The 57,671-nt window shown below is 45.3% G+C and carries 54 protein-coding genes, 1 tRNA gene and 1 pseudogene (2 of these 56 cut by a window edge); 28 read left to right on the forward strand and 28 right to left on the reverse strand.

What is annotated here, in order from left to right; genetic code table 11:
- Positions 1-958 carry the 3' portion of an NADH:ubiquinone reductase (Na(+)-transporting) subunit B gene (locus tag R7Z10_RS04930; RefSeq protein ID WP_318104182.1) on the forward strand. The gene continues 287 nt to the left of window position 1, outside the view, so the window shows 958 of its 1,245 coding nt (coding positions 288-1,245); its start codon lies beyond the left edge, outside the window; the stop codon is at positions 956-958.
- Positions 959-1,256: 298 nt separating this feature from the next.
- Entirely contained in the window at positions 1,257-2,657 is a 1,401-nt protein-coding gene (locus R7Z10_RS04935; RefSeq protein WP_318104185.1) for a tryptophanase, read from the forward strand.
- 78 nt (positions 2,658-2,735) lie between these two features.
- Here R7Z10_RS04935 and R7Z10_RS04940 read toward each other — a convergent pair whose 3' ends face one another.
- Together R7Z10_RS04940 and R7Z10_RS04945 are read right to left on the reverse strand one after the other, a co-directional pair.
- Positions 2,736-3,347: a DUF2913 family protein gene (locus tag R7Z10_RS04940; RefSeq protein WP_005374167.1), complete on the reverse strand. Its 612-nt coding sequence runs from the start codon at positions 3,345-3,347 to the stop codon at positions 2,736-2,738.
- Between the two features lie 32 nt (positions 3,348-3,379).
- Positions 3,380-3,463 (reverse strand) — tRNA-Leu (locus R7Z10_RS04945).
- A gap of 559 nt (positions 3,464-4,022) precedes the next feature.
- Between R7Z10_RS04945 and R7Z10_RS04950 the strand changes: the two genes are divergently transcribed.
- Positions 4,023-5,231, forward strand: coding sequence for a NupC/NupG family nucleoside CNT transporter (locus R7Z10_RS04950; protein WP_017635515.1), 1,209 nt, complete (start codon positions 4,023-4,025; stop codon positions 5,229-5,231).
- A 54-nt stretch (positions 5,232-5,285) separates the two neighbouring features.
- On the opposite strand, the gene R7Z10_RS04955 is transcribed toward R7Z10_RS04950, so the two are convergent.
- On the reverse strand, positions 5,286-6,374 hold the full coding sequence (locus R7Z10_RS04955) for a DUF3541 domain-containing protein (protein WP_005384167.1): 1,089 nt from the start codon (positions 6,372-6,374) through the stop codon (positions 5,286-5,288).
- A 69-nt stretch (positions 6,375-6,443) separates the two neighbouring features.
- Positions 6,444-7,049 carry an alpha-ketoglutarate-dependent dioxygenase AlkB gene (locus R7Z10_RS04960; RefSeq protein ID WP_054728611.1) on the reverse strand — a complete coding sequence of 202 codons (606 nt, stop codon included), beginning with the start codon at positions 7,047-7,049 and terminating at the stop codon, positions 6,444-6,446.
- A gap of 132 nt (positions 7,050-7,181) precedes the next feature.
- On the opposite strand from R7Z10_RS04960, the gene R7Z10_RS04965 reads away from it, so the two are divergent.
- Positions 7,182-8,537: a diguanylate cyclase gene (locus tag R7Z10_RS04965; protein ID WP_318104189.1), complete on the forward strand. Its 1,356-nt coding sequence runs from the start codon at positions 7,182-7,184 to the stop codon at positions 8,535-8,537.
- Positions 8,538-8,924: 387 nt separating this feature from the next.
- On the opposite strand, the gene R7Z10_RS04970 is transcribed toward R7Z10_RS04965, so the two are convergent.
- On the reverse strand, positions 8,925-10,481 hold the full coding sequence (locus tag R7Z10_RS04970; RefSeq protein ID WP_085569243.1) for a DUF3612 domain-containing protein: 1,557 nt from the start codon (positions 10,479-10,481) through the stop codon (positions 8,925-8,927).
- A 174-nt stretch (positions 10,482-10,655) separates the two neighbouring features.
- On the opposite strand from R7Z10_RS04970, the gene R7Z10_RS04975 reads away from it, so the two are divergent.
- Positions 10,656-11,234 (forward strand): malate synthase, encoded by a 579-nt coding sequence (locus tag R7Z10_RS04975; protein WP_005374156.1) that lies wholly within the window; start codon positions 10,656-10,658, stop codon positions 11,232-11,234.
- Positions 11,235-11,324: 90 nt separating this feature from the next.
- Here the strand turns inward: R7Z10_RS04975 and R7Z10_RS04980 are convergent, their stop codons facing one another.
- Complete coding sequence (locus R7Z10_RS04980) at positions 11,325-12,338, reverse strand: GGDEF domain-containing protein (RefSeq protein ID WP_005374150.1); 1,014 nt, start codon at positions 12,336-12,338, stop codon at positions 11,325-11,327.
- A 349-nt stretch (positions 12,339-12,687) separates the two neighbouring features.
- Between R7Z10_RS04980 and R7Z10_RS04985 the strand changes: the two genes are divergently transcribed.
- The 3 genes from R7Z10_RS04985 to R7Z10_RS04995 are packed head-to-tail and all read left to right on the forward strand — an operon-like array spanning position 12,688 to position 16,291.
- Entirely contained in the window at positions 12,688-14,040 is a 1,353-nt protein-coding gene (locus R7Z10_RS04985) for a DASH family cryptochrome (RefSeq protein ID WP_318104192.1), read from the forward strand.
- Positions 14,040-15,584, forward strand: a complete 1,545-nt coding sequence (locus tag R7Z10_RS04990; RefSeq protein WP_318104195.1) for a cryptochrome/photolyase family protein — start codon at positions 14,040-14,042, stop codon at positions 15,582-15,584. Before R7Z10_RS04985 ends, R7Z10_RS04990 begins: the two co-directional genes overlap by 1 nt.
- A complete protein-coding gene (locus R7Z10_RS04995; RefSeq protein ID WP_064354492.1) occupies positions 15,584-16,291 on the forward strand; it encodes an SDR family oxidoreductase in 708 nt (235 codons plus the stop codon). Before R7Z10_RS04990 ends, R7Z10_RS04995 begins: the two co-directional genes overlap by 1 nt.
- A 61-nt stretch (positions 16,292-16,352) precedes the next feature.
- Here R7Z10_RS04995 and R7Z10_RS05000 read toward each other — a convergent pair whose 3' ends face one another.
- Complete coding sequence (locus R7Z10_RS05000) at positions 16,353-16,499, reverse strand: DUF2256 domain-containing protein (protein ID WP_005374142.1); 147 nt, start codon at positions 16,497-16,499, stop codon at positions 16,353-16,355.
- A 33-nt stretch (positions 16,500-16,532) separates the two neighbouring features.
- Entirely contained in the window at positions 16,533-17,675 is a 1,143-nt protein-coding gene (msrB, locus tag R7Z10_RS05005) for a peptide-methionine (R)-S-oxide reductase MsrB (RefSeq protein WP_005374134.1), read from the reverse strand.
- Positions 17,676-17,877: 202 nt separating this feature from the next.
- On the opposite strand from msrB, the gene R7Z10_RS05010 reads away from it, so the two are divergent.
- Positions 17,878-18,276 (forward strand): OsmC family protein, encoded by a 399-nt coding sequence (locus R7Z10_RS05010; protein ID WP_005374132.1) that lies wholly within the window; start codon positions 17,878-17,880, stop codon positions 18,274-18,276.
- Between the two features lie 129 nt (positions 18,277-18,405).
- A complete protein-coding gene (locus R7Z10_RS05015; protein ID WP_318104198.1) occupies positions 18,406-18,960 on the forward strand; it encodes a sugar O-acetyltransferase in 555 nt (184 codons plus the stop codon).
- Between the two features lie 87 nt (positions 18,961-19,047).
- Here R7Z10_RS05015 and R7Z10_RS05020 read toward each other — a convergent pair whose 3' ends face one another.
- The 6 genes from R7Z10_RS05020 to R7Z10_RS05045 form a co-directional block, all read right to left on the reverse strand.
- Entirely contained in the window at positions 19,048-19,428 is a 381-nt protein-coding gene (locus R7Z10_RS05020) for a hypothetical protein (RefSeq protein WP_005374128.1), read from the reverse strand.
- Entirely contained in the window at positions 19,416-19,733 is a 318-nt protein-coding gene (locus R7Z10_RS05025; protein WP_318104201.1) for a hypothetical protein, read from the reverse strand. Before R7Z10_RS05025 ends, R7Z10_RS05020 begins: the two co-directional genes overlap by 13 nt.
- Before the next feature lie 1,064 nt (positions 19,734-20,797).
- Positions 20,798-20,980: a hypothetical protein gene (locus R7Z10_RS05030; protein ID WP_021035913.1), complete on the reverse strand. Its 183-nt coding sequence runs from the start codon at positions 20,978-20,980 to the stop codon at positions 20,798-20,800.
- Between the two features lie 164 nt (positions 20,981-21,144).
- Positions 21,145-21,831, reverse strand: a complete 687-nt coding sequence (locus R7Z10_RS05035; protein ID WP_005374113.1) for a YafY family protein — start codon at positions 21,829-21,831, stop codon at positions 21,145-21,147.
- A gap of 47 nt (positions 21,832-21,878) precedes the next feature.
- Positions 21,879-22,193, reverse strand: a complete 315-nt coding sequence (locus R7Z10_RS05040; protein ID WP_029795225.1) for a hypothetical protein — start codon at positions 22,191-22,193, stop codon at positions 21,879-21,881.
- A 115-nt stretch (positions 22,194-22,308) separates the two neighbouring features.
- The gene (locus R7Z10_RS05045) at positions 22,309-23,232 is read right to left on the reverse strand and encodes a LysR family transcriptional regulator (protein ID WP_005384329.1); all 924 of its coding nucleotides are present in this window, start codon (positions 23,230-23,232) and stop codon (positions 22,309-22,311) included.
- 138 nt (positions 23,233-23,370) lie between these two features.
- On the opposite strand from R7Z10_RS05045, the gene yjjG reads away from it, so the two are divergent.
- Both yjjG and R7Z10_RS05055 read left to right on the forward strand, forming a co-directional pair.
- Entirely contained in the window at positions 23,371-24,045 is a 675-nt protein-coding gene (gene yjjG / locus R7Z10_RS05050) for a pyrimidine 5'-nucleotidase (protein ID WP_005374109.1), read from the forward strand.
- A gap of 51 nt (positions 24,046-24,096) precedes the next feature.
- Positions 24,097-24,636 carry an NUDIX hydrolase gene (locus tag R7Z10_RS05055; RefSeq protein ID WP_020834877.1) on the forward strand — a complete coding sequence of 180 codons (540 nt, stop codon included), beginning with the start codon at positions 24,097-24,099 and terminating at the stop codon, positions 24,634-24,636.
- Positions 24,637-24,715: 79 nt separating this feature from the next.
- On the opposite strand, the gene R7Z10_RS05060 is transcribed toward R7Z10_RS05055, so the two are convergent.
- The 4 genes and pseudogenes from R7Z10_RS05060 to R7Z10_RS05075 form a co-directional block, all read right to left on the reverse strand.
- Positions 24,716-25,150, reverse strand: a complete 435-nt coding sequence (locus tag R7Z10_RS05060) for a hypothetical protein (protein WP_053349371.1) — start codon at positions 25,148-25,150, stop codon at positions 24,716-24,718.
- A 20-nt stretch (positions 25,151-25,170) separates the two neighbouring features.
- A pseudogene (locus tag R7Z10_RS05065) lies at positions 25,171-25,724 on the reverse strand (YtfJ family protein).
- 79 nt (positions 25,725-25,803) lie between these two features.
- The gene (locus R7Z10_RS05070; RefSeq protein WP_206957436.1) at positions 25,804-26,523 is read right to left on the reverse strand and encodes a carbonic anhydrase; all 720 of its coding nucleotides are present in this window, start codon (positions 26,521-26,523) and stop codon (positions 25,804-25,806) included.
- Between the two features lie 78 nt (positions 26,524-26,601).
- Positions 26,602-27,945 carry an OmpP1/FadL family transporter gene (locus R7Z10_RS05075; RefSeq protein WP_206957438.1) on the reverse strand — a complete coding sequence of 448 codons (1,344 nt, stop codon included), beginning with the start codon at positions 27,943-27,945 and terminating at the stop codon, positions 26,602-26,604.
- Between the two features lie 770 nt (positions 27,946-28,715).
- On the opposite strand from R7Z10_RS05075, the gene R7Z10_RS05080 reads away from it, so the two are divergent.
- The 3 genes from R7Z10_RS05080 to R7Z10_RS05090 are packed head-to-tail and all read left to right on the forward strand — an operon-like array spanning position 28,716 to position 33,248.
- The gene (locus tag R7Z10_RS05080) at positions 28,716-29,891 is read left to right on the forward strand and encodes an efflux RND transporter periplasmic adaptor subunit (RefSeq protein WP_206957440.1); all 1,176 of its coding nucleotides are present in this window, start codon (positions 28,716-28,718) and stop codon (positions 29,889-29,891) included.
- Position 29,892: 1 nt separating this feature from the next.
- Positions 29,893-31,857 (forward strand): MacB family efflux pump subunit, encoded by a 1,965-nt coding sequence (locus R7Z10_RS05085; protein WP_029855402.1) that lies wholly within the window; start codon positions 29,893-29,895, stop codon positions 31,855-31,857.
- Positions 31,858-31,871: 14 nt separating this feature from the next.
- On the forward strand, positions 31,872-33,248 hold the full coding sequence (locus R7Z10_RS05090) for an efflux transporter outer membrane subunit (protein ID WP_213870228.1): 1,377 nt from the start codon (positions 31,872-31,874) through the stop codon (positions 33,246-33,248).
- 96 nt (positions 33,249-33,344) lie between these two features.
- Here R7Z10_RS05090 and R7Z10_RS05095 read toward each other — a convergent pair whose 3' ends face one another.
- The gene (locus tag R7Z10_RS05095) at positions 33,345-33,887 is read right to left on the reverse strand and encodes a carboxymuconolactone decarboxylase family protein (RefSeq protein ID WP_318104207.1); all 543 of its coding nucleotides are present in this window, start codon (positions 33,885-33,887) and stop codon (positions 33,345-33,347) included.
- 111 nt (positions 33,888-33,998) lie between these two features.
- Here R7Z10_RS05095 and R7Z10_RS05100 point away from each other — a divergent pair, with 111 nt between their 5' ends.
- A complete protein-coding gene (locus R7Z10_RS05100; RefSeq protein WP_005384344.1) occupies positions 33,999-34,601 on the forward strand; it encodes a TetR/AcrR family transcriptional regulator in 603 nt (200 codons plus the stop codon).
- A gap of 151 nt (positions 34,602-34,752) precedes the next feature.
- On the opposite strand, the gene R7Z10_RS05105 is transcribed toward R7Z10_RS05100, so the two are convergent.
- Entirely contained in the window at positions 34,753-36,009 is a 1,257-nt protein-coding gene (locus tag R7Z10_RS05105; protein WP_017819748.1) for a type 2 secretion system lipase, read from the reverse strand.
- Between the two features lie 466 nt (positions 36,010-36,475).
- Between R7Z10_RS05105 and R7Z10_RS05110 the strand changes: the two genes are divergently transcribed.
- On the forward strand, positions 36,476-38,506 hold the full coding sequence (locus R7Z10_RS05110) for a S8 family serine peptidase (RefSeq protein ID WP_053307150.1): 2,031 nt from the start codon (positions 36,476-36,478) through the stop codon (positions 38,504-38,506).
- Between the two features lie 9 nt (positions 38,507-38,515).
- Positions 38,516-38,878, forward strand: coding sequence for an ATPase (locus R7Z10_RS05115; protein ID WP_213870230.1), 363 nt, complete (start codon positions 38,516-38,518; stop codon positions 38,876-38,878).
- Positions 38,879-39,096: 218 nt separating this feature from the next.
- Here the strand turns inward: R7Z10_RS05115 and R7Z10_RS05120 are convergent, their stop codons facing one another.
- Genes R7Z10_RS05120 through R7Z10_RS05130 form a run of 3 tightly spaced genes read right to left on the reverse strand, consistent with a single transcriptional unit; the run spans position 39,097 to position 41,153 of the window.
- Positions 39,097-40,353: a PTS ascorbate transporter subunit IIC gene (locus R7Z10_RS05120; protein ID WP_005384349.1), complete on the reverse strand. Its 1,257-nt coding sequence runs from the start codon at positions 40,351-40,353 to the stop codon at positions 39,097-39,099.
- Positions 40,354-40,362: 9 nt separating this feature from the next.
- Positions 40,363-40,650 (reverse strand): PTS sugar transporter subunit IIB, encoded by a 288-nt coding sequence (locus tag R7Z10_RS05125; protein WP_171342666.1) that lies wholly within the window; start codon positions 40,648-40,650, stop codon positions 40,363-40,365.
- A 59-nt stretch (positions 40,651-40,709) separates the two neighbouring features.
- A complete protein-coding gene (locus tag R7Z10_RS05130; protein WP_005384357.1) occupies positions 40,710-41,153 on the reverse strand; it encodes a PTS sugar transporter subunit IIA in 444 nt (147 codons plus the stop codon).
- A gap of 248 nt (positions 41,154-41,401) precedes the next feature.
- On the opposite strand from R7Z10_RS05130, the gene R7Z10_RS05135 reads away from it, so the two are divergent.
- Positions 41,402-42,430 carry a LacI family DNA-binding transcriptional regulator gene (locus R7Z10_RS05135; RefSeq protein WP_005442357.1) on the forward strand — a complete coding sequence of 343 codons (1,029 nt, stop codon included), beginning with the start codon at positions 41,402-41,404 and terminating at the stop codon, positions 42,428-42,430.
- An 85-nt stretch (positions 42,431-42,515) separates the two neighbouring features.
- On the opposite strand, the gene phnX is transcribed toward R7Z10_RS05135, so the two are convergent.
- The 3 genes from phnX to phnW all read right to left on the reverse strand — a co-directional run bounded on the left by phnX (position 42,516) and on the right by phnW (position 45,930).
- The gene (gene phnX / locus R7Z10_RS05140; RefSeq protein ID WP_213870232.1) at positions 42,516-43,331 is read right to left on the reverse strand and encodes a phosphonoacetaldehyde hydrolase; all 816 of its coding nucleotides are present in this window, start codon (positions 43,329-43,331) and stop codon (positions 42,516-42,518) included.
- Positions 43,332-43,420: 89 nt separating this feature from the next.
- Complete coding sequence (locus R7Z10_RS05145; protein ID WP_318104213.1) at positions 43,421-44,800, reverse strand: aspartate aminotransferase family protein; 1,380 nt, start codon at positions 44,798-44,800, stop codon at positions 43,421-43,423.
- Between the two features lie 26 nt (positions 44,801-44,826).
- The gene (gene phnW / locus R7Z10_RS05150; RefSeq protein WP_005432490.1) at positions 44,827-45,930 is read right to left on the reverse strand and encodes a 2-aminoethylphosphonate--pyruvate transaminase; all 1,104 of its coding nucleotides are present in this window, start codon (positions 45,928-45,930) and stop codon (positions 44,827-44,829) included.
- Between the two features lie 266 nt (positions 45,931-46,196).
- Here phnW and R7Z10_RS05155 point away from each other — a divergent pair, with 266 nt between their 5' ends.
- The 5 genes from R7Z10_RS05155 (at position 46,197) to R7Z10_RS05175 (ending at position 51,993) form a co-directional block, all read left to right on the forward strand.
- The gene (locus R7Z10_RS05155) at positions 46,197-47,207 is read left to right on the forward strand and encodes a putative 2-aminoethylphosphonate ABC transporter substrate-binding protein (protein WP_005384363.1); all 1,011 of its coding nucleotides are present in this window, start codon (positions 46,197-46,199) and stop codon (positions 47,205-47,207) included.
- A 260-nt stretch (positions 47,208-47,467) separates the two neighbouring features.
- Positions 47,468-48,574: a putative 2-aminoethylphosphonate ABC transporter ATP-binding protein gene (locus R7Z10_RS05160; protein ID WP_213961605.1), complete on the forward strand. Its 1,107-nt coding sequence runs from the start codon at positions 47,468-47,470 to the stop codon at positions 48,572-48,574.
- 8 nt (positions 48,575-48,582) lie between these two features.
- Positions 48,583-50,307 carry a putative 2-aminoethylphosphonate ABC transporter permease subunit gene (locus tag R7Z10_RS05165; protein ID WP_005445406.1) on the forward strand — a complete coding sequence of 575 codons (1,725 nt, stop codon included), beginning with the start codon at positions 48,583-48,585 and terminating at the stop codon, positions 50,305-50,307.
- A 9-nt stretch (positions 50,308-50,316) separates the two neighbouring features.
- Positions 50,317-51,021, forward strand: a complete 705-nt coding sequence (phnR, locus tag R7Z10_RS05170; protein ID WP_005442366.1) for a phosphonate utilization transcriptional regulator PhnR — start codon at positions 50,317-50,319, stop codon at positions 51,019-51,021.
- A gap of 66 nt (positions 51,022-51,087) precedes the next feature.
- A complete protein-coding gene (locus tag R7Z10_RS05175; protein WP_138939767.1) occupies positions 51,088-51,993 on the forward strand; it encodes an EamA family transporter in 906 nt (301 codons plus the stop codon).
- Positions 51,994-52,061: 68 nt separating this feature from the next.
- Here the strand turns inward: R7Z10_RS05175 and R7Z10_RS05180 are convergent, their stop codons facing one another.
- Together R7Z10_RS05180 and R7Z10_RS05185 are read right to left on the reverse strand one after the other, a co-directional pair.
- The gene (locus tag R7Z10_RS05180; protein ID WP_138939766.1) at positions 52,062-52,613 is read right to left on the reverse strand and encodes an outer membrane beta-barrel protein; all 552 of its coding nucleotides are present in this window, start codon (positions 52,611-52,613) and stop codon (positions 52,062-52,064) included.
- Positions 52,614-52,625: 12 nt separating this feature from the next.
- Entirely contained in the window at positions 52,626-53,552 is a 927-nt protein-coding gene (locus R7Z10_RS05185; RefSeq protein ID WP_005384371.1) for a VirK/YbjX family protein, read from the reverse strand.
- A gap of 412 nt (positions 53,553-53,964) precedes the next feature.
- On the opposite strand from R7Z10_RS05185, the gene R7Z10_RS05190 reads away from it, so the two are divergent.
- The 4 genes from R7Z10_RS05190 to R7Z10_RS05205 form a co-directional block, all read left to right on the forward strand.
- A complete protein-coding gene (locus tag R7Z10_RS05190) occupies positions 53,965-54,324 on the forward strand; it encodes a DUF3316 domain-containing protein (RefSeq protein WP_017819758.1) in 360 nt (119 codons plus the stop codon).
- A gap of 219 nt (positions 54,325-54,543) precedes the next feature.
- Positions 54,544-55,944 (forward strand): FAD-dependent oxidoreductase, encoded by a 1,401-nt coding sequence (locus tag R7Z10_RS05195; RefSeq protein WP_318104218.1) that lies wholly within the window; start codon positions 54,544-54,546, stop codon positions 55,942-55,944.
- A gap of 113 nt (positions 55,945-56,057) precedes the next feature.
- The gene (locus R7Z10_RS05200; protein ID WP_206954544.1) at positions 56,058-57,182 is read left to right on the forward strand and encodes a M14-type cytosolic carboxypeptidase; all 1,125 of its coding nucleotides are present in this window, start codon (positions 56,058-56,060) and stop codon (positions 57,180-57,182) included.
- Between the two features lie 454 nt (positions 57,183-57,636).
- Positions 57,637-57,671: the 5' end (the start) of an OmpA family protein gene (locus R7Z10_RS05205; protein WP_005374035.1), read on the forward strand. It continues 946 nt past the right edge of the window; 35 of the gene's 981 nt are visible here — the first part of the coding sequence; it begins with the start codon at positions 57,637-57,639; the stop codon falls past the right edge of the window.

Below are 57,671 nucleotides of genomic sequence, written 5' to 3' on the forward strand. Positions count from 1 at the left end.
GGCCTCTTCGTGGCAACTGAGTTGGGTATGGGGCTCGTTAGATGCGGTTTCACAGGCGGGGTGGGCAAGTAAAATGTGGCTTGGCGCCACTTACTTTATTCCGGTTTATGCTACGGTGTTTATCGTTGGTGGTTTCTGGGAAGTTCTGTTTGCTATTGTGCGAAAGCATGAGGTGAATGAAGGTTTTTTTGTCAGCTCTATACTCTTTGCGCTGATCCTTCCTCCGACAATTCCACTATGGCAAGCGGCTTTAGGTATCACTTTCGGTATTGTTGTGGCGAAGGAGATTTTCGGTGGTACTGGACGAAACTTCCTAAATCCAGCTTTAGCAGGGCGAGCGTTCTTATACTTTGCCTATCCTGCCAACATGTCCGGTGGTGCTGTGTGGGTCGCGGCTGATGGTTACTCTGGCGCTACTCCACTTAGTCAATGGTATGAAGGCGGGCAAAGTGCTTTGATAAATAATATGACAGGACAAACAATTTCATGGGGAGATGCTTTTGTTGGTAATTTACCAGGCTCGATGGGTGAAGTCTCCACGTTGTTGATCGCACTAACAGGCTTGGTTCTCATCTTTATGAAGATTGCATCGTGGAGAATTGTTGCGGGCGTGTTGGTCGGTTTAATCGGAGCTTCACTACTATTGAATGCGATCGATTCAGACTCTAACCCCATGTTCTCCATGCCGTTCTACTGGCACTTCGTGATTGGTGGGGTTGCGTTTGGTACCTTCTTTATGGCGACAGACCCTGTCTCGGCAGCTTTTACCAATAACGGGAAATGGGCATACGGACTATTAATCGGCGTGATGACGATTTTTATCCGAGTGCTGAACCCGGCTTATCCAGAAGGTATCATGTTAGCGATTCTATTTGCTAACTTATTCGCGCCACTTTTCGATTACCTAGTCAAAGAAAGTAATATCAAACGCAGAATGAAAAGGGCGAGACCTTCTTAAAATGAGGGTGACCTCACTGAAAATTGATTGAAAACTGCACTATATTGAAAAGGTCAGAGACATGGGGTTTCTGACTTTTTATTTTTATCAGGAGGACGAAGACGATGAGAATAAAGGATATTCTCGATAGCCGTTTGGTGCTGTCGTTCTGGTATAACCTAGACTACTGCTTGTCTCTTCTTAGTAAAATCTCTTCTCGTTGATTTCCTCAATGCAATCGCATTGAAAAGCATTCTATCTATTTGTTTTTTAGTCTTACGTGAAACTGCGTAGGGCAATGCGTATAAGGAAATTAACAATGAAACGTATTCCAGAACCTTTCCGTATCAAAATGGTTGAGCCAATCAAAATGACGACTTTGGCAGACCGTGAAGTCGCGTTAAAAGAAGCGGGCTATAATCCATTTCTTCTTCGTAGTGATGATGTTTATATCGATTTGCTGACTGACTCAGGCACTGGTGCCATGAGTGATAATCAGTGGGCTGGTATCATGATGGGGGATGAATCCTATGCGGGGAGTCGAAATTACTACAACCTGTGTGATGCAGTGGAGCACTTCTTCGGTTATAAGCTCACCGTGCCTGCACACCAAGGGCGTGGTGCCGAGCAAATTTTGTTCCCCGCTTTGATTGAGCGTATGCGTCAGGTGCGTGGTGGCGAAACGCCAGTATTTATCTCGAACTACCATTTTGATACCACAGCGGGTCACATTGAACTCAATGGCGGTAAAGCGATTAACATGGTAACGGAAGAAGCATTCGACACCACTACGCCTTATGATTGGAAGGGCAATTTTGATATCGATAAGCTGGTGGCAACAATTGAAGCGCACGGTTCGCATAACATCTGTGCAATTATCACCACGATTACTTGTAATAGCTCCGGTGGTCAGCCTGTGTCGATGGAAAACATGCGCAGTGTGTACGAGATTGCAACCAAGTACGATATTCCAGTGGTGATTGACTCGGCTCGTTACTGTGAGAACGCCTACTTTATCAAGCAGCGTGAAGCGGGTTACGAGAATAAATCGATTCTGGAAATCATCCGTGAGATGTACCAGTACGGTGATATGCTCACCATGTCAGCTAAGAAAGACCCGATGGTAAACATTGGTGGCATGTGTTGTATTCGTGATCATAAGGAGTTGTTCCAGGCGGTGCAGACGCGCTGCGTACCCATGGAAGGATTTGTAACATACGGCGGCATGGCTGGGCGTGATATGGAAGCGCTCGCTCGCGGTTTGTATGAAGCCGCGGATGAGGATTTTCTTCACTATAGAATTAGCCAAGTTCAATACTTAGGTGAGCGCTTACGTGAAGGCGGTATTCCGATTCAATACCCAACGGGTGGTCATGCGGTGTTTGTGGATGCCGCTAAGATTTTGCCACATATTCCAGCGGATCAGTTTCCTGCGCAGGTATTGTGTAATGCTTTGTACTTGGAAGCGGGTATTCGAGCAGTAGAGATAGGATCGTTGCTGCTTGGTAGAGATCCGGAAACGGGTAAACAAAAAGTGTCAGAGCTTGAGTTGATGCGTTTGACCATTCCACGTCGTGTCTACACAAACGATCATATGGATTACATTGCGGATGCGATTATCGAACTGAAAAATCGTGCACATGAGTTAAAAGGGCTCACTTTCGAGTACGAGCCACCAGTGCTGCGCCACTTTACTGCTCGATTTAAAGAGATCGATTAACTCAAGTTTAAATCTAGATAAGCAAAAGGCCGCGAGTTTCGCGGCCTTTTTCGATTCGTTTATTTCTTAGCGTTACACTTACGCCAACTCTAATGTGATGCGAACGAACTGGTCGTCTTGATACTGCACTTCATAATTGAAGGTACCACTGGCGTAAATGCTGCCAAGAAAAAGTGAACGTTGACTCATTGGTCCGCGGAACAGCATCGAAATAGGAGCGATTAGGGCGTTATTATCATCGAAGTGCTGATTTAAGTTCTCAGAAAGCACACACAGCAAACAGCCGTGTTGGTCGTGAGATAAGTCGACGTCTTCCGGTCGAGATAATAACACGGTAGTCCCCAGTTTCTTCTCAATCTCGTTGATCAGCAGCAAGTAGCTATCTAGATCGGGTTGAGGGTTGCTGGGTTTGTCTGCACCGACGCAGCGCTCGAGTAATGCTTCCAGATTTCCGTTCTCACCTTTTGCCTGCTGAGTCAAAGATTTTAACGGCTTTTTAATCAGCTTATAGCGATTACTCTTCAGTTTTGGTTTCAGCCATTTCTGAAGTAAGTCATTACGTTCTTTAAGGGAGAGGCCATGCGAGGACGCGTGAATTTTAAAGTGCAGGTGTAATAAAGCGTGAACCGCAAGCTCACTCAGAAGTTGGTTAGCATCTGTAGACTGTCTTGCCTGCTTAGAACTTTGCATTACACTCGAACAAAATTAGGGAAGAAGGATAATGGTGCCGAGAGAGGGACTCGAACCCTCACACCAAAGGCACTAGCACCTCATGCTAGCGTGTCTACCAATTTCACCATCTCGGCATCATGATGCTCTGAATACTCAGAGGCCTCGAAAGAAGCAACGCGAATTATAACCAAAATCCACCTGTTGGCGAGAGCAAAATGACGAATTTTGGCTCTTTCGAGTTTGATTGCATATTTATTGGTCACTTTTATGTTTTTTACCATCAACGCCTATCCTTATGCCCTTACTTTTATTAATGGTATGGCGACAAAAGAGTACTTTTGCCTAAATTTTGAACGCTTGAACGTTTGCGTAAATAAATGTGATGAATATCTCTTTTTGTTGGTTATACTTGCGTCCCGTTTAAGCGGGAATTAGGGTTTAGTTGTTCAGGACCCTTACCCATACAAGCCGTCACATGGAGCAGGCCAAGCAACATGCTCGCCAGCAGTGAATGACCCCACGGACCGGACCAGCTACGTTCAATTGCTTGTATAAGGTAAAAATAAGATGTCGAACTATTCGTTCTGTCTACATTCTGGATCTAAAAGTGAGTTATCACTCGCTGCGTTGTCCCTTTCTTCTGCCAATTCCTTTGGCTCTTTTTTCTTTTTCAACGTTTAGTAGGTCCAGCTCATGAGTGTTCTATTTAGTCTATTTGGTATTGTTGCACTGCTAGGTTGTGCTTTCCTACTTTCTGAGGGTCGTTCTTCCATTAATTGGAAAACTGTATCTCGCGCCTTGATGCTACAAATGGGGTTTGCTGCTCTGGTGCTCTATTTCCCGTTGGGTCAAGCGGCGCTGGCGAGTTTAAGTAATGGTGTCGCGGGGCTACTCAGCTTTGCTGATGAAGGGATTAAATTCCTCTTTGGTGACCTCGCTTCTTCTGGCTTTATCTTCGCTATCCGTGTCCTTCCTATCATCATCTTCTTCAGTGCTCTTATCTCCGCCCTTTACTATTTGGGCATTATGCAAAAAGTGATTCAATTTATTGGCGGCGCTATCCAGAAGTTCTTGGGTACGAGTAAAGCAGAGTCTTTGGTTGCAACAGGGAACATTTTCTTATCTCAAGGCGAGTCACCACTTCTTATTCGTCCATTTCTTTCTAACATGACTCGCTCTGAACTGTTTGCCGTGATGGCTGGTGGTATGGCTTCAGTGGCGGGCAGTGTGCTTGGTGGTTATGCTGGTTTGGGTGTCGACCTCAAATACTTGATCGCGGCAAGCTTTATGGCAGCACCAGGTAGTTTGATGATGGCAAAAATCATCGTTCCTGAGCGTCAAACGCCAAGCGATTACAACAATATTGAGCTAGATAAATCAGAAGAAAGTAACGTTATTGATGCGCTAGCAAGCGGTGCCATGGGCGGTATGAAAGTTGCCGTTGCTGTTGGTACCATGCTTATCGCTTTCGTGAGTGTTATCGCGATGGTGAACACGGGGCTAGAAAACTTGGGCGAGATACTTGGTTTCTCTGGCGTAACGCTACAAGCGATTTTTGGTTATTTGTTTGCACCTCTAGCGTGGTTGATTGGTGTGCCAAGCCACGAAATTCTAGCTGCGGGTTCATACATTGGTCAGAAAGTGGTGATGAATGAGTTTGTTGCGTTTATCGATTTTGTGCAGCACAAAGCGACACTGTCTGAGCATACTCAAATTATTATCACTTTTGCGTTGTGTGGTTTTGCGAACATTGGCTCAATTGCGATTCAGTTGGGTTCTATCGGCGTGATGGCACCTGAGCGCCGCAAAGATGTTGCAAGTCTAGGCCTAAAAGCGGTTGCTGCTGGTACACTCGCTAACCTGATGAGTGCGTGCTTAGCGGGCATTTTTATCTCTCTCTAATTTAGATTGAAGATACACACTAAAAACCCGCCTAAATGGCGGGTTTTGTTATTTCTAAGGCTTGGGCATTAAGCCGTAAGGTATCGATTTAAAAGCCTCTGGGTGCTCTTGATAAGTTGGCGCTTTATGTACCCCTTTCCAATCGAGCAGCATGATGGCTAGTACGTTACGGTGTTCGCCGTACTTGAGATCAAAGTTACCGTCGACAGACGGAATCATCCCTTTTTCTGCGTTGATTGCGTGACGAATGGCTTGGCGGGTTTTCTTTACGACCGGATCATGGTCCAAGCCTGCTAACAAAAACGAAATGCCTACTTCCGCAATCACGTCTTCTTTGGCGCGCAGTAGGATAGTGTCGATATTGTTGCGAAAGTAATCATAAATCCATTGGTGTTTCTTCTCGCTTACTCGCTCCTGATAATACTGTGAATCGGCAAAGATGATGTGCGTCATACCATAGAGTTTGTTCCAATACTGCTGAGCTGAAAGCATCTTATCTTTATCGTCGGGGTAGGTGTCACGGAAGGTTTGAGTGAATTCCTCGACCACATCTTGCTCTCCTAGCTGACGAAGCCAGTAGACTTGGTTTGCAAGCTGAGCTGCCCATGCCTCTATCATCTCTTTGTCCGTAACGTAACGCGAGAAATCGTAGCGCCTAATAATTTTTCTCAGCGTTTTGTCTTGTTTATGCTTTAGGCCATATTCGTTTGCTCTTGCCATTGCGCCAAGCAAATCCACACCAAGATAAAGGTACTCAGGATGGTGTTTAGTCACGGTATAGCGTCGCTGACCTCGTTCGGTTTCTTTCTCTTGATACGTGGTCAGCCTTTGAGATGAATAGAGAATGATGTCTTCTGGTTCAACGACTTCATTAGCAAATTGGTTTAACCGGCTGGCTACTTGTGCCATGTCGGTCCAAATGGCAGCGTGATATTTCTCATCTAATGTTTGGCGGTACATGCGTAAGCCAAAATGGCCCTCTTTAAACGCCGGGAAAGTGAACAGTTCTTGTTCGTAGGTACTACGAATCAACTGCGCTGATTGAGTATTATCGAGAAGCGGTACCTCTTCCTGTGATGCCTGAGCTGCAAAGGTAAGTGAGCAAGAGAGTAAGACCGCTAAGCTAAGAGGTTTAATACGCATAAATCCATTCCCTATGAAGTCCTGAACCTAAACCTACCATCAATATTAATTGAGAATGTAAAAGCTGAGTCAATAGTTAAAAATTTGCCTAAAAGTCAGGTTGATACGTTCATCTTTGGTTTTCGCGGTTTTTGGTACGCAGTGCTTCCAGTGATGCTGTAGCTCGCCAGCCATAATCAGTAAGGAGCCATGAGAAAGCTCATATTCAATCTCAGTTTTACAATGTAAATTTCTAAGCAAAAATCGACGTGTTTCACCTAAGTTCAAAGATGCGATAACAGGGTTTCTACCTAACTCTGGTTCATTATCTTGGTGCCAGCCCATTGAGTCTTGGCCGTGTCGATATAAGTTAGCGAGAACAGAATTAAAAGTGACATCAGCAACTGATTCACAACGCACTTTGAGCTGAGTTAACTCAGGAGTCCAAGGGTGAGGCTGCATGGTTAAGCCTGAGTAAGTATATGCTGCATCACCGTGCCACGCTTGTAAGCGAGGTTGAAGTACTGACTTGCCGAACATAGCAATGTGTTCTTGGTGCCATGGCAGTGTCTTTCGAAGTTGGTCAAAGTAATTATCCGCCTCAAGATGGTTAAGAAATTGAGGATCATAATAAAGTTTTCCTCTTTCTACTTCTTGCCATAGATCGCCGCCAAATAAATCGCCTTGTTGATGCATCATCTCACACCTAAAACATAAAAGTTGTCAATCACTGTTACCTTTCTGATTATGATTGGTTATTCTTGTGATAATAAGAATTTTAACAATAAATAAAAAATCTCGTAGTTGTATACGAGTTGTGGGGAGAAAATGCGTTATTTACCCAGAAAACGATGCTATTTTGCATTGTTCTTCCTCACCTTTTTCGCTTTGTGTATTGGGGTTATCGAGCTGTTAAATCGAAACCAGCAAGAGCTTCACAAAGAGCGAGTTCAAGTTGAGGCCAAAGAACAACTTTCCATTCTCCGTTCCAATTTGGAAGCGGTACTTATGGCGGATATCTACAAAGCCAGTACTTTAGCGACACTCATTACGTTACTTCCTAAAAACCAAGAAGAAGAATTGAGTATCGCCGCTCACCGAATCCTAAATAAAAGTAAACATATTACAATCATCGGTATCGCGAAAAATGATGTAATTAGTCATGTATTTCCACGCCAAGGTAATGAGCGCCTAATCGGCCTTGATTACCGCGCAGTGCCACAGCAGTGGGTACAGGTGCAAAAAGCCAAGGATGTACAAGAAATTTTCATCGCAGGGCCCGTTACATTGATCCAAGGTGGCCGAGGTTTGATCGTGCGTGTGCCTGTTTTTCTTGATCCTCCAATGAATCAGGACTACTGGGGAGTGATCAGTGCGGTGATTGATTTCGATGCTCTGATGAGAGAAACCGGCGTAATTGATTTCTCGTATCGTTACCCTTTAATGATCCGTGGTTACGATAGCGGTGGCTCATTTGGTGATGCTTTCTTGGGCGCGCAAAGTGTAAATAGCATGGTATATGCAAAAGAGATGGTTCATTTTCCTTATGGTGGGTGGAGTATGGTGGTTTTCTCTGGAGGCAAAGCTGATCGCCAAATCTCTTGGCATCAGTTGCATTTAGCTAGAGTAATCGGCTATCCCATTATATTCGCACTTAGCCTCGCGCTGTTCGCCATTTATCGACTGTATACCATTGCAGATGACAGAGCTTTACACGATGAACTCACGAATTTACCAAACCGTCGCTATTTTATGAAGTTTTACAAGCAGCAGTTCGAAATAGCGAAACGTTATAAAAAGCGTTATAGCTTCGCCTTAATTAATATTGACCTAGATAGGTTTAAACACATTAACGACACCTATGGTCACGACGCAGGTGACAAAGTTTTAATCGCTACGGCTGAAAGGGTAAAAAGCTCTCTGCGTAAATCAGACATCGTGGCCAGAATGGGCGGTGATGAGTTCTTAGTTGTAGTTCATCACCCAGGAACGGAAGAAAATGTTCAGTCCCTTCTACAAAAACTTCGATTAGCGCTATGCTCGACGCCCGTCATTTACGATGAAACGCTTATCTATTTGAAAGCCAGTATTGGGTACGCGATATTTGACCCGAAAATGTCATCTCCTGAGCAAATGATGAAAATAGCCGATGAGAGAATGTATCAACAAAAGCATGGCGGATGAGCCTGAACCCAGTTTCAATAAGGGGTTAGAGGAATGGTAAAGTTGGGAGCCCGAAATCTCATCATCATTGAGGTGCAAGAATATGTGACTTCATATGTTCACAGACACTTTGCTGAGAGAGTCGTTATTAGTAGTGCATTCAGTGGCATATTTGCATGATGTTGCATTTTGCAAATGCAGTTTGCGAAATTAATGGTTAATAAAGCAACGATATGCATCTGGATCTACTAAAAAACGGCTTTTTTAAAGTTGGCACGCATCGTGCTTTACTTAGAGTGACCCTTATTAAGCCGAGGGTCACCTAGCCAACTGACGTTGTTAGTGAATACAAATTGTTCACAAGTATATACCGCCAATCACGTTTATTGTGATTGGCGTTTTTTCTTTCTAAAGCCCGATGATATTCACGTAGCTGCCCGTCTCATCAGCTTCTCCGCACTTGCTGTAACAACTAGGTTGTCTTGGACAAACCGCCCCTCTGGAGCAGATCAACCTTGCTTGGGTTTGAATCCCGCGCTCTATCCAGTTGATGTTTAATATCTTAGCGATAGTCGTTAAGTCTTTTTTGATGTGGGGAGGAATAACACTACTTCCGCCGGAAGCGACACAAAGGGACTTAAGTTCTTCCGCTATGGAAACGGCATCGCCACCTTGTGCAGAAATAGCAGGGTTAAGATCAATACCGGCACATAGCACGCGATTATTTCCCGCAGGGTCAAATACGTTGACCGATTCGCAGCAGTAGATACGTGGCTCGTCGCCAACATTTAAAATCGAAATTTGCGCTGAACTGGTATCCAAAGGCTGGGAAAGGCGTCGGAATACCGCCCAGTGCTGGCAAGGGTCGTTTACTTTGCGCATGTTGCCCCAAGGCAATGGAATACCATTTCCTCGATACACTGCTTTTAACTTGCCGGGGCCATAGGCATCAAAATAGTGCCAATGAGGGTAAGGCGAGACCACCGTCATGCGACGCATTGCAACGGAAGGAGAAACGCCGGCCTTTTTGTGAACATCAATTTCGTAACCGGAGCGGTCAAGCAACTGACGAAATGGTACTTTGGGGCAAAGCAAGGCACCAGCAAAAAAGCTGGACTCAAAATCACGCCAAGCTTGCAGGATATCTTGCGAATTGAGTTCAGAGTTCGACACAGGGCTGTCCATTTGCTCCCAATTGTTTTGATGCCCGATAGATAAAACGTTATTCATTGCATCGCTGCTATGGAGCACTCGATGGCCGATATATACCGCCAAGTCATACTTCAATCGGGTTGGATAGTCACGCATTCGTTTATTGAGATAAATAGTCCCAGGTGGCTCCATGAAAGACGTAATCAACTGTTTGGCGCTGACGCCCAGTTCATCAATCACATCTTGTGGCGCTCGATCTACCCAGCGGATATCCAATCCCATACTCTTTGCAATGTCTACGAGATCTTCTACAGATAGATTCAGCCGCTTCAAGCCGACCTCTTCGGCGGCGCGCTCTAAATCAGGAAAATGGTTTTGATGGTTTTCTTGGTGTGCGCGGATCAGTAAGTGGGCAAACTGACGCCCCGTGATACCTGTTTGGGAGAGCATTTCTGGTATCGCGATTTGAAGAATATCATTGGAGAACAGAAAGCTCGGCTCCAACGCCATGCCACTAATCCCGCCACGATTTCCTTTGTTGGGTGTGATGGCTTCTAATTCGGGTTCATCATCTAAAAACCAAGCAGGATCTTTTTGAAAAACTTCCGCGATCACTTCGAGCATATCGATACTCGGTACGCGTTTTCCGCGCTCAATCATTGAAAGGTAAGAAACCGAAGGAGCGTACTCTGGATTAATTCTTACACAACGGGCAGACAAATCTTCCATCGTTAAATGGTTGTTTTTTCTTAGGTTACGAATTTTCGTACCAAGAAAATGAGACTGACGAATAAGGCTTTTTGACACAGACATTTTGTAAAATTCACATTGTAAAATTTTTGTTGTGAAATTGTAGTCAATATTTCGCTAGTCTACATAATGAGCAGGCAAGGAAATTAACCATCCACTTCACAGAATTGCCTGAAACTTAAATAAAGGATTTAAGTTTTTACTCTAGGACGAGTTTTTAAGTGCGAGGATATGACGATGAATATGCTGAACTTCGATAAAAAAGAGATGCAACAACAACAACGCCCATTTATCGCTGAAGCCGTATTTGCCGTCGAAGCGGTAAGTGCTGAGCAGCAGAGTGAGAAACAAGTAAAAGCGAAGCAACTGCTTGACCGCATGTTCCCATTGGAGAACGGGTCGCACCAAGACGTATCAAGTTACGTAATTGATTATCGCCATGTATTGGCTTACTTCAAAGACGGTACGCATAGCGGCCTGAAAAGCCCGAAACATTTTGTGGCGTACACTGGTGAAAAGGAAGATCCAAAGTCGATTTTGTTTAAAGATGATTCGGGCAATCATGTAGAAGTGCTGTTTGGCTGTCACAAAGGCACTGGTTGCGTGGAATTAGTGGACATTGACGATATTCAATTAGAAACTCGCACGACGTTTCATCCTGAACTAACTGGCAATGCACCAACCGCGATGCGCCATTGGATAAGTCTAATCAAAGGCGACAAAAAAGGTAAGCCGATGGCATGCAGTGAAGATAAAGAATATACCGCAAAAAATGGTGACGACTACATTCTAAGTTACTGTTACAGCGTCGATTAAGATACTCATGATTGGATACAAAAACCCCGCACTTTACAGCGCGGGGTTTTCTTTTTCATCATAAAAGTCGTTTTCGCTTAGCCAGTTTATTTAAATTGGCATCACGCGGTTACGACCGAGTTGTTTTGCTTCATAAAGCTGTTTATCGGCTTTATTGATTAAGGCTTCAGGCGTATCACCCGGCTCAAATTCTGCTACCCCAAAAGAAGCGGTAATGCTGTGAACTTGTGTGCCTGAGCGCTTATCTCTGATACGTAGTTTTTCTATCATCCGGCGTAGTGTGTCTGCATATTGGCGAGCAATTCGCAGAGATTTGTTAGGTACAATTAACGCGAATTCTTCACCACCAAAACGGTACGCACATATCCCATCTCGACAGCTTTGTTGTAGCCGGCGGGCAATGGCTTTTAATACTGTATCGCCAAAAAGGTGCCCGTAATTATCGTTAAATGATTTGAAATGATCGATATCAAGCATGATTAAGGTCATTGCCTGATTTGATGCAATAAGTGAAGAGAGATCTTTGTCAAATGCTCGGCGGTTGTATAGGTTTGACAAACCATCGAACAACGCATCTTGCTGTACTTCAGCCAGTTGGTTTTTGAGGCGAGAAATTTCTTCACTCGCGTTGGTCAATTGGCTATTCAAAAACTTTGTTGAGTGACGAATTTCGTGTGACTCTGCGACAAGTTGACGAATCACCACCATCACTTCTTCAATGCTTAGGCTATTGTCCTCAACTTTTTCCAGTTTATTAAAGCTTTTGTCTACCATCTCAGAAAAGGAGGAAGTATCTGAAATCGTATCGCTCATTGAACTGGATACTTCATGTAGCAGAACTTCTACATTGGTTCTAAGATCTTCAAGGCTGGTTTCTGCTTTGCTGGCCACATAGTTGTTGTAAAGCTGTTTATTGGTTGCTGGCGGGCAAATACCGTAGTTTTCTAACACCGTGTCTAACTCAAAGTTGAGTTCTGGAATGGTCTTGTCAACGTAGGTATACCAAAGCGCGTAGTTGGCTGGCGTGGCAGCAACATGGTTTTTGATCATCAGTGGGACCGCTTTTTTTAAATTAGCGGTTGATTTCTTAAACTCGTCGGTCATTTCTGCGATGGTACTAGCAAAATGGGATTGGGCTTAGATTAACGGATATTAACTAATGTCGCTTTAATTTTTATCACTTTTGCATGGTTTATATAGAAAATGAGTGATTAAGATCGTGATCAATACCGGTGGATTCAAATTTTATAAAATATCAGTATGAAACATGTACAGGCGTTTGGTGGTATTGCGTGTTTTGAGATATCCAGCAAATGGATTCCGTGTGAACGTTAGTAACCTAATGATCGTCAAACTCTCGTTTGCGTATAAAAGCAAGTAAATCAAAAGGCTTAACGTCAGGGTCTCCGTGAAAAGAACTCGTAGACGAAGAATTAACATCTGAGGGTGCGAATTGAAAAAGAAAATAGGACTTTATTGGTTCACGAACGACTTGCGATTGCACGACAACCCACTGTTGAAAAGCGCCAGTGTAGAAATGGACGAGTTAATTTGCTTGTATTGCTACCCTTCAATGACGCCTTACTTGCATCACTTTGCGCAGGAAGCCTCTTTCGGGCGCGCGAAATTGCAGTTTCTCGATTCATCGCTTAGTGAACTCAATCAATCTTTGAATCACCTTGGTCAGCGATTGTGGGCAGTTGAACTGACGCCCGATCAAGCAATCAAGTATGCTGTTAATCGCTTCGGCGTCACACATATATATGCTGACGCCTTTCCCGGTTCGGATGAGCAACAAGCGTTAGATCGCGCAGTTGAAGGCGCGTCTCATGTAAAAATAAAACAGCACGCAATCCGGACCCTGTTAAGGGAAGAGCAACTGCCATTTGACTTGAGCAAACTGCCTACGACTTTCACGCAGTTTAGAAAGCAAGTTGAAGGTTTAGACATCTCTCGGCCCCACGAGAGTATACGTTCGTTACCTCCAATTCCTTTAGGTGTGAATCTTCCTTCCGTTACTGCATATTACTTTGACACAAAAGCTGCGTTTCATGGTGGAGAAAGCCGCGGGCTTGAACATTGTCGCCAGTATTTTGCTTCCACACTAGCCAGTGAATACAAACAAACACGCAATGGTTTAGATGGCATGGATTACTCCACCAAGTTCTCTCCTTGGCTAGCTCATGGGTGCGTTTCTCCGAAAACTATTTATGCCATGTTGAAACGTTATGAAGCGGAGAATGGTGCAAATGATTCAACCTACTGGATTTACTTCGAACTGCTTTGGCGTGAATACTTTTATTGGTATGCCCGTCGACACAAGCGACAGCTCTTCCGATTCGGTGGCATCCAAAATCGAGCACCACTCACCAGCTTTTACGCGCACCGTTTTCAACAATGGAAGAAAGGTGAAACGCCATTTCCTATCGTGAATGCATGCATGCACCAACTTAATGAAACGGGTTATATGTCGAATCGTGGCAGGCAGTTAGTTGCCAGTTGTTTGGTGCATGAGCTTGGCCTCGATTGGCGTTATGGCGCGGCGTACTTTGAGTCACAACTGGTCGATTACGATGTGGCATCAAACTGGGGAAATTGGCAATACTTAGCAGGCGTTGGTGCTGATCCGCGTGGTTCACGACAATTCAACCTCGAAAAGCAAACCGAAATGTACGACCCGCACATGGAGTTCATTGATAGGTGGCAAGGTCGTTGTCCTGGCGCGCATTTGGATAGTGTAGACATGGTCGATTGGCCGATTGTGATGGGCAGCAGTGACAAAGCTTCGTCATCGGAGAAACCGTAATGCAATTTGAAACCGTACGATTGATCTTGGGCGATCAACTTAACAGTGAGCACTCTTGGTTTCAGCAACCGGATGAGCAAGTGCTTTACCTGATTGCGGAGCTCAAGCAAGAGAATACTTACGTCACGCATCATATTCAGAAAGTGTGTGCGTTCTTTTCTGCAATGGAACAGTTTGCGAAAGAGCGTCAGAGTGAAGGTCATCAAGTTCTGCATCTCACGTTGGATGACACACAATCCTTCGACGATCTTGAGCAAGTCTTGCAACACTACGCGAGTGAAGTTGGTGCAAGTAAGTTTGAATATCAACGCCCGGATGAATACCGTCTTCTGGAGCAGTTAGCCAAACTAAAGCTTGATGGGGTCGTGACGCGTTGTGTCGACTCGGAACATTTTTTGTTGCCGTTTGAGGAAATAGAATCGCAGTTTCCTCAAGGTAAACACATCATGATGGAGCACTTTTACCGCCGTATGCGCAAGCGCTTCGACATCTTGATGCAAGACGGAAAGCCCGTCGGCGGAAAATGGAATTACGATGCCAATAATCGTAACAAGCTCAAAGCCAAAGACATTGAACAACTGCCACAACCTTTGATGTTCAGTACTGACATCCACGGCATTATTGAGCGGCTGGCACGACATGACATCAAAACCATCGGAAATCTCGAAGGGGACTTGTTGTGGCCGATTAATCGCGCGCAAAGCCTCTCTTTACTCGCGCATTTCTGCCAAGTCTGTCTGCCGTTATTCGGACGTTTTCAAGATGCCATGACAGGCCAGCACGACGCTAAGTGGAGCTTGTATCACAGCCGAATTTCATTCTCGCTTAACAGCAAATTACTGCACCCGAGAGAAGTCATTGATGCTTCACTCAAGGCATTTCATTCCAACGCAGACATCGACATTTCTCAAGTCGAAGGGTTTATTCGCCAAATCTTAGGATGGCGAGAGTACATTCGAGGCGTCTATTGGGCGAACATGCCTAATTACCCGAAAAAGAACGAGCTGGGCGCAGAAAGAAAGCTGCCAAACTTCTTTTGGAGTGGCGAAACCAAAATGGCCTGTATGCGCAATGCGATTGAGCAGTCCCTCGATTATGCCTACGCACACCACATCCAACGTTTGATGGTCACTGGTAACTTTTGCTTGCTAACCGAGATCGACCCAGATCAAGTGGATGAGTGGTATCTCGGTATCTATGTTGATGCGATTGAATGGGTCGAAATGCCGAACACACGTGGCATGGCATTGTTTGCGGATGGCGGCATTGTTGGCACCAAACCTTACGCGGCGAGTGGTTCTTACATCAACAAAATGAGCGACTACTGTAAGGGTTGCCATTACGACAATAAGGCGAGGAGTGGGGAAGGATCGTGTCCGTTTAACAGCCTTTATTGGCGCTTTATGAACAAGCACGACAAGCGCCTCGCAGCCAATCCACGAATCGGGATGATTTTCCGCTCTTGGGACAACATGGAAGAACAGCAACGCCAAGCGATTCTTGATACCGCAGAGCACTACATAGAAAACGTGGAGAACTTGTGATGGAAATACTCATCGTCGGTGGCAATGGTGGAATTGGTTTGGCAGTGGTGAGAGAAGCCGCAGCTCGGTTCCCTCAAGCGCGCGTGCATGCCACTTATCGTAAGCAGCAACCAGATTGGCAACACCCAAATGTCGTTTGGCATCAAGTGGATGTATCGCAAGACGAGCAGGTAAAAGCGTTCAGTGAGCAGATTGAACACGTCGATTGGTTGGTGAACTGTGTTGGTATGTTGCACACCCAAGAGAAAGGTCCTGAGAAGAATCTTAGCTCGCTCGACGCAGACTTCTTTCAGCAAACCATCACGGTCAATACTTTGCCAAGTTTACTGTTGGCAAAATACTTCACTCCCAAGCTAAAATGCAGTACTGCACCTAAGTTTGCGACCATTTCAGCCAAAGTTGGCAGCATTAGCGATAATCAGTTAGGTGGTTGGTACAGCTATCGAGCATCGAAAGCCGCATTAAACATGTTCCTCAAAACCATGTCGATCGAATGGCAAAGAATGGTCAAACATGGCACGGTGCTGTCACTTCACCCAGGTACTACAGACACCGCTTTGTCGGCACCTTTTCAAACCAATGTGCCAGAGGGAAAGCTGTTCACACCAGAGCGAGTCGCAAAGGATTTATTAGGCTTGTTAGAAAAAGCAACTCCGCAAGATAGCGGGGCGTTTTGGGCTTATGATGGGACGTTATTACCTTGGTAAGAGAACGCGTACAAACGTTAATACAAAGGGAATAACATACTCCAGAGAGGGTCGGAGTGACCTACGTTTTCGTTGATTTATTTCTTCGGCAACGCTCAGAACAATAAACGATTTCCTCCCAATTTCGCGCCCACTTCTTTCTCCAAGAAAATGGGCGCTGACAGACCGGACAGACTTTCATGGGAAGGTTGGATTTAAAACCTTTCATCGCGCTGAATGTTCACTCCTAATTTGGTTAAAACTACTTATCAAATAGGTATAGGTAATCGCCGTAGCCTAAACTCGCCATCTTGTTCACAGGTACAAATTTCATCGCAGCAGAGTTCATGCAATAGCGTAATCCCGTCGGCTTCGGACCATCTTTAAACACATGACCTAGGTGTGAATCACCAAACTTACTGCGGATCTCCGTTCTAGGGTAGAGTAGTTTATAATCGGTTTTCTCCACGATGTAACCCGGGTTAATTGGTCGAGTAAAGCTTGGCCAACCTGTGCCAGATTTGTATTTATCAGTAGAAGAAAATAGCGGTTCACCGGTCACAATATCCACATAAATTCCCGCTTCTTTGTTGTCCCAGTATTCATTATCAAACGGACGCTCCGTGCCTTCTTCTTGCGTCACGTAATACTGTAGCTCTGTTAAGTTTGATTTGATTTCAGACTGAGCAGGCTTACTGTACGCTTTCACTTTCGAAAGCAGCTTTTTTTCTTCAATCAACTGTCGAAGTGTTTTAGGGCTTTCTTTTCGATCTTCACCAAATACTTCGTCGAGATATTTATCGCGACCTGATGCGTAGCGGTAGTATTTGTACTTCAGGCTACTCTTCTTGTAGTAATCCTGATGATACGACTCCGCAGGGTAAAACTTTTCAAACTCGATCAGCTCTGTTTTCAACGGTTTTGGATAGATCATCGCCTTGTCGATTTCCATCATAAACTGCTTAGCAATCTGCTTTTGCTCCGCATTATGATAGAAGATCGCCGGACGGTATTGAGGACCACGGTCAACAAATGAACCTTTATCGTCGGTAGGGTCGATATGACGGAAGAAGTAATCCAGCACTTGTTCGTAGTTCACAACAGCAGGATCGTACTTCACCTCAATCACTTCAATATGACCAGATTTACCAGAAGAGACTTGGCGGTAAGTCGGGTTTTCAATATGACCACCTGAATAACCTGATACAACATCGATTACGCCGGGCAGTTGCTCTAAATCCGATTCTGTACACCAGAAACAACCGCCAGCTAGCGTTGCGATTCTTGTATTCTCTGAAGCCTTCAGCTTATCCATCGTATCGGCGGTACCTGTTTTACTCAATAGTAGAAACAAGACTGGAAGTGCGAAGGAGAAACCGGCCAATAACTTAGACATATTCTTCATAGCTACCTCATCGTTATTTTTGTAGAAAGTGTTACTTGAATAAAAAGTGTTACGTATAGAGAAAGGTAACCGAGCGAAAAAATTACAGTAATGTTGAAAATTCCGTTGCCCTTTTATGCGATAGAGCTAAAGTATCGACAAGAAACATACCGCTAGTAAGGGCAACGATGCCTTGAATGAGCGATGCTAAATGAGGTAAATCATGCAAGCTGAAGTTAAATGGATAGAAGATTTTAAATTTCTTGGGCAATCTCAGTCGGGCCACTCCGTAGTGATGGATGGCAATGGCGGTGCAACCGCACCAAGCCCAATGGAAATGGTACTAATGGCTGCTGGTGGCTGTAGCTCTGTCGATGTTGTTGATGGTTTGAAAACAGCAGGCCAAAAGGTTTCGTCAGTTAATGCCAAGCTAACCACAGAGCGTCGTGAAACCGCACCGCGTATCTTTACGCAAGTGAATATCCACTTTGAAGTGTCAGGTGACGAGCTTGACCCAGAAGTCGTAGCAAAAGTGGCGGCTGACTCGCTAGAAAAATACTGCTCGGTTTGCTTAATGCTAGGCGAAGGTGTTGAGATGACCCACAGTTGGGAAATTGTGTAAGTTGACAGACTCCACAAAATATAAAAACAGGAAAGAGAAAAGTCCGGGCTTTTCTCTTTTTTTATTTCGCAGTTCACGTACCTTGTGAAGAATCTGAAAGCAGTAATTGCAGGTTGTAGGAGTCTTCCAGTGACAGAACTAGAAAAAATGATGTCTGGCCAGGTCTTTGATGGCATGGACAAAGAAATTGACGCCATTAGAAGCCATGCTCTTCAAGCACTTAGAGCACTTAATAATAACACCGACGAAAGTCAGCACGACGAATTGCAAAAGCAGCTATTTGGCAAGGTAGGCCGTTGTATTGTCCAGTCCCCTTTTCATTGTGAATTTGGTAAGACCATCGAAATAGGAGAAGAAACCTTTATCAACATGAACGTGGTCATGCTCGATGGTGCCAAAATTACCATCGGGAACCACGTGCTCATTGGACCGAGCGTGCAATTCTATACCGCTTCTCATTCTGTTGATTACCGAAGTCGTCGACGTTGGGAAACGTTTTGTAAACCTATCACGATTGAAGATGATGTGTGGATTGGCGGAAATTCCGTCATCAACCAAGGTGTAACAGTTGGCGCTCGCTCGGTGATTGCGGCGAACTCGGTCGTTAACCATGATGTGCCGCCAGATTGTCTATACGGAGGCACGCCAGCTAAGTTGATTCGTCGTCTCAACGAAGAAGAGTAGAGATCAGTATGCAATAACACTGGCGATTAGAGAGTTCTGACTGAGCTCTCTTCGTCGAGTACATCGTTATATTTTAATGTTAATTTCTCATTCAATTGCTAAAAGAACGGCACCAATTGATAAAGTCAGGGCAACGACAACAGAGTTAACAATGATAATACCCAGTAATAGAATCGACAAATAACGATACCATTTTGGTACTTCTCTAGAAATATTAGGTAATTTTCGCTTTTCACCTGAGCTAGGTTGAACGATTAAACGAACAAACATCAATGTTCGGAAAAATGCGTAAGGCCACCCTGTGAATAAAGAAAGCTCAAATTCATTAAAATATGGTTTTTTAAAATAGTTCCCAACAATCTCCTTCGGCATCAGAAAGTGCATGACACCGATAAAAATGGTTTGTAAGAAAATAATAATCACACCAGTCATTAAAGTGTAAAAAAGAAATGTGATTACTTGCTGCATATAGACTCTATTCCAGTACTAGCGACTAAGTTTGGCTTGCTTTCAATTGAATTATAAAAGCTTTTTGCCACTTTACCGGATGCATAACCTACAGCCGTTGAACCGGCAGCGAGTACAATGGCAGTCACCCAGCCAATAGGGTTTGATACTAAAAATAGACCGACTAACGCGCTGGTACCCATTCCTACAGCTGTGCTAGTTATTGACTCAACAAAAATTTCATTCTTCTCATGTTGGTCTTGTGTATTCGCAATCTGAATGCTGGAAGCCGTCAGACCAACACCGACTAAAACATGTCCGCCCACTTTAGATGCTTGAGCTATTTTATTCAGTTTTTCGGCTTGTTTAACTATATGAGCATTCGCAGGTAACCCTCAACTTCGAGCGATGCGGATAGACTCGTAAGCTTTTTATTATCAAGTGATAAATTTAGCCTTTCATATGGAGTACCATACATGTTTAATATAATTGATGATAAGTTATCATGAGTTTTTATTTTATACTCAAATAATCCCGACACAGAGCACCTCTAGCTAATAATTTGTTTGTGCAGATACTAACAAAAAACTATATTTAAAAAGGTTTATTTTTTGCATTCTAGACTTTCATTTTAAAAAGTTACAAATTAGCTGATGTATTTATTATTTGTATGAAATTGTTAATGTGATTTTTTACATTTAAAGTGTGATATTAAACTTGGTTGGATAAGTGAAGGTCATACATGATTTGCTAGTGATAAAAAACCTGCGATAAAAAATACAAGTGCTAACATTGTAGAGTTTATGATAATTACCCATATTATTATGAAGGATAATAGACGGTACCACCTAGGCACCTCTTGGGATACATCGGGTAACTTTCGTTTTTTACCTGAGTTAGGTTGAACGATTAAACGAACAAACATCAATGTTCGGAAAAATGCGTAAGGCCAACCTGTAAATAGAGCTAGTTCGAAAGTGTTAAAATAAGGTTCTTTAAAGTAGCTATTGACAATGTCTTTTGGCATTAAAAGGTGCATGATACCTATAAAGAATGTTTAAAAAAAAATAACTAATACACCAGAGAACATTAAGTATCCAATAATGTTCCAGATCAATTGCATATTGCACCTATCCTTATAATAAACCGATGCTTTTTCAAAGGTTTTATCCTAATTTTTATCATGAAGAAATAAAGAGACTAACAGATAACCTATATCTTAGCTATGAATGTAAGGCCGTTTTGAAGGAGTGTCGAGAACGAAAATAAGAACTATTTTATTGATTTTTATGTAAATATAGTTGGTCGTGTATAAAATGGATAACGTGTAATGGCGAGATGTAAGCCTTGCACAACTAACAAAGGTTGGTTAAACAAGGCTAATAGTCGGTTATGGATGAATAACGATTTGTTGCTCCTCAGTCATCACAAGTGTCGCTTTGCTTTGTTCGATAAGTTGGGCAGCATAAGAAGGGGTAACTGCCTGCATATCACCTTTAGATCGAAGAGTTAAAGACTCCCACGCTTGATCTCGATATTTCCCTGCTTGGGTGTATTGAATCAGTACTTTCATAGCTTCACGCTCCGGTGTGGTTGACGTGCTACTTAAGTTAACGATCTTAGGTTGGTTGCGCATCTGTTAAAAATGAAACATTAGTTTAACTAAATGTGCCTTTCCAAATATCGCGCATTGAGCAGAGCAATTTAGAATCCTTGTGATGGAAGGATGAAGAACACTCAATCTTTCGATTCATACTGCGCAATATAATGTTTGAGAGATTTGGTTTCCGCACTCTGAAACTCTTCATCGTGCATACGCAGTGCTTGGATACGGTCGAGGCGGAACTGGCGGTAGTCATCGCGCAATTCGCACCAGGCGACCAGCGTCCAGACTTTGCCCCAAAAGAACTGGCCTAACGGTTGGATTTTTCTTTCGGTCACCTGTCCGCTTTCATCTTGGTAATCCAAACTGACCTTAAACTGATGATCAATCGCGTGGCGCAGAAGCTGCCCTCGTTTGGCAGTCTCGGATTGGGTGTGATAATCGGGCACAATCAGCGGACAATCTTCCACTTGTTGTTTGAGCTTATCGGGCAATACCGAAAGTATTTTGGTGGACGCAGAGTGAGACGCTTCGGCGAGTTCAACATCCGACCAGGCTCGAACCATCCGCATACCCAGTTCAAGCGCCATCATCTCTTTTTCTGAGAACATCAAAGGCGGCAGATGAGAGCCAGCTTGCAACAGGTAGCCAACACCTGCTTCACCTTGAATAGGAACACCAGAACTAAGCAACGACTGAATATCGCGATAAATCGTACGTTCGCTGACTTCCATTCTTTCTGCGAGCTCTTTCGCTGTCACGGCGTAACGCTTTGCGCGCAAAAGCGTCAGTAGCTCAAACAGTCGTTCTGATTTGCTCATGATGTTCCTTATCTAGACCTACTGGTTGTTAGTAGTAGTGTGGCTGATTACTTCTCTAGCTCACTGCACATTTTTAAGTTGTGATGTATAAGCTCGAAGCTTTCGCAGTCAATCATTGATAACAGAGGCTGAAATTCAGCGGCTTGCTTAAGCTGTTTTCCCGCCTGTTTTGCATCGTCCATTGAACGCCAGTAAATGATGTCTGTCCACACATCGTCCGTCGCTTCGTGACTGAGTGAGCGATACAAAAAGCCCGGCAGATTCTTCACAAACGTTTGTGACTGTTTGGCAGCGGCGATCACGTCTTGCTCTGTTGTGCCTGCGGTTAGACGAAATTGCACAGTTTCGATAACGGTTTCCATATTGTGATTCCTTATTGGTTTTGGCGGATTGCCTGTTGAGTTCCAAATAAGGTTACGCGGATGGAATGTCAGAACATGTCAGTAGTGAAATCTCACTCACTTATCATCAATATGGTTATTTTTCTGGGCTGTTGTAACGATCCCAGTAAGGTAAATCTGTGCCGAGTTTTTCGCTGATAAAATCGATAAAGGCTCTTACTTTCAACGGCATGTGCTTGCGCTCAGGGAACACCGCATAAATGGCGTGTTCTGGTAGAGAATACTCTTCCATCACCGGTTTTAGATTTCCTGCGGCAAAGTCTCTTCCTGCAATAAACGTCGGCAGTTGCGCAATGCCCGAACCTCTCAACAGCAACTGGCGAATGGCTTCGCTGTTATTGACGATAAAGTTTCCTTTTGGAAGCACCTTGTATTCGCTGCCATTGTTGATGAACATCCATTCGACGCCGCCACGGAAATAGGAATAGCGCAGGCAGTTGTGACTGACTAAATCACTTGGTTTTTGTGGTGTTCCAAACTCCGCTAAGTAATCTGGCGAGGCACAAAGCACACTTTTACAAGGGGCGAGACGTTTTGCGATTAGATTGGAAGAGGTGAGTTCACCAATACGGATCCCCAAATCAAAACCGTCTTTAACCAAATCGACCATTTTGTCTTCGAGGTTTAAATCCACTTCAATTTTCGGGTAACGAGCGAGAAACTCGCTGATCAAAGGCGCGATATGCAGTACACCGAAAGACATTGGCACGGTAATTTTGAGCCGACCTTGTGGAGAGCCTTGCAGTTCCGATACCGCGTCTACGCCTTGCTGGGCCAGATTGAGCGCTTGAGAAGCGTACTCAAAATAGCGTTCTCCCGCTTCGGTCAGGCTCAGCTTACGCGTGGTTCGGTTAAGGAGACGAATGCCCAAATCGTCTTCTAGTTGGTTGATGCGTTTGCTGATCGCCGATTTCGTCAGATTCAGCTGTTTGGCCGCAAGGGAAAAGCTGCCGCATTCGACAACAGCAACAAAAACGGGCAGGGAGGCAATCGCGTTCACATCAATCTCCTATTATCGTGAAGCATTTATTGTTGAGCACAAGGATACAATTAATTTCCAATTATAGAGATTATCTTCAAGAAGAAAACAATCTAGACTATGCACCAGTATTACGACCTTGATTTTGGGAAGAAGAAAATGAAGTACGATTGGATCCTGTTTGACGCTGACGAAACCTTATTCCACTTTGATGCTTTCAAAGGTTTGCAGCTTATGTTTTCTCGCAAAGGCGTAGATTTTACTGAACAAGATTTTGCTCATTACCAAACCGTAAACAAACCGCTTTGGGTGGATTACCAAGACGGCAAAGTAACGGCAGATGAGCTAAAACATAAGCGTTTTACCGAGTGGGCTGAGAAGTTGAATACCACAACAGCAGATCTCAACAGCGCATTTTTAGAAGCGATGGCCGATATTTGCAGCTTGTTGCCAGGTGCAAAAGAGCTGATGGAAGCGCTGCAAGGCAAAGCTAAAATGGGCATCATCACCAACGGTTTTACAGAGTTGCAAGCAATTCGCCTTGAGCGCACAGGGATGACTGAGTACTTCGATAAAGTGGTGATCTCTGAACAAGTGGGCGTAGCAAAACCGGACTTAGGTATTTTTGAATACGCGATGCAGCAAATGGGCAACCCATGCAAAACGCGCGTACTGATGGTGGGTGACAACCTGCATTCCGATATTCTGGGTGGTAATAATTTTGGTATTGAAACTTGCTGGTTAAATACCACAGGCGCAAGCGTCGATGAGCGTATCGCACCAAATTACACCGTTGAGTCTTTGAGTGAACTAAAGAACATTTTGGTGGCGTAACCGAATCGGGTATTATTCCGCAGTAACCCTCAGAAAAATCAAGGAATAACCATGTCAGACATCAAACAGCTAGACAGCAAAGTCGTTTACCAGAATAAGTGGATGACGGTGCGTGAGGACAAAATTTTACGTCCGAGCGGCGCAGAGGGTATCTATGGTGTGGTCGACAAACCTGATTGTGCTGCGATTCTGGCTATCGATAACGGGATGATTCACTTGGTTCAGCAGTACCGTTACACCGTAGGTCAACGTTGTTGGGAGATCCCACAAGGGGCGTGGGAATCAAACCCAGATGCGGATCATCTTGAGCTTGCCAAAGGCGAGCTGCGTGAAGAAACGGGCATGCAGGCGAGCGCTATGGCGTATGTCGGCGCGCAGTTTATCGCATACGGCTTTTTGAATCAGACATGTCACGTCTACTTCGCCAGTGATTTAACGGACGTGGGCAATCAACTCGACAGTGAAGAAGAGGATTTGATCACTCGCGCTTTTTCGGTTGAGGAGTTCGAACAGATGATGATCGACGGTACGATTAAAGATTGTGTCACCATCGCTGCTTATGGTTTGGCGAAGCTGAAGAAATTCATTTAGTTATCCATGACGATTTTTTAATGAAAACAGCGGCCTAGTGCCGCTGTTTTTAGTTTGGGTGAGTTCGTTGAGCCATCGCTTACTCGTCGATTTTCTTACCTAAGATTTCCACTTGCGCTTTTTTGGTCACCCCCGCGACTTGCAGCGCTGTGCTGCCAACCGATTCATAGTTCAACTCGATCTTGTCTAATTTCGCGTTATTTTTTGTTGGTAGGCTTAAACTTCTTGATGACATGCCTTTAGTCAGAACACCTAAACTGTCGAACGTCTTTTCCTGACCATCTTTCATGATTACTTTAACGCTTTTCAGATCGACCGTACCTTGCGTACATTTGATTTTGATGTGGCTGAAACGAGCGTTAGCAAATGGTGACAGTGGATTGACTGTGTCGGTTTCCGATTTAAAACTGACGGTTTTATCTGCAATCTTGTCCCAATCGTTGTCTCCAGCAATCGATTGGAAAGAGGCTACAGCCGCTAAAAGACAGAGCGCGATGGTGTTGAACAGTTTCATAACTTTTCCTTACCTTAGGTTTAGATATTCTGTTTAATCAGTTCGATGACGTGTGTGACTTCGTCTTGAGTTAAAGCCCCTTCTTTCACGAATAAAATTTCACCTTGTTTATTTTGTACGATAATCGCAGAACTTTCTTGCTGCAGATCCCAAGTTGTTGCTAATACGCCATTTTTGTCTAACACCATGGAAGACCAAGAGAATGTCTTTTTGCTGTCCTCTGCCGACGATTTTACAAATGTACCGGTTCCCCATATGGCGTCTTCTTGGTTGATCACGGTTGTGGTCTGATACTGATCTTCAGGAAAGTGAGCGGCAGTGATTGCTGACATCAGCGGCGCGTTCATCTCTTTGGCTTTACTACGACCTGCAATGGCTTGTATCACACGGACTTTGCCTAACATCTGCTGAGTTGCCCAAGGTTGATAAGCCACATCGTTTCCTTGCAGCGTCATTTCGCCATAGGTATCAATGCTGACGGAAGGGGGGGGGGTTGACCGACAGAAAGGTTATGAGAGAAGGCGAATGTCGGGGCGAGTGCGAGTAAGAGTGACAGAACAGATGGAGTTTTCATCGGGGGTTCCTGTAACGAAGTGAGGTTAGAGCGAATCAAAATAAGGGGCAAATACGATGCCCCTTATCGGATATGGCGATTAGTTAGAAAGTACAACGCGCGCATTTAGCGGTTGCAGCGGACGATTGTTTTGTCCCATGACTTCCATCAGTTTCGCGGCTTGATCTTTGGATAAGGTTTGAGTGTCTTTAAGCACAAACCAGCGCACACCTTCTGAACATGGCGGTGTGGTTAAAGAGCCGTTAAATCGATAGTAGTTTGCAGTTTTTGGCAGTAAGTCGTTAATCTCAAAAGTATCTTTAAAGAAGGTGGTTTGATTCTCTTGTGGGATTGCGTTGATCAGTTTAGACAGCGCTGCGTTTTGATCGCCAGCATCAAAGATCACCGAAATTACCGCCAACTCGCCGTCTGCGTTGGCGTGTACAAAGTGCGCTTCAAGTGGATACTGGCGGCCTTTGATTTGGTTTTCTGAAGGTGTGTGGAAATGGAACTGTTGCAGCTCGAACGTCTCGCCATCAATGGTGAAGCTATTACGTCCGTTCACTTGCGCTTGCAGCGTATGACCATTGTTGGTTAAACCAATGACCTGACCAGTGTACGAAAGGTTCAGTGCTTCCAGTTTTGCATCGGCTGGGTTGTCGATGTTGATTGGGCTTTGGTTTTTCGTGGTTGCGCAGTCTTTGGCGATTTTTCCCCAGTGCTCTGGCCCGTGTTTGTCATTGCCATAGCCCCATTCTGAAGCCTGAGCCGCGCCTAGAGTGAGAAGTGAGAGTGAAAAAGCAAGTAGTGTTTTGTTCATAATAATGTCTCTGTTCGGTCGCTTTGATAAGCGTTGTTACAAGGCAATGACCTAGAGGTTTGATCACTGCCTGACAAATTAGAAACGGTGGCTGAGTTGGGCACCAATTAGGAACGCATTTGAATGGGTCACGCCCGTTACCATCGGTGCAGGAACACCTTCATACGCGTACTCTTCTACGTTGACATCTTCACCAATCAAGTACGTCATGCCGATGTCAACCGTGGTATCTGATGACCATTGGTAAGAGGCACCCGCAGATAACCAGTGACGGTTCGAATCTGGGATAGAAAGCGAAGTCAGCTCATCGACAGGTGTTTTGTCGAACATGTAACCCGTGCGTAGTGTCCAACGTTCATTGGCGTACCAAGTCGCACCGATGGAGTAGTGCGCGGAGTCTTGCCACTGAAAATCTTTTAGCAACTGATCATCAGCTTTCAAGCTGTCAAATGCTGACCAACCAATCCACTGCACAGAATAGTGCAGGGCAAATTTAGGTAAGACGCGGTGATAACCGGAAAACTCCGCAATATCCGGTAGCGGCATAGCAAGTGAGTCGTACGATTCGCCAGCAAAGTGGATGTCACCCTTGGCATCGATGTTAGGGCTGTGCTTGTAGCTTAAACCTAAGCGATGACGTTCGTTAAACTCGTACATCATGCCAATATTCGCACCAAGCCCAATGCCGCCGGCTTCCACATCAAGTGCGTTGCCTTTTACGGATCCACAGCGTTGTTCTAGTTCGTTTCCAAGTATGTTCCCACCAACGCAAAAACCCACGTCCATATCGCGGTACAGCTCACCAGAGCCGTAAATCACATCAATACCACCACCGATACTAAAACGGTCGTTCACCTTGTATGCCAAGCTTGCGCCAAGGTTGACACTCGCTACGCTGGTGACACCGCCAAAAACAGGTGCGCCATAGTTTGGTTTAAACTCCATGTCGGTTCCGAAGTTGGAGTATGCCGATAAGCCTAGATACCAGTCGTCGTTGATAGGGTGAATAAAGTAAAAATTGGGTACAACGGCTGGTTGACCAACGCCATCGACGTCATCAATGTCGGTCACGGTTTGAGAGAAGGACGGGGTAATTTCAACTTGAGGGGACGGAGGAAAACCGCCCATACCAACATTGACATCCGCATTAATGTTAGCTCGATGATATTGCGCATTTTTAACGGTAACGTCAGGTTTGACGTAAGTGACACCGAACGATAAGGCATTTTGTTTAAACAGCGTCATCGCTGCGGCGTTTCGGCTGACTACAGACGCATTATCACCAATGACGGCATCACCAGCAAAAGCACGACCAAGACCCGTCGCCGAATGTTCGTTAATTTGAAAACCACCGGCATACGCCGTCGAGGAGGCTAACCCGATTAATAAATAAATCGGTGAAAGAGTTAATTGTCGCTGCATGTTTTTCTCATGAATTAATTAGAAGTTGTATTGCAACTAAAATTAGTAAAATAAACAAATCTGACCAGTGTATTTAGGAGTAAAACTAACAGTGTGTTGACAATAAGTAAATTTAACTTAATAAATATTTATCGTTGAATTTATTAATGCTTCATGGCGTGAATATAGTGGTTATTTTAAGTGTAAATTAAACCCTGAACCTCTATTTTTATTTTTGCAGTATTACTTCTCTATTTTTATTGTGCTGACTGTTCCCTAACAAATAGAGGGAAATCCAGCGATAAAGTGTCTGTGATGGAAACTCTGAGTCATTTGTATTTCCATTGCATCCCAACGTTGGTAGTTCGAATCAGCAAGAGAACTATCGTTTTAAACCCACATGACACACCCCTCTCGGTCTTACCTGTGTTATGTGGGTATTTTTTATTTAACTTGTCACTTAACTCCTCTTTAAATTCAATCATCAAAATGGCCATCATGAAATTTAAATTAATGGAATGTTGAATAATTTTGGATTTTACTGGTTTGTTAGTATTTAAAAGTTTTGTTTATAATACTTATAACTTGAATTTATATATTAAAAATGGTCTTTGTTATATGTATTGAATAATAAAGTTTTGAAGTGACTATAATATCTCTGATTTTTCACGTTAGTGAAGTTATTCATTCAGTTTCTTGACGTTAATTTACCTATCTTTACGTCTTGTACCCTGTACGGCTAAGACAAATAGCAGTATAAAATCAAAACGATTATTTACTTCACTCCTGCTATGAAACTCAATAAAAAATGGCTCGTTTTGTGTGGCCTACTTGCTATTGGTGCTGGTGGTTATCATTATCTGCAACGTCCAGAACCCATTTCTCCTTACGCGACAGAAGTCGTTCGCAAAGGCAATATCGAAAAGGCGGTATTAGCTAACGGCATGTTGCAAGCGTCCAAATTGGTGAATGTAGGTGCGCAAGTATCTGGGCAAATTCAACGCCTCGCTGTGAACTTAGGGGATGAGATAAAACAGGGGGACTTGATTGCACAGATTGACAGCCTGACTCAGCAAAATAGCCTCAAAGAAGCCCAAGCGTCTCTTAATAGTCTCAACGCTCAGTACCAGGCTAAGCAAGCGCAGATTAAACAAGCAAACTATGAATACGTGCGCCAAAAAGGCATGTTGGCAGCGAAAGCGAGCTCACGAGCTGATTACGAGAATGCCGAAGCGACGCTCGCCATCTACAAAGCCGAGTTAGCGCAACTGGATGCTGAAATCGAGAAAGCCAAAATCAACGTCGACAATGCGCAGTTAGATCTCGGTTACACCACCATCAACGCACCGATGGATGGCACGGTGGTCTACACCGCGGTGGAAGAAGGACAAACCGTAAACGCCAATCAAACCACGCCAACTATTATCGAGTTAGCTAAGTTAGATACGATGACGGTGAAAGCCGAAATTTCGGAAGCCGATGTGATTTTTGTTCACCCAGGCCAAACGGCGCTGTTCACCATTTTAGGCAAACCGAATCAGCAGTTTAAAGGCACACTGCGCGCCATTGAGCCGGGGCCAACCATCATGGATGGCGATGACAGCGATTTGAGCATTTCAGATAGCGACGCCATTTACTACAACGCTGTATTTGATGTGAAGAACCCGCAAGGTATTTTGCGCATCGGCATGACTGCGCAAGTTTCGATTGTCCTTGAGCAATCGGAAAATACCTTGATTGTCCCTTCACAAGTGCTGCAAAAATCTGGCGGCAAAGGCAACTATACCGTGCCAGTGCTTGAACAGGGCCAAGTGGTGGAAAAGCCCGTGACAGTGGGTATCAACAACAAAGTGAACGCAGAAATTCTCTCAGGTTTGAAGGAAGGCGACCAAGTTGTTCTTGGCAATGCTATGGATAGAGAATCATCAAGCCGAGGTGATCGTCGTCGACCTCCAATGAGGTTCTAAGATGAGTGACGTGCTTTTAAAAGTTGAGGATTTAACTCGACGATTTGTCTCTGGCGACGAGTCGCTTACCGTGTTGAACCACATTAATTTAGAGATAAAACGCGGTGAAATGGTCGCGATCGTGGGGGCATCAGGCTCAGGTAAATCGACGCTGATGAATGTGCTCGGCTGCTTGGATAAACCGTCCAGCGGTCGATACTTCATTAATGGGCAAGATGTCTCGACGTTGGAATCTGATCAACTGGCGGAGCTGCGCCGCGAGTATTTTGGCTTTATATTCCAGCGTTACCATCTGCTGGGGGATTTAACCGCGGTGGCAAACGTGGAAGTACCTGCGGTTTACGCGGGAGTTCCTCATCGTCAAAGAACGGAGCGAGCGCAGTCGTTATTGGCTCGCTTAGGGCTGGAAGATCGTTTGACTCACAAGCCCAGCCAACTAAGTGGCGGCCAGCAACAGCGCGTGAGTGTTGCTCGTGCACTGATGAACGGTGGTGAGGTGATTCTCGCTGATGAGCCCACTGGCGCATTAGACAGTCACAGTGGGCAAGAGATGATGGCACTGCTTAAAGAGTTGCATCAACTTGGGCATACGATCATCTTAGTGACTCATGATATGAATGTGGCGAACTTTGCGGATCGCATCATTGAAATCAAAGATGGTGAAATCATTGCAGATACGCCAAATGCACAAGTTGTAATCAATGAGCAAGCAGCAAAGACACCGAGCGCGTCTTTTCATCGCCCAGCGCAAGCCGCCAGTAAGTGGTGGAAGTGGGACAGTTTTATTGACGCGCTCAAAATGGCGCTGCTGGCGATGTCTAGCCACAGAATGCGCACGTTTTTGACCATGCTCGGCATCATTATTGGTATAGCCTCGGTGGTTTCCGTGGTGGCACTAGGTAATGGTTCACAACAGCAAATTTTGTCGAATATTTCATCCATGGGAACAAACACCATTGATGTCAGGCCGGGCAAAGGGTTTGGTGACCGCCGCTCCGGACGAGTGAAAACGCTAACCGCCGACGATGCTAAATCGTTGGAGAGTCTACCTTTTGTCGACAGTGTCACGCCGTCTTTATCCAACAGCTTAACCGTGCGTTACGCCAATCAGGATGCAACCGCGTCTGTGGAAGGGGTTGGGGAAGATTATTTCCGTGTGCGCGGTTATGAGATCGCCAAAGGTCAGTTTTGGGATGAAGAGAGTGTGAATTCGCTCGCCCAAGAAGCAGTGATTGATGACAACACCAGAAAGGAAATGTTTGCGGATAGAAATCCGATTGGTGAAGTGATTTTTCTTGGTTCATTGCCAGTGCGTATTGTGGGTGTCACGCAGAAAAAAGAAGACGCGTTTGGCAACAGCGACGCGCTGAAAATTTGGGTGCCATACACCACTATGTCGGGACGCATGATGGGACAACGCTACCTCAACGGCATTACTGTACGGATTGATGAGAACGCCCCAAGTGCGGCGGTAGAGCAGAGCATCATCAACTTGTTAAAAATGCGCCACGGTACAGAAGATTTCTTCACGATTAACACTGACACCATTCGTCAGAGCATCGAGAAAACCACCGCAACCATGACGTTACTGATCTCAGCGATTGCGGTGATCTCCCTAATTGTCGGGGGAATTGGCGTAATGAACATCATGTTGGTGTCGGTGACAGAGCGCACGAAAGAGATCGGTGTGCGAATGGCTGTGGGTGCGAGGCAAGCGGATATTTTGCGTCAGTTTTTGATTGAAGCGGTACTAGTGTGTTTGTGTGGTGGCATTGCTGGTATTGGCTTGGCATTTTTGATTGGTTTTGCATTCAGTACCTCTGGCAGCAGCTTCCAAATGATTTACTCAATGAACTCGATCATCTGGGCGTTTATTTGCTCAACGTTGATTGGCATCGCTTTCGGCTTTTTACCCGCTCGCAATGCCGCCAAACTCGATCCGATAGAAGCGCTAGCGAGAGACTAAAAATGAGTAACACAATGAAATTCAAAACTCGATTGGTCGCGGCTGCCTTAAGCGCAGTGTGGTTGTCAGGTTGTGGTTCGCTTATGCGTAGCGACTATCAAGCTCCTGAGGTGCAAGTGCCTGCAAATTGGCAACAGATGCATGTTGCGGGTGATGTCAGTATGGATCCTTGGTGGTTGGCGTTTAACGACCCAACGCTTAATCAATACATTACTCAGGTGTTGGCTCAAAACAACGATTTGACGCTGGCAACGCTAACGCTAAAGAAAGCGCGTTTACAGCTGGGTTTAGCGCAAGATGACCTTTTCCCTACGTTGAGTTCTTCCACATCAGGACAAGTTCAAAAATCTCTTGATAGCGGGGAATCGGCAGATAGCTACAGCACTAACTTGTCCGTCAATTACGAGTTGGATTTGTGGGGAAAAATCTCGGCAGACGTTGACCAAGCCAAGTGGACGGCGATGGCAAGTCAACAAGATCGCGAGGCGACCGCACAAAGTTTGGTGGCAACGACGGCATCGTTATATTGGCAAATCGGCTATCTAAAACAGCGCTTAAACCTCAGTCAACGTAATGTGGCAGACGCAGCTCAAACGCTACAATTGATTGAAAAACAGTACCAACTTGGCGCTGTGGATCAGTTAGATGTGCTTGAAGCCAAACGTACGTTGGCAAGCTTACAAGCGCAGCAAAGTGAGTTTGAACAGAGTTTACTTGAGGCAAACAACGCCTTTGCGATTTTGTTCAATCAACCGCCGAAGAGCATCAGTGCAAACATCCAAATGCTGCCTGAAGGCGATATGCCATCGTTGAGTGTTGGTGCTCCGTCTGATTTATTGATCCGCAGACCCGACATTAAAGCAGCGATTTATGACGTCAAAGCCGCGCTAGCAAATAAAGACGCAGCAGATTTGGACTACTTGCCTAAGCTGACGCTCACTGGGGCTTTGGGGGGATCGTCACAAGCGCTCAAAGACCTGCTTTCCAACCCGATCGGCAGTTTAAGTGCGGATATGACGCTACCGTTTTTGCAGTGGAATGAGATGAAAAACAGCCAAGCCATTGCCGATTTAGACTATCAATCGGCTATTGTGAGCTATCGCCAAGTGTTGTACGCCGCATTCCAAGATGTCGAAAATGCCTTGTCAGCACGAGAAAAATTGAAGTATCAAGCGGCGCGTTTACAAGAGCAGTATGATGCCGCAAGTGCTGCTGAGTCCATTTATGCTGCGCGGTATCAGTATGGCTCGACATCGATCATGGACTATTTGAATGCACAAGAAGACACCAGAAACGCGCAAGCTTCTTTGTTGGAAAACCGCTACAACCAGTTTCTTACTCAGGTTACGCTTTACCAGTCTTTAGGAGGAACCGACGTTGCGCCGTTGTAATTAGGGATCAGCGCACACTAGCGAAGCGTCATGCAACAAAGCCTTTTTTGAAGGTATTACTGGTCCCATCAATGGGACCAGTAATAAAAGCTTAAGTTACTTGGCGAACTTCTTGAAAGGTGCATCAACCGGGGTGTCAGCTAGGTGATTGGTGTAGTTACTCATCACTTTTTGCGCTAGACCAAGTACAATTTCAAGCAGTTGCTGCTGTCCGTAACCCGCCGCAAAGAACTTCTCTATCTGAGACTCTTCCACTACACCACGTTGGCGCACCATTTGAAGCGTTGTTTCTCGTAGTGTTTCAAGTTTTTCGTCTGCCAATGGTGTTTGGTTGACGAGAGCATCAACAATCTCCTGATCCACTTTCATTGACGCCGCGATCGCACTATGAGCAGGAACGCAGTAGTGACAACCATGTTCAACGTTGATGGTTTGCCATACGACGGTCAATTCTTCTGTGTTAAATGATGTTTGTTGAAATAGCTCATGCACAACTTGATAACCCTCAAGCAAGGTTGGCGCTTCAGCCATAACAGCATGAAGATTTGGTAGCATGCCAAACGCTTTGACTGAATTTTCAATCAGGTGCTTTGATCCTTCGGGTGCGTTTTCTGCGGTATACAGTTTAAATTCTGTCATGTTTAAATCTCCTGTAATTGGATATGAGCGGATTAGGCAAGAACAGGATAGTTGATTTTGAGCGGTCGCTCAATATAAAATTGAGCATATGTTCAAAATTGATAATTGCTCATGGCGAATACAAAGAAATTCCAACGTGATGAAGTGGTGAAAGCCGCCTCGGATCTATTCTGGAAGAAAGGTTTTCATGCAACATCTACACGTGATTTACAAGATAGCGTGAATCTGCGTCCTGGAAGTATTTATGCGACGTTTGGGTCAAAAGAGGGGCTATATTGTGAAGCGCTAAAAATGTACGTTGCGAACTTGCAAGCCCTGTTTGAGTTGCATTTAGCTCAGAACACAACGGTTCTAGATGCAATAGAAGCTTTCGCGATTGATGTGGTTATCAATCAGCGAGACTCCAATCCCAGTGAAGTGTGCATGTTAGTCAAATCAGCAAGTGAATTTGCTGAGGATTTTAATGCGCTGCGCAATCAAACAAACAGCTTAGCAAACCAATTTGAATCTTTTCTTGCAAAGCTGTTTGAGCGAGCAATCGAGAATGGCGAAATTGAAGCCCAGGATACATTGCTTCTTGCTCAGTTGTTCCAGGTTCAGTTTACGGGTATACGAGCCTACTCATACCGCAGTGATGATGAAACCTTAAAGACGTTGATCTCTATTATGGTGAACAGCTTCCGCGGTAACGTACCAAAACAGAACGCTGAATGAGACTGCTCAAAGTCAACGTCTCTAAATCAACGGCTTGAAGTAAGCGAGCTCAAATAAACCCGTTATCGGGGGTCGATATCGATAAAAAATGACCACGAAGCATCGTGGTCATTTTTATGCAGATTAACTTGCAATGAACAACAACGGCTTATTAAAAGCGAAACTCTTCTAAGTTATTGCTGCTTTCTAACATTTTTTCAGCCACATAACGATGCGTTGCTGTGGTTGGGTGAGTCACATCCCAGAACACGAACTTATCTGCGCCAGATGCTGCACATTCAGAACGTAATGAGTGAGTGTACATGTAGTCAACAGAGGATGAACGGTTGATGTCTAAGCAAGGGTCGCTTGCATTTACGAAACCGTGTTCTTCTGGTGCCGAGGTTAACTTCTCAAACAGTGCGTGTGTATCAAACAATGCGATGTTGTAGCCTTGGGCTTTGTAGTACATCGCTTGTGCTTTGATGAACTCGTTCATCTTCAATACTTTCGCACGAATCGTTTCAATTTCTTCCTGTGTTGAGTATTTGAACTGTGGTGCTTTGGTTGCATCAGGCAGTGTCATCAACATGAAGTTCTTCGCGCCAGCGTCTGTTAAACGAATCAGAGCTTCAGCGTAATCCGCTTTTACTTCCGGCACGCTACGGTTGTAGTTCATGAAATCATTTAAACCAAACTCTAACGTAAACAATGTGTTAGCAGGGTTGTAGTTCTTCGCCAGCTTTGTGTAGGTTAAGTAAGAAGAAACTTGTTCGCCGACACCAGTTAGCGCGATGTATTGGTTTTCACCTGCTGCGCCACCAACTGCCCAGTTGTATAGCGGTAAGTTTTTGGCTTTAGCAACGTATTCCGTCCAAACAAAACCGTTTGAGAAGTGACCCAAGAACCAGCTATTCGGGTTAGGGAAGCGCCATTGGGACGCGTTAAAGATGTTGCCTGTATCAGACAAGCTATCGCCCAAAGCCACTACCTTGTTGATTTGATCTGGTTGCATTGCAGCATCATTGCTCCAGATCGTGTGGTTATAAGAATAACGATTGTCAGCAGCAAAAAATGTAATGTCTGCGTTCTCGTTCGCTAGATCTAGTGTTTCTTCACAACGCTGGCGAATTACGTTTTGTGAGGTATTGGTGTAGAACATGTTTTTAAATGAGACAGAGCTCCACCAATAACCATCGATAGTGAAGTCACTACCATCTTGGTTTTTTGCCCATTTCCAATCGGTAGCCGCATCGTCCTTAGAGTGGCTCGTACGATACCAGCATCGAACGTACGTATAAGTTTGATTTTCTTGCGCGCTAACCACTTCAGCCGCAGAAACCATTGCCGGTGATAAAGTTGGCTCCTCTGCAATGGCGGAGGCAAGCGGAAGTAATGCAGTTAATAGTGTGATTGTTTTTTTCATCATTCACTCTTCTTGTAATGGTTATTGTTCCGAATGCGTGAATACGCTCGGCTATAACAGTATTTAGATGAGAATTTTTCTCACTAAACCTTCTAATTCTGAGTAAATGCTCAAGACAGTCAACAACTAAATATTCAATATTTCAGTTTTGGCACCACGGTCAAAAAATCCATTCAGCATAGCAATCGATTAAATGGGTGATATTTAGAATAATTACTCACTAACATTAATTTAACATTCACTTTTTGTTAATTAAGTAATTGCTTTATAAGGTTTTGTTGATGATTTTTAATGTTAACTTAAAGTGTTTATTGAATGATCTTTTGTACAAATTTGTATATTCATGAAACAAATTGTTTGGCATTTTTGCTCTGTAAACTATAGCTGAAGCTCTCATGTAAACATCATGATGATGACTTTTCATGAGAATATAGTGAATAAAAATTAGCTCAAATAAGGAATAGGGCAAATGCACTACACAACAAGTAAAAAACAAGGCTTATTTTCGTTGTCTGCCGTAGCAATAGCACTGACCACTTCGATGTCAGCGTTTGCGGCTCCACCAATGGGATTTGATGAATCTAAGTTACCGACGAAGTACATCGTCAAATTCAAAGAAGATGCAGTCAGCCGTTCTTCAATGGGGGGTAACTCATTCTGGGGGCCACGAATCGCGCAGGAGTCTGTTCTAGAACAGGTGAAGGCACGTAAGGTGGAAAAACTGGGCAATCGCGCCATTTACAGCGTTGAATTGGATGGCGATGACTTAGAGCCGCTTCGCAACCGTAGTGATGTGGAATACGTGGAAGTCGATCCACCTCGCTATTTGCTCAGCGAAACGACCCCATGGGGATATGAAGCGGTTAATGCTCAACTGCTAGCCGACTTCAATGCGGGTAATCGCACTGTATGTATTATCGATTCAGGGTACGACATTTCGCACAACGACCTAAGCGGTAACCGCGTTGCTGGTACTAACGATAGTGGTACGGGATCATGGAGTGATCCGGGTAACAACAATGCCCACGGTACTCACGTCGCGGGTACGATTGCTGCGATTGCCAACACCGAAGGTGTAAAGGGTGTGATGCCAAACCAGAATGTGAATTTGCACATCGTGAAAGTATTTAACGAATCGGGTTGGGGTTACTCATCTGGGCTTGTTAAAGCAATCCAGACCTGTGCCGATAATGGTGCTAACGTTGTGAACATGAGCCTTGGTGGTAGTCAATCAAGCCGAACTGAGCAAAATGCACTGCAAAATATTTACGATCAAGGCGTTCTATTGATCGCCGCTGCGGGCAATGATGGCAATACAGCGCACAGCTATCCAGCTTCTTATGACTCAGTGATGTCTGTTGCGGCTGTTGATAATCAAAATGATCATGCAGCGTTCTCACAATCTACTAATCAAGTTGAGATCTCAGGCCCGGGTGTGGCGATCTTATCAACGGTTACGGTAGGTGAAGGTAAACTTTCTGATATTACCTTGAATGGTGTAAGTCAGTTTGATCGTGGGATTGTTCCTCACAATCGTTTGATCAATAACGGTTCTTCGTATGTTCCGGATCCAATCGCTGGTTCAGTAACGGCAACGCTAGATAGCTGTGATGTATCTGGCGGTAATGTTAACTGTGGTGATATGTCGGGCAAAATTTGTTTGACTGAGCGTATTGGCAACCAGTCTTCAGGAAACTACCCTGAAGTGGATGCGGTTCAGGCTTGTTACAATGCGGGTGCGCGAGCTGCAATCGTATACAGCAACTCTGAACTACCTGGTTTACAAAACCCATTCTTGGTAGACACAAACAACGCTTATCGTATGGTTTCGGTAACGGTTGATCGTGCATTTGGTCAAGAGCTATTGGGGTATGTTGGTCAGGAAATTACTGTTGCAACAACCTCTGGTGAAGATTACGAGTACTACAATGGTACATCAATGGCGACACCGCACGTAACGGGCGTAGCTGGCTTGGTGTGGAGTTACCACCCAACCTGTACAGCAGCGCAAGTACGTAATGCCCTAGTGAAAACTGCAACAGATATTGATGTTGCTGGTCGAGACAACCGTACTGGCCACGGCCTAGTTAATGCTGAAGCGGCGAAGCTGTTCTTGGACGCTGGCTGTAATGGACCTGATGGTGGTAGCTCTTCGGACTCTAGCTTCTCAAATACCAGCCCTGTTGCGATTCCAGATAATAAATCTTCTGGCGCAATCAGTGCAGTAGAAGTCGATCGCTCTGGTGATTCAGGCACAGTAAGTATTGACGTTGATATTAGCCACACTTACATCGGTGATCTACGAGTGACTTTAACGTCACCGACTGGTGGAGAAGTTGTACTTCACAATAATACTGGCGGTAGCGCTAACGATATAAAAAACACGTTCCAAGCGGATTTTTCTGGTTTTGAATCGCAAGGTACATGGGAACTAAAAGCGGTGGACAGTGCCAGAAGAGACACAGGCACCATCAACAGTTGGACTCTGACCTTTCAATAAGGAGTGACTATGAAGAAGTTGACCTTACTTTCTTTGTCTGTGGTAGGCGCTACCGCACTATTGGCAATCGGACTGAGCTCAAGCAGCTTGGCAAACAATCAAGGATTTCCTCTCGTGGATGAACGCCAAGATCAAGCCGAGCAGCAACCTGCGCGTTACTTTGTTAAGTATCATGAAGGAAAAGAGAGCGAAGTGAGAGCGCTTCTTCGTCAGCACAACATTGAAGTGGTCGACGCTCTGGTGAAACAACACGTGTTGGTTGTGGTGGGTGAACAGGCGGAAGTCGAGAAGCTCGCGGATCACGATGCGGTCGAATACACCGAGCAAGAGCCGACAAGAAAGCTGCTATCTAACGGAAGTACGCTTCAATAAGCTAAACTTGCTTAAGATAGTGCCAAAAAGAAAAACGCCCCTCACGTGAGGGGCGTTTGTTTTCTTTCTACGATTGTTTTGTATGATTATTTTTTATGACTGGTTTCTTCTAAAGCTAGTCGCTTGCTATGACTAGAGATTCTTGAAGATTGATGCCGATGAGCCTATTCGCGCCTCAATCAAGTCAGTTATCAGCTAGTCATATTCAGACTAACCACTTAGCGAACAATCAGACCCAGTAGGATACCAACAGCGCCGAAGTCTGCGTCACTGAAGGTCGTGTTAGCAAAGCCTAGGTCACCAAGTACTGGCATTAGGAATACTGGTAGGAAGGTAATCAGTAAACCTTGCGCAAAAGCACCTAAGATTGCACCGCGACGACCACCTGTAGCGTTACCAAATACACCTGCTGCAGCACCTACGAAGAAGTGTGGAACGACACCAGGGATAATCACAGTAAGACCCATCACGTAAAGTAGGAACATACCCAAAAGACCCGCCGCAAAGCTCGATAGGAAGCCCACCAATACCGCGTTTGGTGCGTATGGGAATACAACCGGACAATCAAGCGCAGGTTTCGCGTTTGGTACTAGTTTGTCTGAGATGCCTTTAAACGCCGGAACGATTTCTGCGATAACCATACGTACACCTTGAAGGATAACGTACACACCACCGGCGAATGTGATGGATTGCATCAGTGCGAACATGAACCAGTGCTTACCACCGCTAACTTCGCGTACAAAGTCACCGCCAGCGAAGATACACGTCACCATAAAGATGATGCCCATGGTGAACGAGATTGCTACAGGCGTATCACGTAGGAACAACAAGCTCTTAGGTACGTTCATCTCTTCAGTAGAGTGTTCTTTATTACCGAACTTGCTGCCAATAAAGCCCGCTAGTACGTAAGAAAGGGTAGAGAAGTGACCAATCGCAACGTCGTCAGAACCTGTTACTTGCTTCATGTACTTGTGAGCAATCGCAGGGAAGAACACCATCACAGAGCCCACAACTAGAGAGCCAAGCGCGATCAGTGGAACACCTTTCATGCCGCTAGAAGCAAGGATCGCCGCTACCATCATTGACATAAATAACGTGTGGTGACCCGTTAGGAAGATGAATTTCCATGGCGTGAAGCGAGCGATCAGAATGTTCACTAACATACCGAAGAACATGATCATCGCCATCTCTTTACCAAACGCTTCTTGTGCGATAGAGACGATAGCTTCGTTGTTTGGAACCACGCCAGTGATGCCGAACGCGTGTTGGAAAATCGTCGCGAAGTCACCCAGAGAAGTTACAACCAGACCCGCACCCGCACCAAGCACGATGAAACCAAGAATAGTTTTTACCGTGCCTTTAATACACTCAGTGACTGGTTTTTTCTGGGCAATTAAGCCGATTAGGGCGATAAGACCTACCAGAACCGCCGGCTCTGATAGGACGTCGTTCATTAAGAAACTGAAAAATTCCATAACGCCACCTTATAGAGCGCCAAGCTCTTGAAGTGCTGCAGATAGACGCTCTTTCATTGCCACTTTGTCGACCATGTTATCAAGCGCAACGATTCGTGGTTCAACGCCAAGCGCGTTCAACTGTTCAACGATGTCGTTAGTACCGATGAAGATGTCACAATCCGTACCTTTTGCAGAGCCTAGATCGATATGATCCACTTCTGCGTTTACATTCAATTCTTTCACGATGCCTTTGATGCTCATTTCCATCATTAGGCTAGTACCAAGACCGTGACCGCAAACAACCATAATTTTCATAATTCAGACCTTTTCTTTTTATAGGGGTGTATGCCCATTTTTTAAGGGCACATCAGGAGTTAGTATTTTTCGATGATCGCGAGAACATCTTGTGTGTTTTGAGCGGTGCAGATGGCTTCTACATGCTCTTCATTCATAAACAACTCAGCCAGTTTAGAAATCGCATCCACGTGCGAGTTACTGTCTGTCGCGGCTAGCGTAACCAGCATTTTTACTGGGTCGTTACCTTCAGAATCGAAGTTCACGCCGTTTTGAATCACTGTGATGGCAAGAGACAAACGGTTAACGCCATCTTCAGGGCGAGCGTGTGGCATTGCCATACCAGGACCTACCACGTAGTAAGGACCGAGCTCTTCGTGTGAGCGGTAAATAGCGTCCACGTAGCTTGGCTCAATCGCGCCATTTTCAATCAGTGCTTCACAGGATTTGCTCACCGCATCTTTCCAGTCAGTAGCATCAGAATGGATGCGAATCACATCAGAGGTAATCAGTTCACGTAGCATTGGATCTTTCCGGTTTGTTGTTTTGTTGATGGGTACTTTATCGATCAATTTGTCAGAAAAACCTGAGAATGATCACAAATGGTAGCGCTATCTGATAGCGCTATCATAAATTGTGATAGCGCTACCATTTTTATCAGTCATCCGAGTTTCATATGCTTGTGATCGACTTCTAATGCGCTAATATCAAAACCACTAAAACGCTGTGGTAAGATGTCGCGGCAGAAAATAGAGAACACTAAATAAGAACAATGAGCGAACCTCGCAAACGAAGAAGTACTGGCAATGTCACCTTGGCGGACGTCGCTAAAAAAGCCGGCGTAGGCACCATGACGGTGTCGCGAGCATTACGAACGCCCGAGCTAGTATCTGACAAGCTGAGAGAAAAGATTCAACAAGTGGTTGATGAGCTCGGCTATATCCCGAATAAAGCGGCAGGGGCTTTGGCGTCTGCTGAAAGTTACTCCATCGCTCTTATCATTCCTTCCCTGTTTGAAAAAGCGTGCGCGCTTTTCTTACCGAGCTTTCAACAAGCGTTGAACAAAGCGGGTTATCAGTTACTGCTTGGCTACAGCGACTACTCGGTAGAGCAAGAAGAGAAACTGCTTTCGACATTTCTTGAGAGCCGCCCAGCCGGAGTCGTGCTGTTTGGTAATGAACACAGCCAACGTACTAATCAGCTTTTGGAAGCCTCGAACACGCCAGTATTGGAAATTGCTGAGTTAAGTTCGAAAGCCAGTTACCTCAATATCGGTGTTGACCATTTTGAGGTGGGTAAAGCCTGTACCAAGCATGTGATTGAGCAAGGCTTCAAGAACGTGGGCTTCATTGGTGCGCGTGGGGATCACTCCACTTTGCAACGTAAGCTACACGGCTGGCAAAGCGCGATGATTGAGAACTACCTTGCACCGGACCATTTCTTAACCACCCACGAAGCGCCATCTTCACAATTAGGTGCGGAAGGGTTGGCAAAGTTATTGCTGCGCGATTCAAGTTTGAATGCTCTGGTATGTAGCCATGAAGAGATTGCGATTGGCGCGTTGTTTGAGTGTCATCGCCGAGTGCTGAAAGTCCCGACTGACATTGCGATTATCTGTTTGGAAGGCTCTTCTATGGGTGAGCACGCCTACCCAAGTTTGACCTGTGCGGAATTCGATTACGAACGTATGGGGACGAAAGCCGCAGACAAGTTACTGCAAGCCATTAAAGGTGAGCCTGTAGAACATGCAACGGACATGGGCTTTAAGCTAAAACGCCGAGCGAGTACTGCGATCAACTAACCTCATTTGGTTAGAAACTAATACGTGATACAAAAAACCTCTCGATGCTGAGAGGTTTTTTATGTGTGAGAATAATGATTCTCTACTACGGACGCTCACCTGCTGCTAAGCGACGTTCGATATCTGCAACCACTTCAGGGAAGTCAGCAATGGTGTCGATGAGGTAATGCGGCGAGCTCTTGAGCAATTTTGCACGCGCTTTTTCACGGGCGGCATTAAGCGTTGCTTCGTCCGCAGCTTGGTATTCTTCAAACGTTAGACCTGCTTCGTTACCAGAAAGTAATAGACCAACGGTCCACATACCGGCGTTATGACCTTCATCGATGCCCGGTGCGGCGTCATCCACTTTGATACACGTATTAACGTCCGTTACATTCAGCTCAATCACGTTTTTCAGTGCCATAAATGGTGCTGGGCGACCACCTTGCGGCAGGTCATCCGTTGCTACCACGTAATCCGGTTTGTAGCCGTAATCCGCTGCCACTGGAATCAGTACGTCCATCACTTCGCGAGGGTAACCAGAACAAGAACCGATCTTGATGCCTTTGTCTTTCAGAGCGTTCACAACTTCAATCGCATTAAGGATTGGCTCTGCGTGGTCAGCCACTTTTGCTTTTTGCAGCGGCATGAATGCTGCGTAGATAGCGTCGATGTCTTCGCTGGTCATTGAGCGACCAAACTTCTCATTCCAGCGCTTATCAACTGCAGGAATACGACCCACTGCTTGGATGTGATCCCACTTACCAAGACCCATTGGTTCGCGCGCTTCTTCAAGGTCGATTTCAAAATCAAAGCCTTGTTTGAACGCTTCCACAAAGATGCTGGTTGGCGCAAAAGAGCCGAAATCGACGATAGTGCCAGCCCAGTCAAAGATCACTGCTTGAATTGGTGAGTTGCTCATGTTCAATCCTTTTTCTTGCTTGCCAGAGCGCTGCCTACACATTGGAACCGCGCTCTGGATAAATTGGTTTTTGTTGAGGTCTATTGACCCTAAATGTAGTTAAAGTCTTTATACACTTTGGCGATGGCTTCTTCGAAGATCGCCAACGCTTCTGTCAGTTGTTCGCGAGTGATGATCAGCGGTGGGCTGAGTTGAATCACGTTACCTTGCGATACCTTGAAACTCACTCCGTTGTTGAGGCATTGGTACAGCACAGCTTCCGCTTCGTCATACGCGCGTGCTTTGCTTTCGTGGTCAGTGACCAACTCAATGCCCCACAACATGCCGATGCCACGCACATCACCAATCACTGGGTATTTGGCTTTCATCTCTAGCAGCTTTTCACGCATGAACTGGCTGTCGGCTTTGGCTTTATCTAGCAAGCCGTCTTGCTCAATGGCTTCCATGGTTGCCAGTGCTGCAGCACAACCGATAGGACTTTTCTCATGAGTGTAATGACCCATGGAGATTTGCTCGGCGGTGTTGTATTTGTCTTTGGTTACCATGGCTGCGATAGGCACTAAGCCACCACCCAAGCCTTTACCGATGCACAGCATATCTGGCTCGATGTCGTAGGCTTGGTAGGTAAACCATTCACCGCTGCGACCCATACCGTTAGGGATGTCGTCGATGATCAGCATGACATTGTGTTTGTCACAGATTTCACGGATGCGTTTCCAGTAGGCTTTGCTCGGCACTTGAACATCCGTGTTGCGAACCGCTTCTGCGATAAATGCGCCCACGCCGCCTTCTTTCTCAATCACGTATTCGAGGTAATCGGCGTAATGCACGTCGCTGCCGTCCTCTACTGGGAAAGCGCCTCGGTAAGACACGGCTGGTGGAATGCGCTCAACACCTGCCATTAATGGTCCCATACCTTGGCGGAAACACGCTTCGCCACCTACTGAGATGGCATCCAATGATGCGCCGTGGAAGGAATCCCACAGCGACACCACCTTGTAATTGCCCGTGATGTGGCGTGCTAATTTAAGAGCCATACCAACCGCAGATGTGCCACCCGGAGCAAACAGCACGCGGTTCAATTCGCCGCCACAGATTTGGGTGAGTTTTTCGGCACATTCAATCGCAGTTTCATTGGTAAAACGACGTGGTGAAAACGGCAGTTTGGCAATTTGCTCTTGCACACGTTTAATCACATGCGGATGACCGTAGCCCAGCTGATGGACGTTATTGCCATGGAAGTCCATGTACTTTTTGCCGGTGGCATCTTGGATGTAGATGCCTTCTGCTGCTTCCAAGGTATCTAAGCAAGGCGTCGACATGGCTTGATGAAGAAAGACTTCCGAGTCACGCTTCAATAATGCTTGCGTGCGTTCGTCGTCCATCGATGCATTCCAAGTTTGGCGCGCTGGTGTCGTGTTGACATCACCTTCGCTGCGGAAATGAGTCGGTTTGATATTCTGAGTCATAACGCTCTCTCAATCAGAAGGCTGCTTTACGCAACTTGCCAGTACATTGCTTTTTCAATTGCACCGATTAAGCGCTCGATATCTGCTGGGTAAACTTCGCCAATGTTGCCGATGCGGAAGCAATCTGCGTTCGATACTTTACCCGGATAAATCACGAAGCCTTGCTCTTTCAAACGCGTGTAGAACGCTTTGAACTGGTAATCACTGTGCGTCGGAGAGTAGAAAGAAGTGATGATTGGCGAGTGAAGGTCATCACTCAGTAGTGGCTCAAACCCCAAAGAACGCATACCTGCAACCAGTGTTTTCTGGTTAGTTTGGTAACGGTTATGACGAGCTTCAATGCCGCCTTCTTGTTCCAGCTCTAACAAGGCTTGGTAGAAAGCGCGAACCGTGTGCGTTGGAGACGTGAAACGCCATTTACCGTGGTTCACTTCCATGCAGTGCCACTGGTCGTAAAGATCAAGGCTCAAAGAACGTGCCTGACCTTGGCACTTTTCTAGCTCAGTTTGTTTCGCAATCACAAAGCCAAAGCCCGGCACGCCTTGAATACATTTGTTTGCAGAGCTGATCATAAAATCGATGCCTAGCTCAGCGATATCGATAGGAATGCCACCAAAGCTCGACATGGCATCGAGAATCACCACTTTACCGTGCGCTTTTGCAGCAGAAGCAAACGCCTCAATTGGGTTAAGCATGCCAGTGGTTGTCTCACAGTGAACAATTGCAACGTGGGTAATAGCTGGATCCGATGCCAATGCAGTTTCCACCTCGTTCAAGTGTGGCTGTGATGTTTCGCCTGGGGAAACTACATGGCATGGAATATTTAGGTAATCAGCGATCTGAGCGATACGCGCACCGTAAGCACCGTTGTCGACAACCAACAATTTTCCATCTTTGCCAATGGCACTGCCAATCGTTGCTTCTACTGATGCGGTGCCGCTACCTTGCATTAGTACGCTGGTGTAGCCGTCTTGCTCCGTCGCCAGTTTTACAAGCTTAGTGCGGATCACTTCTACAATGTCTTTGTTGTATTCATCATCCCAAGTACACCAGTCTTTTAGCATGGCTTCACGTACTGTTTCAGAAGTAGATAGAGGACCTGGAGTCAGTAGTAGGTATTCGTTTTTCATCTCGATTTCCATTAGAATAGGCTAATTGGTCTACACCAAGTTTCGAGTTAACTCTAGCGAGGAAGAAAAGGGCAGTAAATAGGCGAATGTCCAATTTCATAAAACTTTAATATCCAGAAAATGGCGGATCAATTGAACGATTATTCATCGCAAATTTTCGTAAAACTGCCATTTAATGGTCATGATTTCGTCACAAAGGCTCAGTAGGGTGTATATCGTCAACTGGTACAGACCAAATGAAAGCTTTGCCAAATTAACTGGAGAAAATGATGAAAAACCGTTTGATGAAAGGATCGCTGGCTGCACTTGTCTCTCTGCTAGCTACGAATGCAATGGCAGCACAGGAAGTCACGGTTTACACCGCTTTCGAAACTGACATTCTTGCTAAATACAAGTCTGCGTTTGAGAAAGATAACCCAGATATCAAGATTAAGTGGGTTCGTGATTCAACAGGTATCATGACGGCGAAATTGCTGGCAGAAAAGAATAACCCTCAAGCAGAAGTGGTTTGGGGTCTGGCTGGCTCGTCAATGGCACTGCTTAAAGATGAAGGTCTTCTTAAGCCTTACACACCAAAAGGTTTGGAAGAGCTGCATGCGAACCTAAACGACCCTCAATCAAACCAAGCTTGGTTCGGTAACGATGCGTTCTTTAACGCAGTTTGTTTCAACGAAGCGGTTGCGAAACAACTTAACCTACCGAAACCAACGTCCTGGGAAGACCTAACAAAGCCGGTTTACAAAGGTCACATTGCAATGCCTAACCCAGCGTCTTCAGGCACTGGCTACATGCAGGTTTCTGCGTGGCTACAAAACATGGGTGAAGATCAGGCATGGAACTACATGCGTGACCTAGACAAGAACATTGCACACTACACGCACTCTGGCTCTAAGCCATGTGTTCAAGCGGGCATGGGTGAAGTGGCTATCGGTATTTCGATGGCAAGCCGCGGCGCGAAGTTGAAAACACAAGGCGCGCCACTAGCGGTGATCACACCAAAAGGCATCGGTTGGGAATCAGAAGCCGTTGGTCTAGTAAAAGAGTCGGATGCAGCGAAACGTGTTGTCGACTGGTCAATCTCTAAAGCGGCAAACGAGCTTTACGTAGAAATGTATCCGGTGGTTGCACATAAAGAAGTGAAAGCGACTGTGTCTAACTTCCCTAATGTTCAAGAGAACATGGCGAAGATGGACTTCGCGCAAATGGGCAGTAAGCGTGCAGAGATTCTAGCAGCATGGTCTGAGAAGTTCGATGCGAAATCAGAGCCAAAATCTTAATTGAATTTGCTTTGAGTTGAATGCTGAAATCCACCTCGGTTGAGGTGGATTTTTTGTTTTCTCTGTTATTTCAGAGTTTGCTGCAAGTAGATTCCTAGTCTCACCTAGGTTCGCTGGAATGACGGACTTAAGAAAGTCGGGAATCTCTAATTACCACTCTCATCTCCCTTCATCTATTTGTCATCTTCTGGCTATAAATTTGTCATTGGAACGTAACACTCCAAAACTAAAGTTGGTATATACCATTTGGAGCGTGTGTTATGTCAACTAACCAACATTACCTAAATATCGAAAATGTAGTGAAGCAATTCGGACAGTTCACTGCATTAAAGAAAATCTCGTTAGCGATTGAGAAGGGCGAGTTCGTTTGTTTTCTTGGTCCTTCTGGCTGCGGTAAAACCACTCTGCTACGTGCCATTGCAGGTTTAGACTTGCCAACGTCTGGTGCGATTTTTCAAAACGGTCAAGAGACCACATTCCTACCACCAGAGAAGCGCGATTTCGGCATCGTATTCCAATCTTACGCGCTGTTTCCTAACCTAACTGTGCAAGAGAACATTGCGGTGGGTTTGAAGAACCAAGGTATGTCGACCAAAGAAGCGTTAGAGAAAGTGGATTACTGGTTAGAAACCATTGGTCTTCCAACCTCTGGCGAGAAATTCCCTAACCAACTTTCTGGTGGTCAGCAGCAGCGTGTGGCACTCGCTCGCGCATTAGCGTTGTCTCCGGGTCTACTGTTACTTGATGAGCCGCTGTCAGCGCTGGATGCAAAAGTACGTGTTCACTTACGTGACGAGATTTGTAAGCTGCAACGTAAGCTTGGCATCACCACCATCATGGTTACGCACGATCAGGACGAAGCGCTGTCGATGGCGGATCGTATCGTGGTAATGAACCATGGTGTGATTGAGCAAGTCGGCACACCTCAAGAGATCTACCAACAACCAGCTACGCGCTTTGTCGCTGAGTTTGTCGGCAGTATGAACTTTATTGAAACCTCAGTCGCAACGGACTCCCAAGTACGCATTGCCGAAACCTTGATGCCAGCGCCAAGCTTGACCAATCGTAAGATCCAACGTGGTGACCGCTTCGACCTTGCGGTGCGTCCTGAAAGCATCAAGTTCGTTGAAAACTACAACAACTCTTTACCTGTGCGAGTTACGGCAACCGAGTTTCTGGGTGCGTTTTTCCGCATTGATTGCGTATTGCAAAACGACAGCTCAACGAAAACCATCGTAGTGGATGTGCCTGTGGATACGGTTCAAAAACTCAATATCAAGGCGGGCGATGTACGTTACATCCAGTTTGCTGAAGAAGGGCTGCATGGTTACGCCGTGCCCTCGGTTGATAAAGCGCTAGCAGCGTAGGTGTAAACATGGATGCGAAGACAATGACGATGAATAGCCTGACCACACAAGACAAAGCAAAATCCTTACTCGGACGTGTTAGCCGCGACAACCTTGTGCTGTTTGGTTTGCTTGCTGGTTTGTCGACCATGATGGTGTTGTTCATCTTAATGCCGCTTTGGGCAATGTTGACCAAGAGTGTGCAAAATGCCAATGGCGAATTTGTCGGATTGGCAAACTTTGCGACATACTTTTCCTCTTCAAGCTTGTGGGTGTCAGTGGGAAACACCTTCACTTTGGGCGTGATAGTGACCTCGGTAGTGGGTGTGCTTGCGTTCGGTTATGCCTACGCGCTGACTCGTTCATGTATGCCGTTTAAAGGTTTGTTTCAAATTCTAGGTACTGCGCCGATCCTTGCGCCTTCGTTGTTGCCGGCGATCAGTTTGATCTTCCTTTTCGGCAATCAAGGCATTGCTAAAGAGATGCTGTTAGGAAACTCGATTTATGGCGTGATTGGTATCTCGATGGGTTTGATTTTCTGGACCTTCCCTCATGCATTGATGATTTTGACCACTTCGCTGCGCACTTCTGATGCCCGTTTGTATGAAGCAGCCCGCGCACTTAAAACTTCACCAATCAAAACCTTCTTTATGGTGACGTTACCTGCGGCGAAATACGGTTTGATCAGTACGCTTATTGTGGTTTTTACATTGGTTATCACGGACTTTGGTGTGCCGAAAGTGATTGGAGGAAGCTACAACGTTTTGGCGACTGACATCTTCAAGCAAGTTGTGGGACAGCAAAACTTTGCCATGGGTGCGGTGACCAGCATTATGTTGTTATTCCCTGCGGTAATGGCGTTCGGCGCAGACCGCTGGGTACAGAAAAAACAAAAGAGCTTATTTGACACTCGCTCGGTGCCTTATCAGCCAGAGCCTAACAAAGCGCGTGACAGCATTTGTTTGGTTTACTGCAGCATCATTTCTATCGCAGTGTTGGCAGTGCTTGGCATGGCGGTGTATGGCTCGTTAGTGACGTTCTGGCCTTGGAACAAAGCGCTGACGCTAAACAACTACAACTTTGCCGAAATGAGCACCTACGGTTGGAGCCCATTCTTCAACTCACTAACACTGGCAGGTTGGACAGCGGTTATTGGTACAGCAATCATCTTTGTCGGTGCTTACTGCATTGAGAAAGGGCGAGCGTTTGGTCCAATTCGCCAAGTGATGCAAATGCTCAGCGTGGTGCCAATGGCGGTTCCGGGTATGGTGCTTGGCTTGGGTTACATCTTTTACTTCAATGATGCGAACAATCCTCTGAACGTGCTTTATGGCACCATGGCATTCTTGGTGATTAACACGGTAGTGCATTATTACACGGTGGGTCACATGACAGCCCTGACAGCGCTAAAGCAGTTGCCATCGGAGATTGAAGCCACAGCGGCATCGGTGAAGCTTCCTCAATACAAGTTGTTCTTTAAAGTGACATTACCTGTGTGTTTACCTGCGATTTTGGACATTGCGACTTACTTGTTTGTTAATGCATTGACCACCACTTCTGCGGTAGTATTCCTTTACTCAACCGATACGATTCCGGCTTCGGTCTCGATTCTGAATATGGACGATGCAGGTCAAACTGGCGCTGCAGCAGCGATGGCTGTGATGATCATGATTGCTGCCGCAATTGCGAAGATTGTTCAGATGACTTTGGGTAAATTGTTAGAGAATCGCACACAAGCTTGGCGCAAAAGATAAGGACACTTCGTGCAATACGTAAAAATTAAAGATTCGATTGTTGAACAGATTGAAGCGGGCATGCTATCGCCGCGTCAAAAACTGCCAGCAGAGCGTAAGTTGGCGGAGTCGTTCGATACTACACGCGTCACTCTGCGTGAAGCTTTATCACTGCTAGAAGCGGAAGGTCGAATCTATCGCGAAGATCGCCGAGGTTGGTTTATCTCACCTGAGCCATTGCGTTACGACCCAACCCAAACGCTGAACTTCCCGAACATGGCGAAAGCGCAAAATCGTGTGCCAAAAACGGAGTTGGTTGCAGCAAAAGGGACGCTGGCAAACAAACAAGCCGCGCGCTTGCTGGACTTGCAGCCTTTCTCGGACGTGTATCGAGTCGACCGTGTGCGATACCTTGAAGACAGACCTGTGGTATTCGTAACAAACTACATTCGCCCAGAGTTATTTCCGAACCTGTTGGACTACGATTTATCAAATTCGCTGACGGACATTTATCGCGATCATTATGGCGTTACATATCAAAAGATTCGCTACCGCATTTCAACCAGTACTTTGTTGGGTGAAATGGCTCAAGCATTGCGCGCGACAGCCGGCACGCCAGCGATGGTGGTGGAGCGCATCAACTACAACCAGCACGGTGAGTTGATTGATTGCGATATCGAGTATTGGCGACACGATGCCATCAGCATTGAATCTCTTGCGGAACTCAATCGTTAAGTGGATTTTCTCATTATATAAGGCTCCATCTCGGGGCCTTTATTTTATTCAGACAGGAACATTGAAATGGATTTGTTGGCGATTGGTCTCGTCGTTTTTTCTGCTGTTCTCCATGCGGGTTGGAATATCCTTGGCAAAAGCAACTCAGGCTCTGGACTCGCGTTTACTATGGCGGCCAGCTTTTCTGCATGTGCCATTCTTACCCCTTATTTGATTTGGTATTTGGCGACCATTGGTTGGACATCATTACCGAGTGAATTTTGGGGATTGCTGTTCATTAGCGGCATTTCACAAATGGTCTATCTAGTCGGTTTGATTGTCGCTTATAAGCACGCAGACGTGGGTGTGGTTTATCCGATTGCTCGGGCACTGCCTGTGATGATGGTCGGCGCAATCAGTGTGGCATTGGGGCATGAATTATCCAGTCAGCAGTGGCTTGGGTTCTTGCTGATTACCCTTGGTTGTATGCTGGTGCCACTGACGAATTTTCGTCAAATGACATTGGGCTCCTATTTGAACGTTGGTGTGTTCTGGGCATTGATTGCCGCAATAGGCACAACGGGTTACTCGGTGGTCGACAAAGAAGCGCTGAGTTTACTCACAGGACAAGCATCAGAGATCTTGAATGATCAGTACAGTGCAATCTTCTACTTGGGCGTGCAGTTTTGGGCAATTGGTATTCCTGCTCTTGTGTGGTGCTTAGTTACGGGCAAACCAGATGAGATTAAGACAGCGTGGCAGATCCGCAAAACAGCCAGCATGGCAGGGGTAATGATGGCATCCACCTACGGCTTGGTGCTGTTTGCGATGACCATGACAGACAACGTTAGCTTGGTCGTAGCACTAAGGCAAATCAGCATTGTGTTTGGATTGTTTATGGGGATTTGGTTTCTGTCTGAGAAATGGTATCTCACCCGAGGGCTTGGCGTTACTTCGATTGTGGCGGGGATCATTCTCGCGCTTGCGTATTGACCTATATTCACGAAAAAAGGCAGCGAATGAGCCTCTCGCTGCCTTTTGTATTAACTTGTAAGCCTTGTTTAAAAACGCAGTTGCGCACCAAACATCACGCCGTTAGAGTCAAAATCGCTGTTTTTTGAGTACACATATTCTGCATTCAAACCAAAGTGTTTATAGCTCCAGCCGATACCGCCAGCCGCTTCACCTCCGACACTTGAGTGTTCGATGTTCTTGCTCTGACCGTTCACTTTATAAGTGTATTCGAGAGTGTAGAGAGTGACACCTGCCTTGCCGTACAGTTCGAAACCTGAACCCAGAGGATAGCTAGCATAGCCACTCAAGCGAGGTCCGGAGAAGCTCGTATCGGTGACTTCTGAAATCGGACTCACGAGTATCGAGCCGATACCGTCAAACGCGCCTTTATAACCTGCTTCGATACCAAAGTTATGTGTTGGCATGTAGCGGTAATATATTTCACCTAAGAACATGTCGCCTGATTCTTTGCTTGTCGGAGCATCGTAGTTCACATCGCCATAACCAATGTTTGTACCTATGATGTGCTCACTGGTTTCTGCATTGGCTGACAAAGAAAAAGCCGACAGCACTAAAGCAGTAATGAATGAATAACGCATGAACGTTTCTCCTTAGCTTTTAGCTTGCTCGCCTTTTAATATTTGTTCGAAAGTGATCTTGGTGTTGTCTAGCCATTCATAACGGCGACGATACATCGAACGCTTAGAGCGCGACATGCCTTCGATATCTCGACGGGGTGCATTTACATCAATTGAGTAAAAATGACGATTGTATTCGGTGCCGCCCAATTCTTGCCAGAGTGCATCGTAATCCGTTTTGATTCGCCCTTTGCTGTAGCGCTTAGCTGCGTATGTATGGGACTGCGTTTTCACTGCTAGAATCGTATTTACTTCCCAAATTTGTGCGAGCAAAGTGAGCAAGCTCACCATCAAGCTTTTTGGTCTCTGTCCGTAAAGCTTACGGGTTAGCTTTTTAATTTTCGCGTTGTTTTCTTCACTGCTTCGCGGTCCTTGTAAGCCGCCAATCATAATACTGCGTCCAGATTCGATGTGACCTAGCGTAAAAGAGAGCGTGTAGAAGTTGCCATCTTCAGCGCTGTGCAGCACTAGGCTCATGTCGCCTTCTTTTTGATAACGTGCTTCGTATACTAATCTCACCGAGTACAGTATTTCGTCAATTTCAAAAGAGGCTAATGTTAGGCCTTTCGAGTCTGTGTAGATTTCTTCGATTGTTTGTTTAGAAAACAGTTCTGAAATCGTTTTATAGTGATCAACCACCAAGTTGGAGCGATCAAAGGCGGAGTTATTCTTGATGATGTACGGGCGAAACGGTTTTTCTAGGAATCGGTGTGTACGCGTACAAAGCAACTCTAACAATGACGATTCAATATTGTCTGAAAGGTGCTTAAACGCACGTTTGTAATAAAGCGCACGTAAGATGAACTTAGCTCTGTAGGTCCAAATTGGCTTGTAGACATCAGCATAATCATCTGAGTAAATCGATTTGCTATGGTAAAAAATGGATTTGTTCGCGGTCATTTTCACTCCAGATTAACTTGTGCTCAATAGCGACAATTAAGAACCGACGGACGAGCAGCGAAGAACCCGAAAAGGAGGAATGCAAAGCACGACTGAAAAGAGGTGGTTTTTGCTGTGTCCGACGTTTTTGTAAGGTTTTGAACACTGTTCTTTTGCTGGAATTCTAAGAGAAAATTGACCTTAGGTATTGTATGGTTTGGTAAGGAAGTGTCAGGTTGAAACCCATTGTTCAAAATGAAGAAAATGCGAATGTCGGCTGAATATGACGTTGAGTTGCTAAGTTAATGTGAAATAAGTTGAACGAAAATTGAACATTATTTGAAATTGTTTTGACGTGTTTTAGGTCTTTATACGTACCTTATAAGTATCGAGCCAATTTTGGCCCGATGTAAAGGTAAGTAAGGAGAGGTTTATGAAACGCTTAACAACTTTAGCAAGTACGATTGCTCTGATTGCTGCACCTTCTATGGCTCTTGCTGGTGGTTATCAGTGGACAAACGATACCGAAACTATCCATGGCGACGTAATGGATAGCAAACAAGCGGCTTATGAAATGGGCCGAGACATGATCCAAAGCTACCAAAATAAATCATCTGGACAACTCCGTGATGAGTTTACGAGCCTTACAACGTATGTTGATCGCCAATCGTTTTCTATCACTGACTCAAAAGTCATGGTAAATGAGTTCTTGCAAAGTGACGGGCAAGTTGTTTACCAGCCTATTCTCAATGTTCAATACGAGTACCGCATGCGTGATACCGGTAAATACTAACCAGTAAGACGGACTCGAATTGTTTACCACTAATATTTTTTGCTGTTTGTTTTGGGGAGTCACGAGCTCCCCATTTTGTTTTTGTTGGAAGCGAAAATTCGCACACTCTCAGTGCAACATTTTCTATCGCTCAGCGTTAGATTTTCTTGCTCGTTGATTGTCATCATCGTTTGTAAAGTGTTTGCGGAAATGGATGTAACGCACTAACGAGGATACCCGATGACACATCATTCATATTGGTTCAAGCAGGCAATTGAAGCTGAGCAACCAGAAACGCCACAACCGTTACAGCAGAACATTAATACTGACGTTGCGATTGTTGGTGGCGGATACACCGGACTTTGGACCGCGATTATGATTAAGCAGCAATCTCCGGAAAAAAAGGTAGTCGTGATTGAAAAAGGCCTTTGTGGCAGTGGTGCATCGGGCGCAAACGGCGGTTGTATGCTGACTTGGTCTACCAAGTTTCCGACATCGAAACGGTTATTCGGTGAAGAACATGCTGCTTGGTTAGTAAAAGAGTCGGAACAAGCAGTGCTAGAGATTGACGACTTTTGTCAGCAGCACAACATCGATGCGCACTTATCGTTGAAAGGGGTTTATTACACTGCAACCAATCAGGCTCAAACTGGGGGAATGCAGCCAGTTGTGGACGAGTTAAAGCGATTAGAAGTGAACAGTTGGCGTCGTTGCTCGGTGGAGGAACTGCGTGCCAATGCGGGTTCACCTCGACATATAGAAGGCTTTCACTCTCCAGTTGCAGCCAGCGTTCAACCTGCATTATTAGTGAGGGGGTTACGCCGTGTTGCTATTGATCTGGGTGTAGAAGTTTATGAGAACACGCCGATGACGCGTCTAGATTATGGAAAACCTGCCACTGTCTGTACACCTAAAGGAAATGTTCAAGCGCAGCAGGTGGTATTGGCATTAAATGCATGGATGGTGGAGCAGTTTAAACAGTTCAAAAACAGTATCGTGGTGGTCTCTTCCGACATGGTGATCACCAAGCCGCTTGGTGACGCACTACCTCTATCTGGTTGGCAGGCAGGTTCTAGCGTGTTGGATTCACGTATCTTCGTCCACTATTACCGAGATACGCCAGATGGCCGTTTGATGTTGGGGAAAGGCGGCAATCAGTTTTCTTTCAATAACCAAGTTGACGCAATGTTTAACAAGCCAACACGCTACCAAGGTCTACTGCGCAAGTCGTTCGATAAGTTGTTTCCTCATTTGAGAGGAGAGGAGTTTGCTTATTCATGGACGGGGGGCTCTGATCGTTCTGCTACTGGTTTCCCTTTTTTCGGCGAGCTAGATAAACAGAGCAATATCTTTTACGGATTTGGTTATTCAGGCAATGGTGTAGCGCAGACTCGAATGGGCGGAAAGATCTTATCTTCATTGATATTGGGAATCGATAACGAGTGGACGAACAGTGGTTTAGCCAAAGGACCGTTGGGGTATTTCCCACCAGAACCGCTTCGCTGGACCGGGGCTATGATAGTGCGCAACGCGGTACGTCGAAAAGAGGAAGCAGAAGATAACGAGAAAACGCCGTTTATCTGGGATAAGTGGCTAGCAAAACTCGCGGGACCAGCAGGCAAAGCGGATAAGCTTGACTAAACTGAAGACTTTAGCCACAAACGAGACAGTTTGCAGTGAAAGTCATTGGGGCGCGATGAAGCCTTGTGTTAGCCTCTGTCTTTCAAGCTCAGATTTAAAAGGTGAGTCATAAAATGAAAGTATTCAGCAACTTCGATAGCGGCAGCATTCACGTAGTGAAAGCGGACGACAAAAACGACATCCAACTCAAAATTCCTAACGACAATATGTCGGAATTCTACCAGTGGTTCCACTTCCGTCTTGAGACAGAAGCCGAGCAATCACACACCATCAAATTGCTTGATTTGGCTAAATCGGCTTATCCAGAAGGATGGCAAGGTTACGATGTGGTTGCGTCTTACGATCGTGAAGAATGGTTCCGAGTACCGGCAGAGTTCGATGGCGACACGCTGACTTTCACTGTAATCCCTGAGCGCAGCTCAATTTACTTCGCGTACTTTGCGCCATACACGTACGATCGTCATTTAGACTTGTTACACATGGCACAAAGCGCGCACCACTGCCAACTTGAAACACTAGGCCACACATTAGACGGCAACGACATGAGCTTGCTTACTTTCGGTGAGCCAGAAGAAGGTAAAAAGAAAATCTGGATGATTGCACGTCAGCACCCAGGTGAGACGATGGCAGAATGGTTCATGGAAGGTATGATCCAACGTCTGTTAGATGAAAACGACACGGTCGCGCGTGCATTGCTTGAAAAAGCGGTGCTTTACGTCGTACCAAACATGAACCCAGACGGTGGTATTCGCGGTCACTTGCGTACCAACGCAGTAGGTGTAAACCTAAATCGTGAATGGCAAACGCCATCAATGGAAAAGAGCCCAGAAGTCTACCTTGTGCGTCAGCGCATGCTGGAAACGGGTGTTGACATGTTTTTAGATATTCATGGCGATGAAGCGATTCCGTATAACTTCGTCGCTGGCTCAGAAGGTATTCCTTCTTACGATGAAAATCTTGCCGCTTTAGAGACATCATTTAAGCAAGCGTTACTGACTATTACGCCAGAGTTCCAAGATGAGATTGGTTACGATAAAGATGAGCCTGGTAAAGCGAATTTGACTGTGGGTTCAAATTGGATTGCAGAGCAGTTCAAATGCTTGTCTTACACAATCGAAATGCCATTTAAAGATAACAACAATCACCCTGATCCACTTTACGGTTGGTCTCCTGAGCGTAGTGTCTTGTTTGGGCAAGATGTATTAGCTGCAACGTTAACCGTAGCGGATAAAATTTAGCGCGACGAGTTAACGCTTTTTCATTATTTCGAAAACAGCTCATTTAAATGAGCTGTTTTTTTGTGCTCTCCACATCCACGCTCCCCTGTAAAAATTTGTTGCCATTCACAAGCTTAAATGATGATTCTTAAATTTGAGAAAGTGGCTTTTTATGGTGATTTGCGTCACAGAAAGTTGGCTTCTTTGTGATATTCTCCGCAACGAATTGACTATGGCTAAACCAACGCAACGAACTTTATTTTTCGGTTGGGTATGCGGATGAAGCTCATGAATAGATGGTCTTGAGGTTACCTTTTTCCGTTTTACGTCATTGGCGTTTGAATATCATTTTTGATTCTTTCCTACGCTATTTAGCTATTTCTATTCGAAGAAAAGAGAAAGTTACGGCTTCATATTTTACGGCAGTATGCTGCCGCGATGTGTTGCTTTGTGTACAAGAAAAAGGAAAAGAATAATGAAAAAAATCGCTATAGCAGTGGCTACTGTACT

The organism is Vibrio sp. Vb1018, assembly GCF_033338775.1.
GTDB classification, from domain to species: Bacteria; Pseudomonadota; Gammaproteobacteria; order Enterobacterales; family Vibrionaceae; genus Vibrio; species Vibrio alginolyticus.

Bases quoted from the DNA above. Each gene is read 5' to 3' on its own strand.
- R7Z10_RS04935 (WP_318104185.1), top strand. From the start codon at position 1,257: ATGAAACGTATTCCAGAACCTTTCCGTATCAAAATGGTTGAGCCAATC.
- R7Z10_RS04940 (WP_005374167.1), bottom strand. From the start codon at position 3,347: ATGCAAAGTTCTAAGCAGGCAAGACAGTCTACAGATGCTAACCAACTT.
- R7Z10_RS04950 (WP_017635515.1), top strand. From the start codon at position 4,023: ATGAGTGTTCTATTTAGTCTATTTGGTATTGTTGCACTGCTAGGTTGT.
- R7Z10_RS04955 (WP_005384167.1), bottom strand. From the start codon at position 6,374: ATGCGTATTAAACCTCTTAGCTTAGCGGTCTTACTCTCTTGCTCACTT.
- R7Z10_RS04960 (WP_054728611.1), bottom strand. From the start codon at position 7,049: ATGCATCAACAAGGCGATTTATTTGGCGGCGATCTATGGCAAGAAGTA.
- R7Z10_RS04965 (WP_318104189.1), top strand. From the start codon at position 7,182: ATGCGTTATTTACCCAGAAAACGATGCTATTTTGCATTGTTCTTCCTC.
- R7Z10_RS04970 (WP_085569243.1), bottom strand. From the start codon at position 10,481: ATGTCTGTGTCAAAAAGCCTTATTCGTCAGTCTCATTTTCTTGGTACG.
- R7Z10_RS04975 (WP_005374156.1), top strand. From the start codon at position 10,656: ATGAATATGCTGAACTTCGATAAAAAAGAGATGCAACAACAACAACGC.
- R7Z10_RS04980 (WP_005374150.1), bottom strand. From the start codon at position 12,338: ATGACCGACGAGTTTAAGAAATCAACCGCTAATTTAAAAAAAGCGGTC.
- R7Z10_RS04990 (WP_318104195.1), top strand. From the start codon at position 14,040: ATGCAATTTGAAACCGTACGATTGATCTTGGGCGATCAACTTAACAGT.
- R7Z10_RS04995 (WP_064354492.1), top strand. From the start codon at position 15,584: ATGGAAATACTCATCGTCGGTGGCAATGGTGGAATTGGTTTGGCAGTG.
- R7Z10_RS05000 (WP_005374142.1), bottom strand. From the start codon at position 16,499: ATGAAAGGTTTTAAATCCAACCTTCCCATGAAAGTCTGTCCGGTCTGT.
- msrB (WP_005374134.1), bottom strand. From the start codon at position 17,675: ATGAAGAATATGTCTAAGTTATTGGCCGGTTTCTCCTTCGCACTTCCA.
- R7Z10_RS05010 (WP_005374132.1), top strand. From the start codon at position 17,878: ATGCAAGCTGAAGTTAAATGGATAGAAGATTTTAAATTTCTTGGGCAA.
- R7Z10_RS05020 (WP_005374128.1), bottom strand. From the start codon at position 19,428: ATGCAGCAAGTAATCACATTTCTTTTTTACACTTTAATGACTGGTGTG.
- R7Z10_RS05030 (WP_021035913.1), bottom strand. From the start codon at position 20,980: ATGAAAGTACTGATTCAATACACCCAAGCAGGGAAATATCGAGATCAA.
- R7Z10_RS05035 (WP_005374113.1), bottom strand. From the start codon at position 21,831: ATGAGCAAATCAGAACGACTGTTTGAGCTACTGACGCTTTTGCGCGCA.
- R7Z10_RS05040 (WP_029795225.1), bottom strand. From the start codon at position 22,193: ATGGAAACCGTTATCGAAACTGTGCAATTTCGTCTAACCGCAGGCACA.
- yjjG (WP_005374109.1), top strand. From the start codon at position 23,371: ATGAAGTACGATTGGATCCTGTTTGACGCTGACGAAACCTTATTCCAC.
- R7Z10_RS05055 (WP_020834877.1), top strand. From the start codon at position 24,097: ATGTCAGACATCAAACAGCTAGACAGCAAAGTCGTTTACCAGAATAAG.
- R7Z10_RS05060 (WP_053349371.1), bottom strand. From the start codon at position 25,150: ATGAAACTGTTCAACACCATCGCGCTCTGTCTTTTAGCGGCTGTAGCC.
- R7Z10_RS05070 (WP_206957436.1), bottom strand. From the start codon at position 26,523: ATGAACAAAACACTACTTGCTTTTTCACTCTCACTTCTCACTCTAGGC.
- R7Z10_RS05075 (WP_206957438.1), bottom strand. From the start codon at position 27,945: ATGCAGCGACAATTAACTCTTTCACCGATTTATTTATTAATCGGGTTA.
- R7Z10_RS05080 (WP_206957440.1), top strand. From the start codon at position 28,716: ATGAAACTCAATAAAAAATGGCTCGTTTTGTGTGGCCTACTTGCTATT.
- R7Z10_RS05085 (WP_029855402.1), top strand. From the start codon at position 29,893: ATGAGTGACGTGCTTTTAAAAGTTGAGGATTTAACTCGACGATTTGTC.
- R7Z10_RS05090 (WP_213870228.1), top strand. From the start codon at position 31,872: ATGAAATTCAAAACTCGATTGGTCGCGGCTGCCTTAAGCGCAGTGTGG.
- R7Z10_RS05095 (WP_318104207.1), bottom strand. From the start codon at position 33,887: ATGACAGAATTTAAACTGTATACCGCAGAAAACGCACCCGAAGGATCA.
- R7Z10_RS05100 (WP_005384344.1), top strand. From the start codon at position 33,999: ATGGCGAATACAAAGAAATTCCAACGTGATGAAGTGGTGAAAGCCGCC.
- R7Z10_RS05105 (WP_017819748.1), bottom strand. From the start codon at position 36,009: ATGATGAAAAAAACAATCACACTATTAACTGCATTACTTCCGCTTGCC.
- R7Z10_RS05110 (WP_053307150.1), top strand. From the start codon at position 36,476: ATGCACTACACAACAAGTAAAAAACAAGGCTTATTTTCGTTGTCTGCC.
- R7Z10_RS05115 (WP_213870230.1), top strand. From the start codon at position 38,516: ATGAAGAAGTTGACCTTACTTTCTTTGTCTGTGGTAGGCGCTACCGCA.
- R7Z10_RS05120 (WP_005384349.1), bottom strand. From the start codon at position 40,353: ATGGAATTTTTCAGTTTCTTAATGAACGACGTCCTATCAGAGCCGGCG.
- R7Z10_RS05125 (WP_171342666.1), bottom strand. From the start codon at position 40,650: ATGAAAATTATGGTTGTTTGCGGTCACGGTCTTGGTACTAGCCTAATG.
- R7Z10_RS05130 (WP_005384357.1), bottom strand. From the start codon at position 41,153: ATGCTACGTGAACTGATTACCTCTGATGTGATTCGCATCCATTCTGAT.
- R7Z10_RS05135 (WP_005442357.1), top strand. From the start codon at position 41,402: ATGAGCGAACCTCGCAAACGAAGAAGTACTGGCAATGTCACCTTGGCG.
- phnX (WP_213870232.1), bottom strand. From the start codon at position 43,331: ATGAGCAACTCACCAATTCAAGCAGTGATCTTTGACTGGGCTGGCACT.
- R7Z10_RS05145 (WP_318104213.1), bottom strand. From the start codon at position 44,800: ATGACTCAGAATATCAAACCGACTCATTTCCGCAGCGAAGGTGATGTC.
- phnW (WP_005432490.1), bottom strand. From the start codon at position 45,930: ATGAAAAACGAATACCTACTACTGACTCCAGGTCCTCTATCTACTTCT.
- R7Z10_RS05155 (WP_005384363.1), top strand. From the start codon at position 46,197: ATGATGAAAAACCGTTTGATGAAAGGATCGCTGGCTGCACTTGTCTCT.
- R7Z10_RS05160 (WP_213961605.1), top strand. From the start codon at position 47,468: ATGTCAACTAACCAACATTACCTAAATATCGAAAATGTAGTGAAGCAA.
- R7Z10_RS05165 (WP_005445406.1), top strand. From the start codon at position 48,583: ATGGATGCGAAGACAATGACGATGAATAGCCTGACCACACAAGACAAA.
- R7Z10_RS05175 (WP_138939767.1), top strand. From the start codon at position 51,088: ATGGATTTGTTGGCGATTGGTCTCGTCGTTTTTTCTGCTGTTCTCCAT.
- R7Z10_RS05180 (WP_138939766.1), bottom strand. From the start codon at position 52,613: ATGCGTTATTCATTCATTACTGCTTTAGTGCTGTCGGCTTTTTCTTTG.
- R7Z10_RS05185 (WP_005384371.1), bottom strand. From the start codon at position 53,552: ATGACCGCGAACAAATCCATTTTTTACCATAGCAAATCGATTTACTCA.
- R7Z10_RS05190 (WP_017819758.1), top strand. From the start codon at position 53,965: ATGAAACGCTTAACAACTTTAGCAAGTACGATTGCTCTGATTGCTGCA.
- R7Z10_RS05195 (WP_318104218.1), top strand. From the start codon at position 54,544: ATGACACATCATTCATATTGGTTCAAGCAGGCAATTGAAGCTGAGCAA.
- R7Z10_RS05200 (WP_206954544.1), top strand. From the start codon at position 56,058: ATGAAAGTATTCAGCAACTTCGATAGCGGCAGCATTCACGTAGTGAAA.